This is a genomic window from Natronomonas sp. EA1, assembly GCF_051195035.1.
Classification (GTDB): Archaea; Halobacteriota; Halobacteria; order Halobacteriales; family Haloarculaceae; genus JBNTJV01.
In genome coordinates this window covers 1-54975 of record NZ_JBNTJV010000008.1, presented here as the reverse complement: position 1 = coordinate 54975, position 54975 = coordinate 1, and the positions used below count along the sequence as shown (strand labels likewise).

General features: G+C 59.0%; 65 protein-coding genes and 2 pseudogenes. 55 read left to right on the top strand and 12 right to left on the bottom strand.

Translation table 11 applies throughout. The features are described 5' to 3' along the window. Nucleotides 1-306 precede the first annotated feature (306 nt). Nucleotides 307-1182 (bottom strand): hypothetical protein, encoded by an 876-nt coding sequence (locus ACQUQR_RS17345; RefSeq protein ID WP_435197641.1) that lies wholly within the window; start codon nucleotides 1180-1182, stop codon nucleotides 307-309. A 182-nt stretch (nucleotides 1183-1364) separates the two neighbouring features. Between ACQUQR_RS17345 and ACQUQR_RS17340 the strand changes: the two genes are divergently transcribed. The 4 genes from ACQUQR_RS17340 (at nucleotide 1365) to ACQUQR_RS17325 (ending at nucleotide 3075) form a co-directional block, all read left to right on the top strand. Beyond that, nucleotides 1365-1643: a hypothetical protein gene (locus ACQUQR_RS17340; RefSeq protein ID WP_435197640.1), complete on the top strand. Its 279-nt coding sequence runs from the start codon at nucleotides 1365-1367 to the stop codon at nucleotides 1641-1643. Between the two features lie 145 nt (nucleotides 1644-1788). Next, a complete protein-coding gene (locus tag ACQUQR_RS17335) occupies nucleotides 1789-1956 on the top strand; it encodes a DUF1931 domain-containing protein (RefSeq protein ID WP_122106698.1) in 168 nt (55 codons plus the stop codon). Nucleotides 1957-2027: 71 nt separating this feature from the next. Further along, a complete protein-coding gene (locus ACQUQR_RS17330) occupies nucleotides 2028-2588 on the top strand; it encodes a TATA-box-binding protein (protein ID WP_435197639.1) in 561 nt (186 codons plus the stop codon). A gap of 85 nt (nucleotides 2589-2673) precedes the next feature. Next, nucleotides 2674-3075: an exodeoxyribonuclease VII large subunit gene (locus ACQUQR_RS17325; protein ID WP_435197638.1), complete on the top strand. Its 402-nt coding sequence runs from the start codon at nucleotides 2674-2676 to the stop codon at nucleotides 3073-3075. Here the strand turns inward: ACQUQR_RS17325 and tnpC are convergent. Further along, the gene (tnpC, locus tag ACQUQR_RS17320) at nucleotides 2991-4418 is read right to left on the bottom strand and encodes an IS66 family transposase (protein ID WP_435197637.1); all 1428 of its coding nucleotides are present in this window, start codon (nucleotides 4416-4418) and stop codon (nucleotides 2991-2993) included. The two genes, ACQUQR_RS17325 and tnpC, sit on opposite strands and share 85 nt — an antisense overlap. A gap of 166 nt (nucleotides 4419-4584) precedes the next feature. Here tnpC and xseA point away from each other — a divergent pair, with 166 nt between their 5' ends. The 21 genes from xseA (at nucleotide 4585) to ACQUQR_RS17215 (ending at nucleotide 24226) form a co-directional block, all read left to right on the top strand. Then, nucleotides 4585-5301, top strand: coding sequence for an exodeoxyribonuclease VII large subunit (xseA, locus tag ACQUQR_RS17315; protein WP_435197636.1), 717 nt, complete (start codon nucleotides 4585-4587; stop codon nucleotides 5299-5301). Between the two features lie 2 nt (nucleotides 5302-5303). Continuing rightward, nucleotides 5304-5486: an exodeoxyribonuclease VII small subunit gene (gene xseB / locus ACQUQR_RS17310; RefSeq protein WP_049987856.1), complete on the top strand. Its 183-nt coding sequence runs from the start codon at nucleotides 5304-5306 to the stop codon at nucleotides 5484-5486. Nucleotides 5487-5688: 202 nt separating this feature from the next. After that, the gene (locus ACQUQR_RS17305; RefSeq protein ID WP_049987855.1) at nucleotides 5689-5937 is read left to right on the top strand and encodes a hypothetical protein; all 249 of its coding nucleotides are present in this window, start codon (nucleotides 5689-5691) and stop codon (nucleotides 5935-5937) included. Between the two features lie 6 nt (nucleotides 5938-5943). Further along, nucleotides 5944-6366: a hypothetical protein gene (locus ACQUQR_RS17300; RefSeq protein ID WP_122106700.1), complete on the top strand. Its 423-nt coding sequence runs from the start codon at nucleotides 5944-5946 to the stop codon at nucleotides 6364-6366. 28 nt (nucleotides 6367-6394) lie between these two features. Further along, entirely contained in the window at nucleotides 6395-8131 is a 1737-nt protein-coding gene (locus ACQUQR_RS17295) for a hypothetical protein (RefSeq protein ID WP_435197635.1), read from the top strand. Between the two features lie 2 nt (nucleotides 8132-8133). Next, nucleotides 8134-8970 (top strand): hypothetical protein, encoded by an 837-nt coding sequence (locus tag ACQUQR_RS17290; RefSeq protein WP_424523522.1) that lies wholly within the window; start codon nucleotides 8134-8136, stop codon nucleotides 8968-8970. A gap of 2 nt (nucleotides 8971-8972) precedes the next feature. Continuing rightward, nucleotides 8973-10088, top strand: a complete 1116-nt coding sequence (locus tag ACQUQR_RS17285; protein WP_092893807.1) for a hypothetical protein — start codon at nucleotides 8973-8975, stop codon at nucleotides 10086-10088. A 2-nt stretch (nucleotides 10089-10090) separates the two neighbouring features. Continuing rightward, nucleotides 10091-11212, top strand: a complete 1122-nt coding sequence (locus ACQUQR_RS17280; protein WP_424523523.1) for a hypothetical protein — start codon at nucleotides 10091-10093, stop codon at nucleotides 11210-11212. Continuing rightward, a complete protein-coding gene (locus ACQUQR_RS17275) occupies nucleotides 11205-13412 on the top strand; it encodes a VirB4 family type IV secretion system protein (protein ID WP_435197633.1) in 2208 nt (735 codons plus the stop codon). Before ACQUQR_RS17280 ends, ACQUQR_RS17275 begins: the two co-directional genes overlap by 8 nt. Then, the gene (locus ACQUQR_RS17270) at nucleotides 13378-17715 is read left to right on the top strand and encodes a primase-like DNA-binding domain-containing protein (RefSeq protein ID WP_435197632.1); all 4338 of its coding nucleotides are present in this window, start codon (nucleotides 13378-13380) and stop codon (nucleotides 17713-17715) included. The genes ACQUQR_RS17275 and ACQUQR_RS17270 overlap by 35 nt, the downstream gene beginning before the upstream one ends. Nucleotides 17716-18066: 351 nt before the next feature. Next, the gene (locus tag ACQUQR_RS17265; protein ID WP_435197631.1) at nucleotides 18067-19329 is read left to right on the top strand and encodes a phage NrS-1 polymerase family protein; all 1263 of its coding nucleotides are present in this window, start codon (nucleotides 18067-18069) and stop codon (nucleotides 19327-19329) included. A 211-nt stretch (nucleotides 19330-19540) separates the two neighbouring features. Continuing rightward, nucleotides 19541-20074 (top strand): DUF7342 family protein, encoded by a 534-nt coding sequence (locus tag ACQUQR_RS17260; RefSeq protein ID WP_435197630.1) that lies wholly within the window; start codon nucleotides 19541-19543, stop codon nucleotides 20072-20074. An 8-nt stretch (nucleotides 20075-20082) separates the two neighbouring features. Continuing rightward, a complete protein-coding gene (locus ACQUQR_RS17255) occupies nucleotides 20083-20517 on the top strand; it encodes a hypothetical protein (protein WP_435197629.1) in 435 nt (144 codons plus the stop codon). A gap of 127 nt (nucleotides 20518-20644) precedes the next feature. Continuing rightward, nucleotides 20645-21133 (top strand): hypothetical protein, encoded by a 489-nt coding sequence (locus ACQUQR_RS17250; protein WP_435197628.1) that lies wholly within the window; start codon nucleotides 20645-20647, stop codon nucleotides 21131-21133. Nucleotides 21134-21328: 195 nt separating this feature from the next. After that, a complete protein-coding gene (locus tag ACQUQR_RS17245; protein WP_233340853.1) occupies nucleotides 21329-21619 on the top strand; it encodes a hypothetical protein in 291 nt (96 codons plus the stop codon). Continuing rightward, entirely contained in the window at nucleotides 21619-21945 is a 327-nt protein-coding gene (locus ACQUQR_RS17240; protein WP_277525352.1) for a DUF7558 family protein, read from the top strand. Before ACQUQR_RS17245 ends, ACQUQR_RS17240 begins: the two co-directional genes overlap by 1 nt. Before the next feature lie 71 nt (nucleotides 21946-22016). Continuing rightward, complete coding sequence (locus tag ACQUQR_RS17235; RefSeq protein ID WP_310909231.1) at nucleotides 22017-22319, top strand: hypothetical protein; 303 nt, start codon at nucleotides 22017-22019, stop codon at nucleotides 22317-22319. After that, nucleotides 22320-22832 carry a hypothetical protein gene (locus ACQUQR_RS17230; protein ID WP_435197627.1) on the top strand — a complete coding sequence of 171 codons (513 nt, stop codon included), beginning with the start codon at nucleotides 22320-22322 and terminating at the stop codon, nucleotides 22830-22832. It begins immediately after the preceding gene. 31 nt (nucleotides 22833-22863) lie between these two features. After that, a complete protein-coding gene (locus ACQUQR_RS17225) occupies nucleotides 22864-23193 on the top strand; it encodes a hypothetical protein (RefSeq protein WP_435197626.1) in 330 nt (109 codons plus the stop codon). A gap of 98 nt (nucleotides 23194-23291) precedes the next feature. Next, nucleotides 23292-23660: a hypothetical protein gene (locus ACQUQR_RS17220; RefSeq protein ID WP_435066336.1), complete on the top strand. Its 369-nt coding sequence runs from the start codon at nucleotides 23292-23294 to the stop codon at nucleotides 23658-23660. Next, entirely contained in the window at nucleotides 23657-24226 is a 570-nt protein-coding gene (locus ACQUQR_RS17215) for a hypothetical protein (RefSeq protein ID WP_435197625.1), read from the top strand. Before ACQUQR_RS17220 ends, ACQUQR_RS17215 begins: the two co-directional genes overlap by 4 nt. 2 nt (nucleotides 24227-24228) lie before the next feature. Here ACQUQR_RS17215 and ACQUQR_RS17210 read toward each other — a convergent pair whose 3' ends face one another. Further along, nucleotides 24229-24489 (bottom strand): MarR family transcriptional regulator, encoded by a 261-nt coding sequence (locus ACQUQR_RS17210; protein ID WP_435197624.1) that lies wholly within the window; start codon nucleotides 24487-24489, stop codon nucleotides 24229-24231. A 121-nt stretch (nucleotides 24490-24610) separates the two neighbouring features. Between ACQUQR_RS17210 and ACQUQR_RS17205 the strand changes: the two genes are divergently transcribed. The 5 genes from ACQUQR_RS17205 to ACQUQR_RS17185 all read left to right on the top strand — a co-directional run bounded on the left by ACQUQR_RS17205 (nucleotide 24611) and on the right by ACQUQR_RS17185 (nucleotide 30169). Continuing rightward, on the top strand, nucleotides 24611-24853 hold the full coding sequence (locus tag ACQUQR_RS17205) for a HalOD1 output domain-containing protein (protein WP_435197623.1): 243 nt from the start codon (nucleotides 24611-24613) through the stop codon (nucleotides 24851-24853). A gap of 146 nt (nucleotides 24854-24999) precedes the next feature. Beyond that, nucleotides 25000-26886 (top strand): PAS domain S-box protein, encoded by a 1887-nt coding sequence (locus ACQUQR_RS17200; RefSeq protein ID WP_435197622.1) that lies wholly within the window; start codon nucleotides 25000-25002, stop codon nucleotides 26884-26886. Nucleotides 26887-27135: 249 nt separating this feature from the next. Continuing rightward, on the top strand, nucleotides 27136-27528 hold the full coding sequence (locus tag ACQUQR_RS17195) for a hypothetical protein (protein WP_435197621.1): 393 nt from the start codon (nucleotides 27136-27138) through the stop codon (nucleotides 27526-27528). A gap of 418 nt (nucleotides 27529-27946) precedes the next feature. Further along, complete coding sequence (locus ACQUQR_RS17190) at nucleotides 27947-28813, top strand: DNA-binding protein (RefSeq protein WP_435197620.1); 867 nt, start codon at nucleotides 27947-27949, stop codon at nucleotides 28811-28813. Nucleotides 28814-29035: 222 nt separating this feature from the next. After that, nucleotides 29036-30169 (top strand): homing endonuclease associated repeat-containing protein, encoded by a 1134-nt coding sequence (locus ACQUQR_RS17185; RefSeq protein ID WP_435197619.1) that lies wholly within the window; start codon nucleotides 29036-29038, stop codon nucleotides 30167-30169. Between the two features lie 282 nt (nucleotides 30170-30451). On the opposite strand, the gene ACQUQR_RS17180 is transcribed toward ACQUQR_RS17185, so the two are convergent. Further along, nucleotides 30452-31243, bottom strand: a complete 792-nt coding sequence (locus ACQUQR_RS17180; RefSeq protein ID WP_435197618.1) for a helix-turn-helix transcriptional regulator — start codon at nucleotides 31241-31243, stop codon at nucleotides 30452-30454. Nucleotides 31244-31454: 211 nt separating this feature from the next. Here ACQUQR_RS17180 and ACQUQR_RS17175 point away from each other — a divergent pair, with 211 nt between their 5' ends. Next, the gene (locus ACQUQR_RS17175) at nucleotides 31455-32582 is read left to right on the top strand and encodes a hypothetical protein (RefSeq protein ID WP_435197617.1); all 1128 of its coding nucleotides are present in this window, start codon (nucleotides 31455-31457) and stop codon (nucleotides 32580-32582) included. Here ACQUQR_RS17175 and ACQUQR_RS17170 read toward each other — a convergent pair whose 3' ends face one another. Then, complete coding sequence (locus ACQUQR_RS17170) at nucleotides 32583-33062, bottom strand: ArsR/SmtB family transcription factor (protein WP_435197616.1); 480 nt, start codon at nucleotides 33060-33062, stop codon at nucleotides 32583-32585. Between the two features lie 248 nt (nucleotides 33063-33310). Here ACQUQR_RS17170 and ACQUQR_RS17165 point away from each other — a divergent pair, with 248 nt between their 5' ends. Then, nucleotides 33311-33868, top strand: coding sequence for a hypothetical protein (locus ACQUQR_RS17165; protein WP_435197615.1), 558 nt, complete (start codon nucleotides 33311-33313; stop codon nucleotides 33866-33868). Nucleotides 33869-34112: 244 nt separating this feature from the next. Further along, nucleotides 34113-35039 (top strand): transcription initiation factor IIB, encoded by a 927-nt coding sequence (locus tag ACQUQR_RS17160; RefSeq protein WP_435197614.1) that lies wholly within the window; start codon nucleotides 34113-34115, stop codon nucleotides 35037-35039. On the opposite strand, the gene ACQUQR_RS17155 is transcribed toward ACQUQR_RS17160, so the two are convergent. Both ACQUQR_RS17155 and ACQUQR_RS17150 read right to left on the bottom strand, forming a co-directional pair. Next, entirely contained in the window at nucleotides 35036-35524 is a 489-nt protein-coding gene (locus ACQUQR_RS17155) for a hypothetical protein (protein ID WP_435197613.1), read from the bottom strand. The two genes, ACQUQR_RS17160 and ACQUQR_RS17155, sit on opposite strands and share 4 nt — an antisense overlap. Nucleotides 35525-35541: 17 nt before the next feature. Beyond that, entirely contained in the window at nucleotides 35542-36093 is a 552-nt protein-coding gene (locus ACQUQR_RS17150; protein WP_435197612.1) for a DUF7342 family protein, read from the bottom strand. 136 nt (nucleotides 36094-36229) lie between these two features. On the opposite strand from ACQUQR_RS17150, the gene ACQUQR_RS17145 reads away from it, so the two are divergent. The 18 genes from ACQUQR_RS17145 (at nucleotide 36230) to ACQUQR_RS17060 (ending at nucleotide 45078) form a co-directional block, all read left to right on the top strand. Then, complete coding sequence (locus ACQUQR_RS17145; protein WP_435197611.1) at nucleotides 36230-37111, top strand: hypothetical protein; 882 nt, start codon at nucleotides 36230-36232, stop codon at nucleotides 37109-37111. A gap of 138 nt (nucleotides 37112-37249) precedes the next feature. Further along, nucleotides 37250-37438: a hypothetical protein gene (locus ACQUQR_RS17140; protein ID WP_006183366.1), complete on the top strand. Its 189-nt coding sequence runs from the start codon at nucleotides 37250-37252 to the stop codon at nucleotides 37436-37438. A gap of 91 nt (nucleotides 37439-37529) precedes the next feature. Beyond that, nucleotides 37530-37910: a hypothetical protein gene (locus ACQUQR_RS17135; protein WP_435197610.1), complete on the top strand. Its 381-nt coding sequence runs from the start codon at nucleotides 37530-37532 to the stop codon at nucleotides 37908-37910. A 67-nt stretch (nucleotides 37911-37977) separates the two neighbouring features. Then, a complete protein-coding gene (locus ACQUQR_RS17130) occupies nucleotides 37978-38640 on the top strand; it encodes a DUF6735 family protein (protein WP_092907631.1) in 663 nt (220 codons plus the stop codon). 73 nt (nucleotides 38641-38713) lie between these two features. Next, nucleotides 38714-39130: a hypothetical protein gene (locus tag ACQUQR_RS17125; RefSeq protein ID WP_435197609.1), complete on the top strand. Its 417-nt coding sequence runs from the start codon at nucleotides 38714-38716 to the stop codon at nucleotides 39128-39130. A gap of 103 nt (nucleotides 39131-39233) precedes the next feature. Beyond that, nucleotides 39234-39725 carry a hypothetical protein gene (locus ACQUQR_RS17120; protein WP_435197653.1) on the top strand — a complete coding sequence of 164 codons (492 nt, stop codon included), beginning with the start codon at nucleotides 39234-39236 and terminating at the stop codon, nucleotides 39723-39725. Nucleotides 39726-39728: 3 nt separating this feature from the next. Continuing rightward, on the top strand, nucleotides 39729-40094 hold the full coding sequence (locus ACQUQR_RS17115) for a DUF7568 family protein (protein WP_435197608.1): 366 nt from the start codon (nucleotides 39729-39731) through the stop codon (nucleotides 40092-40094). Nucleotides 40095-40171: 77 nt separating this feature from the next. Then, on the top strand, nucleotides 40172-40567 hold the full coding sequence (locus tag ACQUQR_RS17110) for a DUF7567 family protein (RefSeq protein ID WP_435197607.1): 396 nt from the start codon (nucleotides 40172-40174) through the stop codon (nucleotides 40565-40567). Nucleotides 40568-40647: 80 nt separating this feature from the next. Continuing rightward, a complete protein-coding gene (locus ACQUQR_RS17105; protein ID WP_435197606.1) occupies nucleotides 40648-41049 on the top strand; it encodes a DUF6166 domain-containing protein in 402 nt (133 codons plus the stop codon). Between the two features lie 23 nt (nucleotides 41050-41072). Beyond that, nucleotides 41073-41351, top strand: coding sequence for a DUF7389 domain-containing protein (locus ACQUQR_RS17100; protein WP_435197605.1), 279 nt, complete (start codon nucleotides 41073-41075; stop codon nucleotides 41349-41351). Nucleotides 41352-41400: 49 nt separating this feature from the next. Next, on the top strand, nucleotides 41401-41622 hold the full coding sequence (locus ACQUQR_RS17095; RefSeq protein WP_435197604.1) for a hypothetical protein: 222 nt from the start codon (nucleotides 41401-41403) through the stop codon (nucleotides 41620-41622). Between the two features lie 53 nt (nucleotides 41623-41675). Further along, nucleotides 41676-41975: a hypothetical protein gene (locus ACQUQR_RS17090; protein WP_435197603.1), complete on the top strand. Its 300-nt coding sequence runs from the start codon at nucleotides 41676-41678 to the stop codon at nucleotides 41973-41975. A gap of 2 nt (nucleotides 41976-41977) precedes the next feature. Then, nucleotides 41978-42343: a DUF7568 family protein gene (locus ACQUQR_RS17085; protein ID WP_435066196.1), complete on the top strand. Its 366-nt coding sequence runs from the start codon at nucleotides 41978-41980 to the stop codon at nucleotides 42341-42343. 100 nt (nucleotides 42344-42443) lie between these two features. After that, nucleotides 42444-42707: an AbrB/MazE/SpoVT family DNA-binding domain-containing protein gene (locus ACQUQR_RS17080; protein WP_435066195.1), complete on the top strand. Its 264-nt coding sequence runs from the start codon at nucleotides 42444-42446 to the stop codon at nucleotides 42705-42707. Further along, complete coding sequence (locus ACQUQR_RS17075; RefSeq protein WP_042661788.1) at nucleotides 42704-43117, top strand: putative toxin-antitoxin system toxin component, PIN family; 414 nt, start codon at nucleotides 42704-42706, stop codon at nucleotides 43115-43117. The genes ACQUQR_RS17080 and ACQUQR_RS17075 overlap by 4 nt, the downstream gene beginning before the upstream one ends. Nucleotides 43118-43237: 120 nt before the next feature. Then, complete coding sequence (locus tag ACQUQR_RS17070; protein WP_435197602.1) at nucleotides 43238-43924, top strand: DUF6166 domain-containing protein; 687 nt, start codon at nucleotides 43238-43240, stop codon at nucleotides 43922-43924. Nucleotides 43925-44075: 151 nt separating this feature from the next. Further along, the gene (locus tag ACQUQR_RS17065; protein ID WP_435197601.1) at nucleotides 44076-44606 is read left to right on the top strand and encodes a hypothetical protein; all 531 of its coding nucleotides are present in this window, start codon (nucleotides 44076-44078) and stop codon (nucleotides 44604-44606) included. A gap of 82 nt (nucleotides 44607-44688) precedes the next feature. Then, nucleotides 44689-45078 (top strand): hypothetical protein, encoded by a 390-nt coding sequence (locus ACQUQR_RS17060; protein WP_435197600.1) that lies wholly within the window; start codon nucleotides 44689-44691, stop codon nucleotides 45076-45078. A 35-nt stretch (nucleotides 45079-45113) separates the two neighbouring features. Here the strand turns inward: ACQUQR_RS17060 and ACQUQR_RS17055 are convergent, their stop codons facing one another. Together ACQUQR_RS17055 and ACQUQR_RS17050 are read right to left on the bottom strand one after the other, a co-directional pair. After that, nucleotides 45114-45596, bottom strand: a complete 483-nt coding sequence (locus ACQUQR_RS17055; protein ID WP_435197599.1) for a DUF892 family protein — start codon at nucleotides 45594-45596, stop codon at nucleotides 45114-45116. 3 nt (nucleotides 45597-45599) lie between these two features. After that, nucleotides 45600-46190, bottom strand: a complete 591-nt coding sequence (locus tag ACQUQR_RS17050) for a hypothetical protein (RefSeq protein WP_435197598.1) — start codon at nucleotides 46188-46190, stop codon at nucleotides 45600-45602. Between the two features lie 171 nt (nucleotides 46191-46361). On the opposite strand from ACQUQR_RS17050, the gene chrA reads away from it, so the two are divergent. The 3 genes and pseudogenes from chrA to ACQUQR_RS17035 all read left to right on the top strand — a co-directional run bounded on the left by chrA (nucleotide 46362) and on the right by ACQUQR_RS17035 (nucleotide 50360). After that, nucleotides 46362-47720, top strand: a complete 1359-nt coding sequence (gene chrA, locus ACQUQR_RS17045) for a chromate efflux transporter (protein WP_435197597.1) — start codon at nucleotides 46362-46364, stop codon at nucleotides 47718-47720. 58 nt (nucleotides 47721-47778) lie between these two features. Next, complete coding sequence (locus ACQUQR_RS17040; RefSeq protein WP_435197596.1) at nucleotides 47779-49143, top strand: MFS transporter; 1365 nt, start codon at nucleotides 47779-47781, stop codon at nucleotides 49141-49143. 190 nt (nucleotides 49144-49333) lie between these two features. Continuing rightward, nucleotides 49334-50360, top strand: a pseudogene (locus ACQUQR_RS17035) (hypothetical protein). Nucleotides 50361-50381: 21 nt separating this feature from the next. Here the strand turns inward: ACQUQR_RS17035 and ACQUQR_RS17030 are convergent. Next, a complete protein-coding gene (locus ACQUQR_RS17030; protein ID WP_435197595.1) occupies nucleotides 50382-51653 on the bottom strand; it encodes an OFA family MFS transporter in 1272 nt (423 codons plus the stop codon). Between the two features lie 40 nt (nucleotides 51654-51693). Then, nucleotides 51694-52539 (bottom strand): annotated as a pseudogene (locus ACQUQR_RS17025) (formate/nitrite transporter family protein). A 389-nt stretch (nucleotides 52540-52928) separates the two neighbouring features. Here ACQUQR_RS17025 and ACQUQR_RS17020 point away from each other — a divergent pair. Further along, nucleotides 52929-54266, top strand: a complete 1338-nt coding sequence (locus ACQUQR_RS17020) for an MFS transporter (RefSeq protein ID WP_435197594.1) — start codon at nucleotides 52929-52931, stop codon at nucleotides 54264-54266. 57 nt (nucleotides 54267-54323) lie between these two features. Here the strand turns inward: ACQUQR_RS17020 and ACQUQR_RS17015 are convergent, their stop codons facing one another. Beyond that, complete coding sequence (locus ACQUQR_RS17015; protein WP_435197652.1) at nucleotides 54324-54770, bottom strand: universal stress protein; 447 nt, start codon at nucleotides 54768-54770, stop codon at nucleotides 54324-54326. Nucleotides 54771-54975: the final 205 nt, after the last annotated feature.

Genomic DNA, 54975 nt, shown 5'->3' with positions numbered 1-54975 from the left:
TCCTTATGATATCTTTGCCAGGTCACCATCCATTACTCAAGATAATTGAAATACGACCCCGACAAATAGCTCATAATATGCTTACCAATGACTATGAACTGGCTGACTAGGGCTTGGGGAGGGGGCTCCATCTCTGTTCTCCAGAGCGATGCAAGCGTTTATACAGTAGAAGAACCAAGATTTGGTTGACCAATGAGTCTTGACCAGGCGGTTGACGAGGCGCTCGCGACGTACAATATGTCGCGCAGCGAGGAGGCCGAGGAAACGGGCCGAACAGTCGCCACGCTTCAAGACTAATAGAGCCACTTAGTCGAGATTCCGGATCTTTTCCGCGAATTCTTCTTTCGAGAGTCCTGGCGTCTCTTTCAGCTCCGGATAGCCGGCACGTTCGACAGCCTCCTCAACGAACGTTACCCAGAGATCTTCGTGCTTCTCCGCGTAGACGATTTTCGCCTCACTCGGGTACATATCCAACTCGTATTCAGTCAAGTCGATTTCGACCGCGTGTTTTCGCTCAAGTGTTCTCGCGCCGAAGCTATACAGGTGCTTGAAGAGGACGTTCTTCCGTCGAACGGTCAACAGCCGCTTCGATTCGTTGATGTACTCGTTCACCCATTCTCGCCAGTCGTAGGTATTTGAGTCGGTCTCTACGGAAGTCTCCGGCATGGCGAAGTCCGGATTCAGGCGCCGGAGGTAGAACTGAATTAGCGCAACAGCGGTTCGATGGTTGGCATTCGGAAGCGCGTGTTTTAGAATCAGATTCGAGGCGAGTTGACCAGCTACGTCTGTCGCTGATCCTTCCCACGACGTCCGATCGAGAACATCCGGCAGCGCATCGACGTCGATATTTTTGTACGCTTCGACAGGCACCCCCTCTTCTTCTTCGTTCTGATCGAGAAGTGCGCGATAAATCTCGAGGAGACGAACGACAATAGTGCTGTTGTCGGCACTCATCTCTGAAAGCGACTCTTTCAGGTTAAACTCAATCTCCTTCACGGGTCCACCGCTGATGCGGGATGTGTAGATGACGTAGAATGGTTCGTCGAGGTCGTATTCTAGGAGCTTTATCGCGACATCATCGTCGTAGCTGACGATCTGCGAGACGATTTCGTTGGGATCTGGATGGACGAAGTCAAGAGAGAACTGCTTGTCGCCGGGGTGGTGGTAGTGGACGTGGCCCATCTGCGTGCGTATTACTACTCACCTGTGCTTATTAATCAAGTTCACGAGCGAGACTCTCATCGAAGATTTGGTGAACTACCATTAAACTCCACTGGAGGTGCCGAAGCGAACAGCCTGAGCGGCAGGTGATGCCCGTGAATTCACTGGCCAGATTTATACCACATAATGACTTAGTTATATCTATGGCAGTTAGAGTCACCTGCGTTATGAAAGACGACTCTCACTTAGATGGCTGTGAATGTATCACTACCATTGGGTGGAAGAACCCTTCATCCGGCAAAACAGGCTCTTCGTCTCCCCAGCAAATGTATGACTTCATCGAGAATGATGATGGCCGAGCATACGTAGAGTATGACGGTGATACGGCTGATCTAGTAGCTGTTGATGGTGAAACCAAGAAACACGTACGGACAGAACCCGGGACACCTGACAAAAACCTACTTGATCAGCCGTCCTGCTGAGTGATCAAAAAATGCTGGACCCGATAGCTTTTCCAGATTGAATGAATTCTACTATATCGCTAAAATTTCTGAGCGGTAATGTGACGATATCCAGCGGGAGAATCTTCGAACATTTATATGGTGGACAAGAGAAGTTCGCGATGGAATGTCTGACCTAATCGTCAAAGCAGCCGTGAAGGACGCACTCTCGGACCAGAACGTCTCGGCAGATTTCTACGACGCCCTCGACGAAGAGGTCGCCGACCTGCTCGACGACGCCGCAAAGCGTGCTGAGGCCAACGACCGGAAGACGGTCCAGCCCCGCGACCTCTAATTCGGAAGGTACCACACCGACGCTCGAAGTCACTCCCCGTTTTAAGGGGGTTGTAACTGGAAGGTACTCCTATGAGTGTCACAGCCGAATCAATTCAAGTCGAGAATGTGGTCGCGTCGTCCGATATCGGTCAAGAACTCGATCTGAAAACGCTTTCTGAGGATTTAGGAGCCACCGACTACGATCCCGATAACTTCCCTGGACTCGTGTATCGGATGCATGATCCCAAAGCCGTAGCGCTCATTTTCCGCTCGGGGAAAGTCGTCTGTACGGGTGCAAAAAGCGTCGACAATGTGACGACTGCGTTGGAATACGTCTTCGACGAGCTCCGTGAATTGGGTGTCGATGTCGCTACCTCCCCAGATATCGAAATCCAGAATATTGTCTCAAGTGGGGACCTCGACCACACACTCAATTTGAATGCGATTGCGATCGGCCTAGGTCTCGAACACATCGAATACGAACCAGAGCAGTTCCCGGGGCTCGTCTACAGGCTTGACGACCCGGACGTCGTCGCACTCCTCTTCGGGAGTGGAAAGCTCGTCATCACGGGCGGAAAACAGCTTGACGATGCTGAGCAAGCGCTTACAGTGATCGAAAACCGGCTCACTGACCTCGGGTTACTGGAGTAATTCAACGACACAGAACAGTTGGCGGGGTACACTGGCACTGGTGGGTACATTTTTGAATCTGCTCTCCCCGTGTTAAGTTAGTGCGATGGCTGATGCCGAACGGGAGGTAGATGATGTCCTATCCGGGAATGTTCTTTCAGTCCAAGAGCTGAACGACCGAATTGCATCGGTCGTCCAGGACACGCCTGCCCTCAACGGCGTCCGTTGTATTGGCGAGGTCACGGATCTCCACCAGAACAGTACCGCCCTCTATTTCACCCTGACAGACGGTAACGCCGAGCTTCCCTGTATGCTCTGGGCGAACCGCTATCAGAAGATGGACGCTGACCTCGAGGACGGGACGGAGGTCATCCTCGAAGGCGATATCGACTACTGGACAGAGGGTGGGAAAATCGTACGTGTTTACCCCGAGGACGCGACAGCAGGCACAGCCTGGGCCCGTGAGATCATCTCGTTGTCTCGGGCGACTCGCTTGAACTCTTCGTAGGGATTGCGTCCCTGCTGGCGCCAGGTCGCCAGCAGGGACAGCAACGTCTCATGCACGAACATGCCACGGTTGTTCCGGAGCGTTCCGATGAGCTTCCGGAGAACCACCGGCTCACGAAGCGCGTTTTCGGCGGCGTTGTTCGTCGGGGAGACCGCTGGCTCACCGATGAAGGTGAGCCAGTGGTCGAGGCCTCCTTCGATCTTGCCGAGTAGTGTTGCCACTGGTCCGTCGGGAACTGACCGCTCTATCAGCGATTCAAGCTCTCTCCGCGCCACACGTTGGAGCTCTGCTCGCTCACGCACTGTCAAGTCGCTCTCCAGCCGAGTCTGGAGAGCGACGTACAGTTGTTTGAGGGCACGATAGATCGGTTCGCCTTCCGCCTGCTTCTCGGCGGCGTCTTCAGCCTCCCGTAGAATATGCGCCCAACACCGCTGGAGATTGCTGCTGAATGCCGGATACGCCGTCCAGCCATCACAGACGACCGTTCCCGCGAAGTCCTCGCCGAGGACTTCCGCGGGAACATCACTCCCTCGACTCTCCCTGACTGCGTACAGCGTGTGGTTCTCGGTGGTGAACGTCCAGATCCATGCTTGTTCGCCGTCGCGTTTGATTCCAGTCTCGTCAACGTGGACAACGTCGGCTTGTTGAATCTGGTGGCGGATCTGCTCGTACTCATAGCGACCGGCGCGCGCAGCGCGCTCGGTCGCGTGCCACGCGGACGCGCCTGACAACTCCAGTCCATGGAGTTGCTCGAAGCGGTCACCAATCTTCCGGTAGGGAAGGCGGTGGTCGTACCGCGAGAGTGCCGCCTGTGCGATGACGTTCACCCCGAACTGCCCCTCATCGGGGCAGTTGGGGTGTGAGGCGACAGTCTCAGTTCCACAGGAGTGACACTCGTAGTGGTGGCGGTTGTACTGTGTGACTTCTGGTGGTTGTGGGTCCGGGAGTTCCTCGACGAGTCGGGGGCTGACGCCCGCCGACTCGTCGAACGCTTCACCACAGTCTGGACAGCAGTCACAGGTAACCTCGATTTCTCGGTCAGGGTCAGGAGCGTCGCGCCATTCCGGGTCGTGTCCGGACTTTCGGCCAGGTGTGCCACCGTCAGTACGTGGTTGTTCGTCGTCCTCGTCCCCATCGGACGAGGACGACTTCTCTTGGTCCGATTGGTCCTTGCTCGGTGGTGTATGGGGTCCCTCGTACCACCGAAGCTTGGCTCTGAGGCGTTTGTTCTCCTTACGGAGTTCTTCAAGCTCTTCGACCTGTTCTCGAAGCTGTTGGTTCTCTTCCTCAAGCGCAGCAAGGCGGTTGAGTATCTCTTTTTTGGTGGGCTCCGAAGAAGTCATAAACAGGCGAGACGGGATGGTCTCCAGTCCGGAGACCATCCCTCCAAGATACGCTTGCTCGCCTGTTGCATCGATCTACGCCGCCAGTTTCGCGGCTCCTACGAGAGACTACCGAAATTGATCTGGGGGTAAACACGTACGGAAAATCGACCTCAAGCCGTGGGAGGTGATCGTCGTCGGCGACGGCGATCAAGCAGCTGCTGTCGAACAACTGCGAAGTGAACTCGAGGAACGTGGTTGGTTCGACGACGAGCAGAAACAGCGCCCGCCGGCGTTCCCAGAGCGGGTTGGTGTCGTAACCTCCCTTCGAGGGGACGCCCGGTACGACATACAGAACGCGATCCACAGACAGGATCCCACCGTCAACATTCTGGTGAAGGACGCGACCGTCCAAGGGTCGGAAGCGCCGACGTCCATCGCGAACGGAATCCACCATCTCGACCGCTCGGAGGACGTCGACGCGATCATCGTCGGCCGCGGCGGTGGGAGTGATTCGAACCTACAGGCCTTCAACACCGAGCGGGTCGCGGAGGCGATCTTCACCGCCAATACCCCGGTGGTCACCGCGATTGGGCACACCGATGACCGGCTCATCGCGGATCAGGTGGCGGACGTCGCGACAATCACGCCGACCGCCGCCGGCGAGTATATCGTGAACTCCCGCCAAGAGTTCCTTGCGAGTGAGATCGAGCCGCTGGAGCAACAGCTTGAGGCCGCGTACGAAACGTTCCAGCAGGAGCATGAACATGAACAGGAACTCGCCGAAGCAGTCGACGAGGCGGCCGTACCCGAGGGCCTCCCGCCGGTCTATTACAAGGCCGCAATCGCTGTGCTGTTGTTGCTGTTGTTGGCTATCACTGGGCTTTGGTTGGGGGTGATCTGAGCGTGGCAAACGACCAAGAGATTCACGACCGGCTGACCCGTGTCGAAGAAATCATTGAGCAGCTCGATGCGGACGAGTGTGACCTCGATGAAGGGACAAGGCTCCACGAGGAGGGTCAGGAACGCTTGGCCGAGGTGCGAGAAATCCTCGACAACGGGCGTGGAGAGGTCGTGGAACTCGAGTAGAGGCCATCCTAACCTTAACCAACAGACAACGGAATCTAGCCCCATTGTTGGTTAACCGTACCCTTGCGAGGTGAACGAGCTATCCGATTATAATTTACTTTAGATTTTTGCGCCAGTTGGTGGCCAGAAAGCATATACCGATCTTCTAGCTATCGCACCACCATGGACCGGGGCTCAACCGGTGCATACCCACCCCGCACATATGATCACACGGGCAGTCACCATCGAAGACATCGATGACCTGTACCTGACGTGGAACAGCCATATCAACGGGTCCGCCCTCTACCGCCGCGCCCTCCGAGATGAGATGGAGCTTCGCGACGTTGACCCCGACGAGCTTCGAGATCTCTTCGAACGGGCTCGCGAACAGGGCTACACGAAAGACGAGATCGTCGACGAGACCAACCGCTACGCTGATCTGAAAGCACTCGTCGACGACGCAGAGGAGTAACCCGCTATGTCACAGGACAATACGCCCTCCGAGACGGCTTCGAATCGCCCCGACAGCCAGTCCACGGCATCGAGTAGGCTTCCCAGGCAAGCTATGTTCATCGTCGTCGCCCTGAGCCTGTTCGCTGTGGAACCCGCCGCCGCACAGACGAATGCCGTCTGTAGTGCGGACAACCTTCCCAGCATGATCGAGGGTTTCTTCCAGCTTACCACGGCGCTAGGCATTGTCGGCCTCGCAGTCGTGTGGCAGGCTGACTCCCTTATCGAGATGTTCACGATCACGCCCGAGCAGAAGAAGGGCCTCAAGCGGCACAAACGGTCGGCGATGAAGTCCGCGGTCGTCCTCGTCGCTCTCGGCCCACTCTACACCGTCGCTGGGTCGATGATGAACCTCCCGCTGGCGCAGTGCGTCGACCTCGCCCCCTGGTAGGCGACTACCACCCCCGTCGCGAGCCCCCATGACACAACGAGAGCTCTCCGTGCTAATGGCCGCCCTGTTCGTGACGAGCCTAGTCACAGGTCTCGTCACTGCAAGCCCGCCACGGCCAGGCACGGAGGGGAATGGCCTCACAGAAAATGAATCAGCGACGCTGTGGTCTCGCGACGCGGACAACTACATCACCCAAGAGGAGTACCAGCAGCGCTACGGCGAGAGCCGGACCGCGATGCACCAGCTCGCAAACGGGACGGACATCACGTTCACGCGCCCGCCGGCGACAGCTGCAACGTGGACGCGAAACGACTTCGCTGATCTCGAAGCCGGTGGGTCGGATACGTCCGTGCATCCGCGCCACGCGTCGCTCGAAGATGGCGTGTTTATCGAGGACGCCCACGCCACGGTGTTCGCAGTGCAGCCGTCGACGCGAGGTCACTTGGAGTCGGGTGATACGCCGCTCTATATCGCGCCGAACGGCACGATGCGGGGGCTCGTCGACTATCGCGTTCGCGTCCCGAACGGCAGCTCTTCGGGGAACACGACGATCGAGTGGTCGCTCGCGAGCAACGAGGTCGAGGAGGTTCGATTGCAGAAGGACGGCGAAACCATCGTCGAGCGTGACGGCTCGCACACGCCGGCCCTCGACTACCAGATCGAGGATGACTGGAGTGCAAACCTCACGCTTGAAGCCGAGATCAGCGTCCGGCTGAAGAAGACCACGCGAATCGACCGAGGCGACGAGACCGATGTCGAGGTCACGTACCGAACCGAATCGCTCAACGTCTCGGATTCGATCGCCGTCGAGATCTACGACCTCTCAGCGTACCCCTACTACGCCGAGTTTCCCAATGGTGACGCCGGTGTGGCCATTTTCCAGTCTCGACCGTGGCAGGGGTACACGCTGACGGAGAATGGAAGCGCACGAGTGCGTGGCGTCTGGCGGTTCTACACCGCTCGGAACTCCAATTGGGATACCCTCGTCAGGTCGAACCGGACCGACAGCGCCACCGTCGAGTCTGACGCAATTCCCGTGTACGTCCATGCATATCCATCGCGGATCGGCCCGAGGGCTGAACCAGTTCGCGATGGCCCAGAGATCATCGACACCTGGGGCACTGACCGACCGTCTCCGGTCGGCACGCTCGGTGAGAACATCAACATCGACATCGTCAACCAGTCGTACACGACGACGTACGGTGTTGCGGTTCGCGCGGAGAACGTCGACCGCAACGCCCTCCAAGTAGCGGGGATCGTGCGGGGTGTGAACGCCTCGATTGTGGCACCTGACGCTGGCTCAGAGCGGCAGCTCCGGCGCAGTAATCTGACTGTTGAGGTGCTCCAGCAGAACGAAAGCCAGGCCACACTCCGCATCGAGCTCCGGGATAACGAGACCGGCGCACCAATCGTGCTCAGCGATCCCGACCGACGATATCCAATCGGCGGGAACACTCGCAACGGGTACATCACCATCGCGGAGCAACGTGTTGAGACCAACGCCTCCGGGGTAGCGATTGTGACGATCGACAAGCCGGGTATCTACACGGCTCGGTACCATCCGGGTTCGTGGCTCGGGCACGACCCCGCGTATGTGAGTGCGACGGCAACTGCTCGGTGGCACCCGCTTGGCACCATCGACGGTTGGTTCGCGTTCATTTTCGAGGTCGGCTGGCAGCTCATCCCGTTTGTTGTGATGTTCTACGCTGGCAAGCGACTTCTCCGAATGCTCGGTCCAGAAGACATCTTCCAACGGAACCCGTAGTCATGACTAGAAACCACCCACACATCAGTCGGCGAACCGCCCTCCGAACAGTCGCAGGTGCTGCCCTCATGAGCGTCGCTGGCTGTCTGAACGACAATGGCGGTTCTGGGACGCCTGGTGACGGAACGACCTCTCCAGATGGCAAAGGTCCACTCACGCGTATCACTATTGAGGGAACAGCACTCGTCGTCGAACTCTCCGAAGAGGCCGACGTCGACCAGGTCAACCTCATCCAACCGAACGGCGAGCTATTCGGGAAACGTGACGTAGCCGCGGGTGCTCAACAGGTCTCGTTCGAGATCGGCACCGCGTATGCGCCCGGTGAGTATCGCGTACTCGCGTTGAAGGGTGAGGAGACAGTAGTCGAGACCACGACTGAACTGCGTCCAGAGATCCAGATACAGGATGTCGGACTCTATCGGAATAATCCAGATAAGCCGTGGGACGAAGTCTATGGTGAGAGCGAGACAGACCGGATCAAGAATGGCGAGGCATTCGTCACGGTAGAGAACACAGGAAGCGGTCCGGAAGCGATAACTGAACTAATCTTCTCCGGGGACGTTCCCAATCCAATTGAGAACCCCAGAGGCAGTGGAATGCACGAAACCGACCGGGTAGTAGTCTCCCCTGGCGAGACGGCCGACCTGTTCAGTAGTTCGTTTCCGTTCGGCACAGAAACTGAGGACGGGATGGGATGTTCCCCAGACGGGAATAGTGGCCAGTTTACTGTTATCGTTGAGACCCGGGTCGGTGGAAATCAGGTCTCAAGCACCTACAACGTCCAATACACTAGTTCCGACGATATGACTGATTGTGAGGTCACGATCACTGAGGTATAACGATGGTCGATCTCATTGATGTCGTCCTTGAGGGTATCAAGGGCGTCGTTGAGTGGTTTATTGGGCTGTTCATGGACGGTCTCAGATCAGGGTATGAAACTCTGACTGAGGGAATGTTCGGGACACCCACTCCAGAGACGAACGGAGCTTTTGTCTTCGGTGAACCGACCAATGCACCCTGGCCAGCGATTCACGATGCTCTCATCGGCGGCGAAATCATGCTAGTTGCCCTCTTGCTCCTTGTGATGAGCGTTCAGGGCCGTCACACGGTTCGGATCTTCAATATTGGAAGTACCTACGAAGCCCGAAAAACGAAGAAAACGGCCTGGGTCGGTGCTTTTCTAATCATTACGTGGTACTGGATTGGGACTCTCGCGCTCTACCTCGTTGACGGATTCACTATCGCCCTGATGCCGGAGCTTTCCTCGGTTACGGAGGCGATGATTGGATTCTTGGAAGTATCTATCACAAACCCAGGGCTGGGATTATTGTTTGCCGTGATTGGTGGAATCTCGATGTGGGCGTTGGAGGCGCTGTTCTACATCCGGATGATTCTGCTGTATGTCTACCTGTACGGAATGCCGATTGCATTTGCACTGGCCTACGGAAATATTCCGGTCGTATCCGATATCGCGATGGGGTTTTGCAAACGGTTTGTCCCGTTGGCTGTCCTCCCGCTCCCGGCAGCGATGGTCCTCAAGGGGTACGACTTGATCTACGGCGGTGGGACGCTCACGCCAGGAACAGCGTTCCTCAAATATCTCGTCGCTGCGTCCCTCCCGCTGGTCGCCCTCTACATCACGTGGAAGACGTTCAAATACGCGACTCCGCTGACGGCCAAAGTCGTCGGCGGTGCAACGAAAGGCGCAGCACTCGTTGGCGGTGTCGCCGCTGGAGCCTACGTCGGTGGCGCCGGCGTCGCGACGACCGCCGCTCGATGGGGGCCGAAAGCCGCCGCTGGCCACGCCGTCGCCCAAAAAGCGGCTGCCCGCGGTGGGCATGGAGGAGACGATGGCGGGACGCCATCGTACCGTCGAACAGAGAATGACCCTGGTGGAGCGACAGCGGAATCGGCGAGTGACGACCGTGGGATGGAGTTTGATCGAGGAATCCACTAACAATGTCAGCAGATCAAGACGCGGCCGCACGGCGCATCATGGATCAGTTCGGCGAGGAGAGCCGCATCCCGTATCTCAATATCGAGGAAGGGGACGTCGGCATGCTCATCGCCTTCCCCATTATTGGGCTGTTTATCGCGGGCCTCACCGGGATCGAATCACTGGCTCTCCCGTTCGTTGCTGGCGGGCTTGGCTTTGGCGTTGCCGTCATCTACGTCTCACCAACCCACCTGAACGCCTGGACGTGGACCAAAGACGTCTATCGGTACCTCAAACGGCCTCAGGTCACGTTCAGTGCGCCCGCCAACGCCGACACGGGTACCAACGAGTCAGAGCGCAACGAGGGCGGACTCGCGAACTACACGCCGTTCAAGCCGGACGAGCGAACGCAGGATCTCACCAACATCAAGCGAGCGTGGCCGGGCGCTGGTGCTATCCAGCGTGAAGACGGCTCGATGGAGGCATTCATCGAGATCGATCCGGCCAACATGGACTTCGCAATGTCCGACGACTGGGCACAGCTGCAAGACGCCGGAGAAGAGTTCGCCAACAAAGAGCTGGACTCGAAGCTCAAACTCCACGCCACAACCCGTTCCTTCCCGGTCGAGCAGATCACCGAGACCATCGAGGAGCGCCTCACTGACGAAGACGTTACGGAGAACCCGATCTTCCGGGAACTCCTCGAAGAATATCGGGAAACACGGCCGAAGGAGATGCGTGACCGGGGCATTCAGCAGGTCCGGTACTACATCGGCGTTGAAGTCAGCCCGATAGAAGTGTACGACCGCTTCCGCGACGAGGGCACCCCCGCCGAGAAGCTGACCCAGTTCCCCGTCATCGGGTTCCTGTTCAACCCGTTCGTCACCCGCCGCGAGGACCTCACCGACGTCGAACGTCGTGCGCAGATGTTCGAGAAGCTCGACAGTCGCGTGAACGACGTTCGCTCCGAGTTCATCCAGCAGGCGTCGGGGTGGTCCGCACGTCGACTCAGCACGGTCGAGCTGTTCGTTCTGAATATGGACTTTTGGAACGGCCGCGAACATGACTACGACGAGGCGGAACGTGTCGTTCGCGACCAATCGATCATCGGCCACTCGCGCCGGGAGGACCCACACGATGCGTAATGTGATCCTCCAGACTGATGGTGGCGCGCTTGGCTCCGTCACCGGGTGGCTCCAGAACCTGACACCAGCAGAGAGTGCAGTACTAGCCCTTGCAGTAGGTCTCGGCCTTGGCGTCGGCGGTAAGTACCTCTGGGACCGCTTCACTGCGGATGATGAACCAGACGTGGACTTCACCGATATCCTCGACGAGGAGACACTCGAAGAAGGCGAGGCCGAACGCAAGCTCCTCGACGACATCTCCGAGTCGCACAAGACCGTCACCGCGCCCGGAGCTGTCGAGTGGGAAACGCGAGCCGCACGGGTCGGCGAGCAGTGGACGACGACACTGTACATCGCTAACTATGCCGACTATCCCAACGACGGGTATCTGAGCGACCTCTTCGAGATGACCGACGTGCAGTTCGATCTGACGGCCCACATCACGCCGAAGAACCAGGAGCGGGCCCGGAACGAACTGCAGGACATCGCGGACGACCTCCAGGTCGATGCTGACCTCGAACAGAGTATCCGGAGCGCGTATCTCCAAGAGCGCGCCAACGAGGCCGCAGCGACGTACAAGGCTGTCGAGAACGGCGCGAACGTCTTCGACCAAGGGATGTTCATCACCGTCCGGGCCGACGAGAAAGACGAGCTCAGAGATGCCGTCCAGACGGTCAAGAGCGCGCTCCGCGACGACCCGGCGAACCTCACGCCGAAGACCGCAATCTGTCGGCAGGATCTCGCTCTCCAGTCCGCCGCACCCATCGGCGACAACGAGTTCGGGCGGACATCGATTGCGCTCGGCGGCGCCGTCGGCGCGTTACTCTCCTCGCCTCACAACGCGACGATCCTCGAGGAGGGCGGCGTCGAGTTCGGGATTCACAAAGACAATCAAAGCCCCGTGGTCATCGACCCGTTCGCCCGGGACAACGGGTACGCGATGTTCACCGTGGGCGATACCGGCTCGGGGAAGTCGTTCAGTTCGAAGCAGAACTTCATCCGTTCCATCGAGCAGAGCAAGGACCGCATCGGCATCATCCTCGAGCCGTTGAACAACTGGGCAGGAGTCGCCGAAGCGCTCGATGCCAAACGCATCACGGTCGGCGGGACACTCGGGCTGAATCCCTTGGAGATCCGCGAGACACCCGAGCACGTCCAGCGGGCGATGGGTGAGGACGCGAGCCCGTTCAACGAGAAGCTCGACGACGCGATGAGCTTCCTTACCAACTTCTTCGCGCTCCGCGGGATCTCGCTGGGTGACCGCCGGACGACACTGGAACTGGGTCTCAAGCGAGCGTACAAGCGTAACGACATCACCGACGACATCTCGACGCACGGCAACCCGAGTCCGACCATCCGGGACATGATGGACGTCTTCGAGGACATGGTCAACGATCCCGAGGAGTTCGTTGTCCGATCCGACGAGGAGGCCGGGAAGATCAAGGAGGATGCGACGTGGCTCCTCGACCAGCTCCGCCCCTTCGAGGACGACGGTCGCCACGCCAACCTCGGCCAGGAATCCGACTTCGACATCCGGGACGAGAAGGTCATCTATCTCGACCTCGCCCAGCAGGAGGGGAGCGTCGACAGCAGTACGGCGCTGACCATGCAGCTGCTCATCTCGCTGGTCTACGAGCGAGCGAAGGTCTCGGAGAAGGAGGTCGTGTTCTACATCGACGAGGCGCGCTACATCATGCAGGACGCCGCGAGTCTGGCGTTCCTCGAGACGGTGTTCCGCCACCACCGTCACCACGACCTCTCGATCCGGTTGGTCACCCAGACCGTCGACGAGTTCTTCGAGCACGCCGAATCCGAGGCGATTCTGGACCAGTGCGCGGTCAAGCAGTTCCACCGTCTCGACGGGATGGACAAGGAGTGGGCCGACGAGTTCGGGCTGAACTACGCACAGATGCGGTTCGTCCAGGACGCCGTTCCTGGTAACGAGGACGCCGGTTTCTCCGAGGCCCTAGTGGGCGTCGACGGCGAGTGGCGTGGGATCCAGGTCAAAGCGATGCCCAAGGAGAAGCAGGTCATCGACTTCGAGCCAACCGAGCAACGGCGAGACTCACTCCCCGGGACTGGTGAGAATGCTGTGGACGCGGAGGTGCAGGCGTTCCAAGACGATATTGAAAGCCGAGCGACCGACAACGGACAACGCCCACCTGAGCAGACGCCAGCAGAGACTGATGGTGGCGCAGCGGGAGGTGACGGCGATGCGTGAGTACCTTCGCGTGACGCCAACCTCCGAACGGCTCAATCCGGAGCGTCTGCCGCAGGCACTGGAGAGCCTCCACAAACTGACCTCCACGGACTCGACAGGGCTAGCTGACAAACTCAATCCGCTACATAGCGACACACCGCTACGCTTCGAATTCCTCGCGCTCAGCGAGGGGAAAGATGACCCCGTCGAATTCTACTACGGTGCCGACGACCATCTGGATACCCTTGAGAAGCGGCTCCGGTCGGTCTATCCCGAGACGTTCGACATCGAGCGTACCGAGGTCGACATCGCATCCCGACTCGTACAGCCTGTCGAATTCGACCGCGAGAAATTCGTCGAGCACTATGAGGCGGGCGACCTCCAGTACGAATTCGACCCTGACGAGCAATACGAACGTGGCACTGACGACAACAAACAATCGGGGCCAGGGGACGCCGAATCAGTCGCGGATGGAGGAACGGTCGGTGACCAGTCTGCCGACCACATCATCGAGATCGGCGATACTGCCCTCGAACTCGCCCCACCAGATGCGATTCCCGAGGATGAGCCACTCACGACGCTTGCCAAACCAACGGTAACATCGGAGGGGACGATACTCGCGCGGCCAGCGACCGAATCCGTCTCCCCACTCGGCGTGCGGTGGCAAGGGTCGGCAACTCGGAAGCAAGACTGGATGACCTCACTCTCGCCATTTACTGCAGACGACGAAGCGGAACTCCCAGCCGTCGATCAGCCAGGAGGTGCGCTCGCGTCGCTCGTCGACCACCTAATGGAGGCGACAGCACCAGTAGCATTCCAAGTCGTCTTCCAGCGACGCGAGAGCTGGCAGTCCGATGCCGACCTTCGCAAGGAGGACGTCATCGACGGCCGAGACACACTCGCTCAGGAGATTATTGGCTCCCTCTTCGAACTTGACGATCAGCCGGAGAACCGGGACAGAAACCAGCTGAGCGACGCGGTTGCAAAACGTGTCGCAGCAATCGAGGCGAAAAATCCGAAGCGGTCGTTCACCGCGAACATCCGAGCAGTCGGGATTCCATCCGGTGGTAACGGTCGCGATGATCTCGATGAGCGGATACAGTCACTTGTCCCAGTATTCGACCCGCTTGACGGGCCGTACTACCAGGTTGCAGCCGAACGAATACGTGACAGCGGCTTGCGGGCAGCCACAAAAGAACGGAACGCACGAGCGGCGCTGCAGCGGCTCTTGGATCGTGAGATCACGACCGGTCGTGGGACGACCCGACCGGAGTTCGTCCTGAGTGGTCGAGAACTCGCGCACTTCGTACTCGTCCCCTCCTCGGAGCAGCTTACTGTCGAGGGGGCACGTGGGACGCGTGCGGAACAGCAGAGTCGGAATCCGTTGCCCCGTCCGCACCAGGACCTTATGGGTGAGTTCCGAGACGGGATGGCAATCGGGTATGCCCTCGACGACACCGGCGAGGCCGAAGACGTGCCGACACACATTCCACCCGGACTGTTGCCCACTCATTACGGCCGGTTCGGAACAACCGGCTCTGGGAAATCGAAAGCCCTCATCAACGATATGCTGTCGCTGTACGACAACACCGGGGGGCCGACGATCCTCATCATCCCGAAGAACGACGATATGGCCCAGAATTATATGCGAGCTCACGCGTGTCGGTTCGGAATGACCGACCTCGAAGAGAACGTCGTCCACTTCCCAATCCCGGACGTCCTCCCCGGGTTCTCGTTTTTCGATCTCGAACCGTCGATGGAGAGCGGACGGCGCCGCGAAGACGCCGTCCAACGGAAGGCCGACCACTACGAAGAGATTTTGAAGCTCGTGATGGGAACCGACCGCTACGAGCGGGCGACTGTGGCCCCGACTCTCATCAAGACACTCATCAAGGCCCTGTTCGACGAGGAATACGGGCGTGAGAACGGGCTATACCGAGCGTCGACGGACTACTTCGCCCACCGACAGCTCGAACACGTCGTCGACCAGCTTTGGGAGGCCGGGCCACCGAACGAGAACATCGGCGACGCCCCACGGTCGAGCGACGAGGAGGTCACGCGGACGATTCGACGGCAACTCCAGTTAGATCCGAACACCTTCGCGAACGTGATGGGTGGTGTCGGAAACCGCCTTGCGTACATTTCTCAGGATACGCACCTGCGGCAGATCTTCAACAATACCGAGAACCAGTTCGACTTTCGGGATGTCCTCGACGAGGATACGGTCATCCTCTTCGACCTCGGAGACCTCCGCGACGACGCTGCCCGGATCATGACCGGTGTGATCCTGACCAATCTCGATGCAGCTCTCAAGGACCGCAAACAGGCCCTCTCCCAGCACTCGGACGACTACGTCGTGAACTTGCTCGTCGACGAGGCAGCATCGGTCGTGGTCTCCGACATCATGAATGATCTCCTCGAGAAAGGGCGGGGATTCCGGCTCTCTGTTGGCCTGTCGATGCAGTTCCCCGAACAAATGGAGGCTGAAGGTGGGCGGAAGATCTACCTGAACGCTCTGAACAACATCGGCAGTTCACTCATCGGGAAAATCAACGTCGACCGAGAACTGGCGCGAGCGATGGCCCACGAAGAGATGGACCCCGCGGATTTCGCCAATCGGATTCGTTCGTTGCCACGAGGGGAGTGGATCGCCAGCCTGCCAAGCCCGACGTTCGGTGAAACGGGGCCGTATCCGTTCAGTCTCGAACCACTCCCGATTCCACCGGGCCACCCCGAGAGCGAATCCCCGCTCACTGAGCGTGAAGAGGAGCAGTTCACTGAGACACTCTCCTCGATGCACGAGGACATCAGTGACGAACACGGCGTGCCGGCCGCAACAGACGCCTCAACAACGAGAACACCGACCAACGAACACGGGGTGCTCGATATCGGGAGCAATGACCTAGACGTCGCGATTGCGAAGGTGGTTCGGAGTCTGCAGCTTCGAGAGGAGTGCCGCGAGGAGAACGGCTGGGTGGCCGTTGAAGCAGTTGATGACGAACTCAGACGACTATTTGACGACGTCGACGCCGAGCCGCCATCGTATGATGCACTCGCGGACATTCGAGAACGATCACGATACCTCGATACGACCGTCGATATCGACGCCGACGAGCTCCGCATCCGGCTCACTGAAGCCGGAGAGGATGTCTCGACACCCGATACTGGTAGCGTGCAGGCCGCTGGTGGGAGTGCCCACGACGCAGCACTCCTCCAGATCGAAGAAGAGCTCACCGCACTCGGCTTCACTGTCTCGATCCTCGCACAGGATGGCAGCGAGAAACCTGACGCGAGGGCGAGCCACCCCGACGTTGCCGACCGATTCGCCATCGAAGTCGAAACGACGACACCCGAGAATCCCGCAAAGGTGCTCACGAATCTCCGGAAAGCCCAAGAAGCAGGGGATATCCCGCTGTTTGTCGTTCGCCCAGGAAACGACGAAACTGAGTGGGCCGAGCGTGTCGACGGCATTCTCACACCACCCGTCCGTACCCTCCAGAATGGTGAGACACGGTTCTACACGACTGACTCGAATCTCACGTTCAACGGTGGAGCGACCGAAGAAGGTGGAGTGACGGCCGTGCGACCGGCGACCGACGACGAGAACGGGACCCAGAACATCTGGCAGCGTGATGGCGACGAGATCGTCCTTCGTGATGCCAGCGGGACGGAACACATCCGTCTCCCATCGCTTGGAAAACTCTCGAAAGATCGTGTTCCAGCCATCTACAGCTACGACCACGCTGCCGACGAGTACGTCGTTTATGAGCATGGTGAGCAACACATCTACGAGACGAAATCGGCGTTCGAGGATGACTGGGTGCGTATCAAGAAGCCATTCGTCCCCGAAGCCGAACTCCCCGTCCCAGACTACACACGTTCGACGTACGGCATCGTCATCCTTCACGATGAGGCGAAATCGGTCGTGTATGAAGACGGTGAGAAGCGGCCACTCTCGGCAATCACTGACGGGGCATTCCGTCCCGCATCGCCTGAATCAGCGGCCGCTGACGAACCACCCAGTCAGAACGACCAGGCCGATGAGACAGTCGAGGAAGACCAATCGCCACCGTCGTTCGAAGCGTTTGTCGACGAATATCTCGTCGAAGACGCGGATGAAGCCGTGCCGAAAGACGATGTATTCGGTCTCTACACCGACTGGGCAGAGGCACACGGCATCGACGATCCGCTGAATAAGAGTTGGTTCACCCGGAAGCTCAACACCCACATCAAGGTGGACTCCACGAAGAAGCGAATCGACGGGGAACCCGTCCCGCATTACACTGGTGTCCGCATCCGGTCTGAAGAGGACTTTCAGCCATGAAATGGACGTACACGGTCCAATTCCCGATATCATCGGGACTTCTTGAGACCTGTTCCACCCAAGCTGAATCATGACCTCATCCAATCAAACTCGAAGGTCAGAAATCACCCGACGGCGGTATGTTCCACCCAAATTCCCAATGGGTGGAACACCAACGAACCGAGCGAAATGGGTGGAACACGCTCACGTCCAGCGATTTTTAACCTGCTATAGCGGGTGTTCCACCCAACAACCAACTAGGATAGAACGGGGGGTCCCCGTTGGGACCAAGGGATTGGATCGCGACGTACAGCAGAGAGCGTTCTGTGCTGGCTCAGAGCCAGTGAGAGCCATGCGAGGTGCTACGTGAGGATGAGTGACCCTATCGTCAACGAGCCGGAGGCGATTCCGGAGACGTTACGCGAACGCGACCAATGGGTGTGCTGGCGCGAAGAGAAACGGGACGGCAAACCGACGAAGATTCCGGTGACGCCAGGGGCAGGGGGGTTCGCGTCAGCAACAGAGTCGGAGAGCTGGGCGAGTTTCGAGGCAGCACTCGACTACAGCGAGACGGAGTACGCCGATGGCATCGGGTTCGTGTTTACTGACGACGATCCCATCGTCGGTGTCGATCTGGACGACTGCCGCGATCCCGAGACAGACGACGTCAACGACGCAGCGCTGGACATCATCGAACGACTCGACTCCTATACGGAGGTGTCACCGTCCGGTACCGGCTATCACGTCCTGATTACCGGCGAACTCCCCGACGGTCGGAACCGTCGCGGGAGCGTCGAACTGTACGACACGGCCCGCTTTTTCACCGTCACTGGCGACCACGTCGAGCGGACACCGACGCACGTTGCACGTCGGCAGGACGCGCTCACAGCGATTCACCGTGAGTACGTCCAGGGCACCGAGCGTGATACAGCCTCCGAGTCCGAATCGCGTGGTGACGCTGACGACCGGTCACCGACGACCGGTGCAGCTGACGTTGACGTCGACCTTGAAGACGAGGACCTCCTCGAGAAAGCGCGAAACGCATCGAACGGTGAGAAGTTCGAGCGGCTCTGGAACGGGAATACGGTCGGCTACGATAGTCAGTCGGAAGCCGACATGGCACTGTGCTGTTTGCTGGCGTTCTGGACCGGTGGTGACCGGACTCAAATGGAGCAGCTGTTCCGCCAGTCGGGATTGATGCGAGAGAAGTGGGACGAGGTCCACTACGCTGACGGGTCGACGTACGGCGAGAAGACCATCGAGCGAGCGATTGCGACCACGTCGGAGTTCTACGACCCGAACGCCGGCGACGATAGCGCAGATCCTCACGGCACACCTGACGGGATCGCAACTGGCGGGACGCCTGACGAGGCAGACCGGAGTCGTGCGTATCTGGCGGAGAAAAACCGCTTGTTGAGCGAGCGCGTCGACGAACTCGAAGCAACACTCGAACAGAAGACTGAGCGGATCGAGACCCTCGAAACAGAGATCGAGCGCCTCGCCGACGAACTCGCAGCCCGTGATCAGGAAACTGCGCAATCCCACGAGGAAGACTCCGGTACTGCGATCGAGACCGGTGATGACTCAGAGCCATCCTCTCTGTTGAGTCGATTCTTCGGTGACCAGTCCGAGTAGTGGCGCCGCTTCACCGCCATCCGAAAACCCCTCTCTCGAGCGTTCTGATTCTGCGAGCCGAGAAAATTAACCAACGCACTCGGTGTTACACGCTGTTTGTTGGTTAACTACACTCAATCTCGCCACTAAACGGGGGCTACCGCAGGATCCGGCAGTTCAGGAAACTATTCCTCGAAGTAAGAACTATATCCTTCGCCCTGCAATCCCACGTATGTCCGAGACAGACGCCACCGATGGGCCGCCCCCCTTCGAGGAGCCGTTCAGCAGCGACGACGTCGAACAACGCATCTACGGGACCATCCTGCAGACCCGCGAGCCGACGACGGCGAGCGCGATCGCCGACAGCGCCGACTGTGACCCCAAGACCGCCCGGAAGTATCTGGGGTGGTTCGACGACCTCGGTATTGTCACCCGACACGACGGCCATCCGGCTACCTACGAGCGCAACGATGCGTACTTCGAGTGGCGACGCACCAACCAGCTCGCAGCCGACCATTCCGTCGAGGACCTGCAGGATCGCGTTCGTGAGCTGACGACGCGTATCACCGAGTATGAGGAGGCGTACGACGCCGCGTCACCGGCCGCCGTCGATGCCGTCGCCGCCGCGGAGGGCAGCGACGAGTGGACCATCGACGACGTGTACAGCGACCTTGGTGACTGGGCGACCGCTCGCGAGGAGCGAGACCGCTACGAGCGCGCCCGCCAGCAACGCACGGGTGGCGAGCGCGAACAGGCATCCGGGTAGCCCGCTCGATGGTGCCACCGACAGGCGATGGCGGGAGCCCTGCCCCCATCGATCGTCCCATCCTCGAGTTCCTTCAGACGCGGCTCCAAGCGACGAGGCAGGTCTCCCACGCGGCCATCACGGATGCAAGCGGCCATTTCGAGCTTCAGGTCGTCTTTGCATCGTCATACTACCCAGCGCCCGTCGACGACGCAACCCTGACTGTCCGCTGGTACACGAACGACGACTTCACAATCCACTATCGTGAGTTACATTCGGGGCACACCTGGGAATGCCGATGGGATCGGCATCCGAACCCCCACAATACGCGCGACCACTTCCATCCCCCGCCCACCGCCCCGACGCCCGGTGACGATGACTCCTGGCCGACCGATCATCGTGATGTCCTGCGACTCGTCCTCGACGAGATCGAAGACCGGATTGCAGTACTGTGGGACGACTAGACGACTCCCCCGCAGTGGCGTTTATCGCGCCGACCAAGGGTGACGGCGCTCAGCGCGATGGGCACCACCAGGAGAGCCGTCGTGGTGTCCAGCCTGGTGTCAGCTGAGTGCAGTCACAGGTGAATCCATGTCGACGTTCAATAACTCCGAGACAGCGAGTGCATCGCCATCAGAGAACCACACGAGTCCACCCAGAGATACCGAGGATACAGAGCCACAGACATCCTGGCCAGACGATACGAGCAGCGAGGATGGAACGCCAACGCTCAGAATGAACCAATGTCCGGAGTGCGGGAACCGTCGCTTCGTCTCGAAACTCCTCGTGTACGAGGTCACAGGCTACGACGAGGGCGGCGAGCAAGAATTCCGCCGCCAGCACGTCCGAGCAGAGTTCGAATACACTTGCAGCGAGTGCCAGACGACACTCCGGACGCTTCCCGCAGAGCGCCGCGATTACTACGACGAAGTCGCGGTCCTCGAAACGGAACGGCGGGCAGCCCTCCATGATCAACTCCGCCAGCTGGGGAGGCGGGTTTGGCAGCGCCTTGCAGCGCGGACGACGTGGCTGGCACTCGGATTTGTTACACTCGTGACCGGGCTCGTGATCGCACTCTAACAGACCGACAGGGACCGACAGCAAGGGGTGGCTCACAGTAGGTGTTGGAGTAGCGTCATGCTCTCTTCCAACCAGGAACGAGGCTAGCTGAAGGCAGATCGCTGACGTAGGACATCGTGCCCGCACCGCAGGCGTGTTTATCGGCGCCAGGAGGCGTGAGGCGCGCTCGAAGCGCGTGCAAAAGAGTGAGTTCCTATGTCTGGTCAAGATACCATCGACGACACGACAGGCGACTACGACCGGCTCGAAACCGAACTCGTTGCACAGGACCAGGATGCGTCCCGAGTCGCGACGGCGGACATCGACGAGGCGACTGCCCGCCGTCTCGTTGGCGACCTCGTCGAGGACGATGTGGTGGCGCCGATCCCTGACCAACGCATTCTCGTCCACGAGCCCAGTAGCAAGCCCTTCGAGTCGATCACCCAGCTCGCCGTGTTCCATCGTGGCTGGCAGGCCGCCACCGACGCCGACGCGGAGGACAACTGATGCAACAGACGCTTTCTGGGTGTGCGTTCTGCGATTCGCCGCCCGGTGCAGAGATGGGCGAGGCGCATACGTGGGGGAAAGACGAACGGGTGACGCACCCAATCTGTGTCGACTGCGCCACCCAGACGCGGTCGGATCCCGACGAGCGCGACCACCACGCCTGCGACGGGTGTGGACTGGTCGTCGACGCCCTCGCGGCACTTACCCGGTTCCGCGTCGAACTCGGCCATCTCGAGGGGCCGCTCCAACTGTGTGCTCGCTGTAGCCCTGGTGGGCTCGCGACGTACTGGACGCGTGACCTCGAGGAGCATCTCGTGGCCGAGTGACGCTTGGCCGAGTGAGGCTCACATCGTACACACAAAAACGGCTAAGTGCGTTGGCTCACAATGTACACATCATGAGTACCGATAAGAAGCGCGTGCAGTTTCGGGCCCCCAATCGGCTCATCGACCGGGCCGACGCACTGGCCGCAGTCCTCGGGGAAGACCGAACAGATATCCTCGTGACCGCGCTTCGGGAGTACCTCCAAGACGCCGCTCACGACGACGCACTCACCCAGGAGATCGCTGCCGCCTATTACGACGATGAGATCACCTTCGAGCAACTCAAAGCGCTCGTCGGCGCCGAGGAGGCGGCAAACCTCCGAGTGTTGAAACAGCAGTTGGACGAGGACTTCATCGACGAGGTCGCCGACGCATAGATGTCGCGGCTTATCGCAGACGCCTCCGCCCTCGTGAGTCTCGGGATCGTTACTGACGACGATCCTGACCCACTCGCACTCTGTCTCTCCCGGTACGAGGTCGTCGTCCCAACGGCGGTCATCGATGAACTCCAAGAGATCGCCTCCTACGATGACGTCCATGGACACGCCGCGTCCGCCGTCCTCGACCAAACGGAGTCATTCACGACACAGTCGGTCGACCTCGATGCCGAGTTCCCCCTCGATGACGGTGAAAACGCGGCGGTCACGCTCGCGAACGATCTCGATGCTGCGCTCTTCCTCTGTGACGAGTTCAACCAACTTGGCTTGATCCACGCCTCGCTCGCTGATACTCGGCTCGTCACGACACCGACGCTGCTCTCGGTTCTCGTTCGAGCTGAACACCTATCAGCTGCCGATGCGCGGCTGCTCCTCGATGCGATTAGCGACGCCCGTAGCTGGGGCGCGAACAGTTACGTGCAGCGAGCTCGCTCATTGCTCAAGGAGCCCTGACACCGTAGAGGATACTTCGAAGTGAACAGAAATGCCCGATAACGACGCTCTCTACGACGTTCGTGAACGAACGAAGAATCCCGAGCACGCATCAGTTGATGACGTGGTCGAACTCATCCTCGAGCGCGCACAGCATCCCCGGACGGAGCACCGGGATGCACATCTCGACGAGATGATGGCGACTGTCGTCGACAGGTACGGGACCGATCCCATCCGCATCGTCGTTCACCGCGTCCTCGTCGACGGCACGCCTTTCCGGACCGCTACTCACGGCCTCGAAATGTCCAACGTCAACGGTGTTCGTATCGGGACGACCGCTGGCCAGTTCCTTACAGAATTGAACGCGCAGCACGACGATTGAACCCGACGTGAACGAGTCCCGTCTCCCGAGCACTGATGTGCAAGCTCTGTGCAAACGCCGAAACGGTTATGCGTCTGTGTGCAGAACTTGCACATAGAATGAGCGCAAGTGACGATCCCCGGCGGGTTCACTTCCAGTCGCCGGAGTACCTCGTCGACCGGCTGGATGCCATCGCCGATCTCTTCGACAAGGACCGGACAGATCTCCTCGTCGAGGCCATCCGCGAGTACATCGAAGACACGGCCGACAGCGAGACGTTCCAAGAGCTGGTCGCGACGAAGTACTACGACAACCAGCTCGAGTTCGAGACGGTCAAGCAACTGGTCGGCGCCGAGACCGCCCAGCGACTCCGTCTCCTCAAAGCGGATCTCGAGGACGAACCTCTCGATCTTGCTGCGCCCGACGACGTCGACGTCTACGATGGGGATGTGACGACGGTCGACACCGCGGTCGACGACGATCGATGAGCGGTCCACGGCTGCGAACAGTCGTCGCCGATACGAGTGCGCTCGTCAGTCTCGCGGTGCCCCGTGCGGATGCAGCGGTCGGGTCCGACGTTCCGGACCCGTTCCAGTACCTGCTCACCTCCTGTGACGTGGTCGTCCCTCTGGAAGTAGTCGAAGAACTCCGCGACATCACGCAGTATCAGGATATCCACGCCGCTGCGGCGAGTAACGTCCTCGCGGCCCGTGGCCACTATACGGTCGAAGATCCGTATGCGCGCGAGGATACCCCGGCCGCGCGACCGACGTTCGGGCTCGATGACGGCGAAACTGATGGCATCGTCCTCGCGAACGCGCTCGACGTCGACGGCTTTCTCACCGACGAATTTGGCGGCACGAACTTCCCGCTCATCCACGCGGTGCTCGAAGGGCCGCGTATCGTCCCGACACCGCGTCTCATCTGTGATTACGCCCGGAACGGCCACATGACCCACGAGGAGACGCGAACGCTACTTCGCGTGATCAGCCCCCACCGGAGCTGGGACAACAGCCCGTACGTCGCCCAGTTAGTCGCGCTCCTGGAGGAGTAGGTTCAGTCAGCTTCGAGGTCACGAGCGTCAAGTTCGCCGGCGAGATACTGCTCTCCCGTTCGCGTGATATCGTAGACGCCGTTCCCGAGGTGGACGAGGAGGCCGTATTCGACCAGCGTCTTGCAGCGGGCATTGATGTGTTGGCGGGAGAAGCGAACTCGATCGCTGTCTGCCATTTCCTTTGGGGTATCGGGGCCGGCTTCAGCAAGATGCTCTAGAATGCGGTCATCAGCGCGAGACATCCAGTCGGCGTCAAAGCGCATAATCGCTTCTGGTTGCGCCGACGCTATCCCGAACGCGCTAAGTCGATTAGAAAAGCGATACGCTCCTGTAGTTGACTCCCAATGTTTTAACGGCTCCCCACCCTACTCTACGAGCATTGAGATGGACCAGTCCTCACCACAAACCCTCACCGTGGAGATTATCGAGACCCTGGAATCGTGTGGAGTGGACCGCGACCAGTACCAATTACACGACTATATCGATGTCGAAGCAGTTGAGCAGCTGGTAGCCGGATCCAGTGGATCAGTCGAGGTTCGTGTCACTGTCGAGGGGATTCAGCTCGCAGTTACAGGCGATGCTGTCGAAATCGTCGATCCCCAAGGCGGACACGCGGAGGACCAATAGCATGCCATCCGTGGAATATCGACTTCCGAACGTTCCAATTCCGGGTGTAGCTGGTGTGAGGCGTGCAATCACGTACGTTCTCCAATCAGGCAAATTATGAACCTAGAACCTGCTATACCTTTCAGATGAGGGATTGGTCTCGGGCGGTGAGTCAATGGTCGGTCACCATCCTTGGAGCTGTACTCCTTCTGCTCACACTCGCCCGAACCGCGACTGACACCGACGATCCCATTATCGACCTCACTGAGGTAGCGCTACCATTCGTCGTCGGCATCGGGCTCATCGTCGGCGGGATATGGCTCGCCAGAACGACTCCAACAGCCCGTGTCAGACAGCTTTCGAAGTGGACGCTGGGTGGTGGCATCGTCGGCGTAGCTGTCAACCTCTGGTTCGTCTTCATCATCTCGCTGGAACAGGTCCCGTCCGGGGAACCGATCGTGTTGAACCTCAATGGCGCTGGCATCTTCATGGCCGCCGGTGTGCTTCTCGGCTACTATGCGACGGGACTCCAAGCACGGGAACACCAACTCGAACTTTCAGAACATCGCTTCCGGGCGCTCACGGAGAACTCGCCGTTTGCGGTCATCTCAATCGACGAAACGAGTACAATCCGCTACGCGAACGACGCGACCGAAGCCCTCTTCGGCTATCCCACAACGGATCTCGTCGGCGAACCGCTGACGAAGCTGATTCCGGCCCGATTCCGTGAGGCGCATCTCGAGGGGCTGTCTCAGTACCTCTCTGACGGTAGGCGAACTGTCGACTGGGATGGCCTCGAATTGGCCGGCCTGCGCGCCGACGGCGAGGAATTCCCCGTCGAAGTCAGTTTTGGCGAATACGTCGTAGGCGACGACCACCTCTTTACGGGCGTTATTCAGGACATTTCCGACCGAAAAGCAGCCGAGGAGCAGCTTCGTGACCACACGTCGAAGGTCACACAGTTACACGAGGTCGCGACCGAGATCACCAGGGCAGCATCCAAAGAAGAGGTGTACCAACGCACTGCAGACGGGGTCGTTGACGTCTTCCCGGCCGCTGTTGCCCGCGTGGCGATTGCGGACGGAGACCAGCTCGTGCCGGCCGCCAGTTCGGACCACGAATCCCTCGAGGAGTGTCAGCCCATATCCGCAACTCTCGGATACGCGGGGCAGAGCTACCAGTCCGGGGAAGTCCTCCGACTCGACGATCTAACGGATACGCGCTCAGCAGCACAGTCCCCGGTTCAGGACAGAGAGTCACTTCCGGACGCGGACCTAGCGGAGCCACAAGCGCTGTTAAGTATCCCTCTCGGGGAATACGGGGTCGTGCAGGCGTTTGCCCACGAGCCAGCAGCGTTCTCCGAACGTGATGAAGAGGTCGCCGAGATGCTCGCGACGCATGTGACGACAGCTCTCCAGCGCATCGAGGCCGAGGCGACTATCCGACGCGAACGCGACCGGCTCGAAGAGTTCGCCAGTATCCTCTCGCACGACCTCCGTAATCCCTTGAATGTTGCCCAAGGTCGGTTGGAACTCATACAGAGGACTGGCGAACTAGACCACGTCGAGGCCATCGACCGCGCGCTGAATCGGATGGAACGGCTTATTGAGGATATGTTGACACTCGCTCGCGAAGGCGATGCCGTTGGTGAGACGGAACCGGTTGCACTGCGCGCGGTCGCTAATCAAGCCTGGACCAACGTCACAACCGAATCCGTTTCGCTCGAGATCGAGTCGAGCGTCCAGATCGACGCGGATCGTAGTCGACTCATCCAGGTGTTCGAAAACCTGTACCGGAACGCGATCGAACACGGCGGCGAGGGGGTCACAATTCGCGTCGGTGCCCTCGACGGCGGCTTCTTCGTCGAAGATACCGGTCCCGGTATTCCGGCGGCTGAACGAGACGATGTCTTCGAGAGCGGGTACACGACCAACCAAGACGGCACCGGGTTCGGTCTCGCGATCGTCAAACGCGTCGTCGAAGCTCACGGGTGGGAGATTGAGGTCACCGAGGGCACTGACGGCGGGGCCCGGTTCGAGGTTTTAGGCACCTAATCCAGTTCAATATTGAGAGCGTGAGGAGACGGGTGCGAAAGCCCTCGGCGGCTCGACGTCCCGCGACCGCCGCTGCGCGCCTCGTTGCTGCGGTGCTTGCGGGGCCGGGGGACGGCCGAGACGGCCTCGCCCTTTCTGAGTCCGCCAGGAGGCGGGTTGCTCCGGAGTCGATTTCGCATAGTAAGATTTCGGTCTGCAGCTGGGTCTACCACCAACAACTAACTCCAGCAACTGAGATATTCCCTCAGTATGCCAAATGGAGGGCACCAACGACGGGCAGATGAGGAGGAGCTGATTGACGCCGTCGAAGATGAGGGGTGGGAGTATTACGCTGATCCCCCAGACTGGATCGTCGAGAGCGCGACAGCAGATGGCGTCGACCAGTCTGCTGGGTTTGACGCTGATCGGGAGGTCTATCAGGGAGACAACTATGTTTATCTCGCAGTTTCGTCCGTTCATGGGCGGGACATTCACGTGTTCTCACAGCAGAAATCGGAGTACTACGAAACCACCTCCGAAGAGGGAGTGTGTCCCAACTGTCAGGCGTATGTCCGCCGATACGACGAGGATGACTATCTCACGTGCCATCGCTGCGGGTGGCAGTACAAACCGTTGAAAGAGCGGCTTCGAAATCTCTTCTGACCGATTCTGGTTTCGGTGAGTACGTAGCGGCCCGCCCCGCTCGCCGCTGCCGCCCTCCGCGTCGCTCGCGACCGACCATTCCGGGCGTGCGGGCGCTCTCCACACCGCCCGCGCCCGTTCCGGGCTAAAGTGCATGTGCCCTCGGCGCCAGCGGGTAAGCGCGAGGGGTTGCGCGGCGTGGCTGCTCACCCCCCACGCTTACTCCGCTGGCCGCTCGCTCCGGGCGGGTCGGCGCGCGGTGCTGGTTGGGGCCACCTCATGCAGGCGCGCTCTCGCTCGCGCCCGGTAGGGCGCTCGCGAAGGCGCGAGCGAGAGCGCGCAGATGGTTCTGTCGGTCGTTGTCGTCGGAAAACCGCGATGTGGTAGCATCGCGGTGTCGGCGCGTGAGCGCCTTCAGTGGTACCTTGGAGAGATACCAATGTCCAGTAACAACGCTAGCGGAAAGGTCGTTTCGGTCGATGAACAGGCATTCGAGAACGCGGGCGGTCAGGCGGTCGATGAAGACGGCTTCCCAGTCGTCGACGAGACGCCGGAGTTCGAGGCGGCGGTCGAGCAGGAGACGCAGGCGAAGGTGGATGCGAACCATCCGGACGGGATCGCGGACACGAGCAAGGATCGGATTCACGGTGTCACCCTCGAACAGGAAGAGCGCATTCGGGCGCGGGAAGCCGAACTGGAGCGCATCAGTGCCCAGGCCGAGCTGGGCACGCAGGACGGTCGCGAGCAGCGCACGCGAGAGGTCGTCAGCGAGCAGTGTGGTCGTGACGAGCCGGCGCCGGCGGAGCGCACGGATCCCCGGGAGAAGCTGACGCAAGACGAACTCGCGGCGGTCAACGAGCAGGCAATGCGGATCAGCGACGAGGTGAAGGGCGGCTGGTCGAGAGCAGTCGTCGCGAAGCAGCTGGCCGAGAAGGTGCAGCGCGGGCGGGACGTCACGAAGGCGGTGCTGGAGACCCTCGAGGAACTGAAGGCGGCGCCGGGGGCGATCGTGCCCATCGCGGACGTGCCGGACGTCCCGGTCGGTGAGGTGACGGTCGAAGGCACAGTGAGCGAGCTCTGGGATCCCAGTTCCCCAGCAATCGCCCAAGTCGGACTCATCGAAGACGAAAGTGGACGTACGAAATTCACGATCTGGGAGAAGAGCAAGAAGACGGTGGTTCGAGAAGGGCAGACAGTCCGGTTCAGAGCGGTCAAGAAAAACTGGTACCAGGGACGGTGCAGTCTCGCCATCACGGGCTGGAGCAGGATCGAGTTCCCAGAGCGCGGTCGGTGGTGGGAAGAATAGCCAACTGACGCAGCCTTCTTTTTTGCTGTGTGCCGGACCGACCCAGACCCCACCGCCCCACCCTCCGCTCCGTGCTCGCTCCCAAGGGTCGCTGCGCGCGCAGCCACGACCTCGGGTGTCGGTCTGAGATTTATCCCAGAAACCGGGGGAAACGGTGCGCGACCGGGCGTGTTTGTCCGACCCCACGAGGGGTGCGGGCGTGCCCAACGCTCGGAACTACGCATGAAAGTCGAAGGAGACTACACATGCGACATCTGCGGGGAATCGTTCGAAACGAACGTCGAGATTGCCGGCCATATGCGTTCTCATCAGGTATCGATACCTGCTGAAACGATCATCGACGAACTACAGCGACTAGCCGAAGAGAAAGGGCGAGTTCCAAAACAATCGGAGATCGAAGAAGAGACTGAATTTACAAAAGGCGCAGTGCGCTCAACGTTTGGGAGCTGGGACGAGGGATTGGAGGCTGCCGGACTTGATTCTCGAACGAACGGATATAGCGACGCAGAGATTATCGAGGAGCTACAACGAGTCGCCAGCCAGATCGGCCATTCGCCCTCACGAAATGAGTGGCGAGAGTTGGGGCGTATCTCAGCCAACGCTGTCCAGGCTCATTTCGGGTCGTGGAACGAGGGTCTCAGAGCAGCCAACTTAGAGACGACCACACAGCAGACCGCCACAAAGGAGGATGTCATCAAGGCGATTCAGAACCTCGCCGCAGACCTCGGACGGCCACCGAAGGCCCAAGAGATGGAACAGCACGGAGCGTGGTCGGTGAAAGTGGCCCAACGGTGCTTCGGCCGCTGGAATCGCGCGTTGCGCCGTGCAGGGTTCGAACCCCACAAACAATGGAGTGTCAGTGAAGAACAGCTCAATCGGGAGATCGAGCGCCTAGTCGATGAGCTAGGCCACGTTCCATCAACTATCGAGATGCGTGACTCTGGTCGCTACTCAGTTGGATCCTATGCCCGCCGGTATGGGACCTGGCAAGACGCCATCGAAGCGGCCGGGTTCGAGTATCCCGGACGTCCAAGCGGCCCAGACCATCCGCTCTGGAAGGGCGGCTACGGAGACATTTCGTACGGACCGAACTGGTACAGACAGCGCAAGCGTGCGCTGGAACGGGACAGCTTCGAGTGCCAGATGCCGGGCTGTCCGATTGACCGCGAGACCCACCGGGAACGCTGGGATCGTGACCTGAACGTCCACCACATTACGCCGCTTGGCGCATTCATCGATGCCGACGGCGTCCTCGACTACGAACGGGCGAACCGGCTTGAGAACCTGATTACGCTCTGTCAACGCCACCATACGATGTGGGAGGAGTTCGCACCGCTTCAGCCCGATATTCGCTAACCGACTCCGGTGGTGTTTCTCGCCCCCTGCGATGGGTGGCGGGGTCATTAGCAATCTCGTCACACTATGACCGACGACACGACACTCACGGCCCGTGAACGGCTTCGCATTCACATTCGCGAAGCTCGCCGAACGACCGACTCGCCAATCGTCGAGGCACAGTTAGCGGCTGCTCAGGATGCTTGGAACGACCTGCCGCCTACACCCCTTCGGGAGTGTCCCATCTGCGGAAGGATGGGGCTCCCGGAACGGATTCAGCAACATGATTGTGATTGATCAATATTATCTAGTAGACATTTTACTCGAATTGTGGCTTCCTCCACGATAGAATATCTCTTCACTCTCTTTTCGGTGCTTGCGATAGGAGCTGATTCCCCATTCTACAGCATCCTCTGAGCTGGTCGTAATTGTCCCAAGCAATCGCATTGAATCGTCATATACGCCCAGACACAGAGTTTTGTCCTCGAGGATCACCATCCCAAACGGCAATTCATTATTAGTTCGTTGAAGGGTACAGGAACTACTCTTCATGCACGCTTTCATCTCATCAGGGAATGTGGTCCAAAGTTCATTTTGCACGTCCTCGGTCATAAGAATCTCTACAGTTATTCCTCCATCTTGGAGCCGTGAGACAAGTTCGGTAGTGATAGAGGGATAGACAACAGGCGCAACGATTTTGACTACCTGTGCTTCTCTAATGAGTTCAGCTACATGGTCGATAGGTCGTTGTGGAAGCGTCCCGCTTGCTTCCCGAACTTCAGCATCCTTCAGAAGAGCAAACGGAGCCTCAGGCGGGAGATACTGACCAATAGGTTCAGCATAGGCCAAGCGTTCAGCCAATTGGTATACCTGGAGGGCAAATCTACCAAACTGCGTTAGCTGATAATCACCGACATGCTCTTTGACGTAACCATCATCTTTGAGAAGACGAATATCTCGATCAACCGAAGACCGAGATTTATCCGCTTTATTTGCAATTTCACGGCTGTCAGAGTGTCCTTCTTCAAGGCTCTTCAGGACATCTCCTCTGTGTGCAAGGTGATTTAACAGCTCCGCTACTCGGGGACCGGACATAACCGGAAGTTTAAATTGAAACTGGATAAATCTCTCCCCTCTTCGAATCGAATTTTGTATTATCCAATAGAGTGGTTGGCTATAATTACCGGATGCGTATTAGCAATATTGTGGTGCTTATGAACAAAGTCTCCTCCACTCATCGTGTTGGTTTGACTAAATAGATAGCGAAATAATATCCCCATACGTTCTATTTGGTGGGTGTTAACCCATGACAGAAGACCAATCTCGGCTCGAATCAGTCCGAGTAAACAGGGGAATGGACCGGCGAAAGTTCATGAAATCACTCGGAGCCATCGGTATCTCTGGAGCAGGGCTCAACACGGCCATCGGGAAAGCTCAAGCCACTCCTAGCAGAGATCGTGTTCAAATCGTCACTCATCGGTCGAAGGGAGAACCTGTTCGGACTAAACAGGTTCCAAAAGAATGGTTTGAACAGAAAGAGCGAGCACGTCGAGGACAGCAGTTACTCTTCAACCGCCTAGAAGAGTCATCCGGAGTCCTGGGAGTAGGTTACGGTCCGAGCAACGCAGCTGTCGACAATTATCGATTTTTCGAAGTCAGAGTTCATGTCGACCGTTCTGAGGGAACTAATGCGGACATCCCAGAGGAGGTCGATGGAGTGCCAGTTGCCATTACACGCCGGGAAGAATACCAAGACACCTACTATAACGGAAACTACGATCCGGTTCCAGGAGGCGTTGAACAGAATAGTTCGTCGGGTACTGCCACCTCGACTGCGAGAGTGGACTACGGTGGCAATCTCTATCTAATGGGTGCGCGTCACCTGTGGGTCGATGATCCGAATGTACAGGATAGCTGCTCTACCCAAGATCCAACAGGTGAAAACGCCTATCAAAGTGACGACTACTACGGACACGTAAAACACCACTTCCAGGACTACGACGCCGCTCTCACAAATATTGAGGCTGATGATCAGGAAGGACAACCGCAGCGCGATGGTTTTACTGACACGATTGTCGACGAAAACGGCTATATCGAGGGATATGTGGATAGTAACGGTATTGACGATATGATGGCGAATAATCTCGAAGTCCGTAAGCGCGGCATCACTACCGGTCCAACCACGGGCGTAATCGAAGAATACTTGGACAATTACTGCAGCACGAGCGTCACGAGACGCAGTCTTCTGCATGTATCCAACGAGCAACAATCCGGAGATTCTGGTGGGCCAGTGTACGACCGTGACTACTTTGAAGGAAATTACTACCTCTTCATGGTTTCTCTTGCCACCCAAGCAACGGGAGCCTCAGAGGCTGTCGGTTCAACAGCCCATTCAATGGCAAACAACCTTGGGATTCAGTGGAAGACTCGGTAGTTAATCCGGAAGGGTGGCTAAGTACCACCCTCCAAGAGTGAGTAATATGACGAAGACCCCTCCAAGCAGGAATGCGATCTCGGGGAGTGCGAGAAACTGAACAAGGTTGTTGATAACCGACACAGGATTTGAGGGAGCTGTATCCGTGTCAACGATTGTTTCTGGCCTAAGGTTACGAAGTACCCAACCAAAGAGGAAACTCGCAATACCAAGGATTCCAGTAATTCCAAGTGATTGTTTGAGAATCTTGCGCAGAGATCGTTTCTCGTTCGTATTGCCGGCAAATAATATAATCGAACTACTAGTCGGTGCGTACACATTCATTTCACGCCCTCTATCTGAATACCAGATATCAATAATTTCTATGAGTCCAGCCTCCTCAAGCTTATCAAGGTGGTACTTTGCGTTTTGGACCGACATATCGAGTGATTTTGCGATATCGCTCGCTGTCTGCGGTTCCTCATAGAGCAAATCAAACATTGAACGAGCCGATTCAGAAGATAGCGATTTGAATATTTTTTTCGGCAGAATCGTCATTAATTTCGACTAGTTTCGGATTTTGGTCGTCTACCCGTGTCGAAGGCCGATAAGGAAATATTCCTGACATACTGTGCTCAAACACTCCTTGTTTGAGATCCACGATATGAACTAAAATCAGTGTTGGCCAAGCTAAAGCGGTTGTTTGAACCTGGACGAGTCATAAGTACGTGTTGCTCGTATCTGTGCCCATGCGCCGCAGAACAGTCCTCGCTGCACTCGGGGCCACAACATTCGGTGGCTGCCTCAGCCAAGCGGAACAGTTAGCAAATCAGAAAACGAAGACCATGACCCAACAGACACCCCCAGAATGTGATAGTGACTTGTCGCTGCTCACTACCGATCTGGATCAAAAATATACAATCAAGAAAGGAACGAACGAAAAGTTCTCATTGAAAATAGAGCCTGCCTCAGTTAACCTTGGTCAGGATATCTCGATCCATTTGAAAAATATATCCTCCGAGTCGCAGAGGACTGGATCTCGTGATCATTACGCAATTCAAAAGAAGGATAATGACGAGTGGAATCACATTTTTTCGACGAAAGGTAACGTGCTTCTAGATGCCCAAGCAGTCGATCACGACCCAAGTGATGGATTCACTTGGGAGTTCACTGTGTCTCCAATCGGGCTTTCAACCGGTCCATATTATGTTTGCAAAGAATTAAAACCCGGCAAGTATCGATTTGTCTACTTCGGGCTACCCAATAATGCAGCACTTGAAAGTGCCTTTGAAATCTCGTCTGAGTAGTATCACTTGGCTGAACACACTTCCCGAACCGATTATTTTGGGATTTGCTTCGGTGACTCGAATACCTTGAAACAATAAAGTGGCTTGTATCCTGAGTAGTAAATTCTTGCTGAAGACAGCGGTCTGATTCGAGAAACGTCTCCTACTACCGGTGCAAGCACCTCAACCCTGCGTTGAGTCTATTGTCCCCTCGATGGGTGAGGGGCTCGCTGTACTGGCGGGTTCCCTGAACACGGTGAGAACGATGGCAACCAGAGACATCTACGAAACTGACTTCGACGAGGACGTCCAGACGGAGTCGAGTGCGAACCAGTGTCCCGAGTGCGACGGTCGAGTCACCACGAACGCGGTCGAAACGGTCTGCGAGGACTGTGGCTTGGTCATCGACGAGCAGCGTATCGATCACGGGCCGGAGTGGCGGGCGTACGACGACGAGGAGCGCGAGCGAACGGGTGCTCCACTCACTGCGGCCCGCCACGATCGCGGCCTGTCGACGGAAATCGGTCGCGGTACCGACGCGAAGGGGAACCAGATCTCTGGGCAGAAGCGACGGCGACTCGCGCGGATGCGCCGTGAGCAGACTCGGGGTCGCTGGCGGTCGAAAGCGGAACGGAATCTCGCACACGGGCTTGGTGAAGTGCGTCGGTTGGCGAGTGCCCTCGAGCTCTCCGATTCGGTCCGCGACCAGGCGTGTCAGCTCTTCCGGAGCGCCCAGAACGAGGATCTGCTTCGTGGCAGATCCATCGAGGCCATCGCCGCGGCCAGCGTCTACGGGGCCTGCCGGTGCAACGGCCTCTCGCGGTTAGTGGACGACGTCAGCGAGATGGCCCGCGTCGCGGAGTCGAGAGTTACGAACGCGTACAAGACGCTGAACGAAGAGCTGGGCCTCCCCGCTGAGCCCGTCTCCCCCAGCATGTTCGTGCCGCGACTCGCTTCGGACCTGGAGTGTCCGGACGAGATCCGACAGCGGGCCCGAGCCCTCGCGGAGCAGGCCGAGAAGCGCGGCGTCACGATGGGCGTTCATCCGGCCGGGTTCGCCGCGGCCTGCCTCTACAAAGCGGGGCAGGAACAGGGGCAGTGGGTAACGCAAAGCGACGTCGCGGAGACAGGGAACGTCACGCCAACGACTGTCCGGACGCATCACGAAACGCTCGATGAACTCGCGGTCTAGACAGGCCAGGTAGGAAGCGAGGGCGTGCCATTCTCCCAGCGAATCGCCTCTACCGCCGCCGGAAGTTGCTGTAGTCGGTCATCAAGGACGGCGAGTGGATGCGCATCGAGAAACGTCGCGCTATGCCGATCGACCGGCGTGTCTTCGTGATTGAGTTGGACGTGGCAGGGTCCAAGGGCTGGATGGTCGGCATCCTGGTGGAAGCCGAGCATCAGGTTCCGCTCCGGTTCGACCCAGTTGATGCGGTAGTATTCATGGTCGACACCAGCTGGGTACCAGAAGCGAATCTCCAGTCGTGCGGTCGCCGCATCGTAGGAGTCACTCAGGAACGTCGTCGGATCGATATCCGCAATAACGTACCGCGGTCGTGGTCGAGACGGGCGATAGCGCACGTCCTCACACCCAGCCTGCCTCGTCAGTCGGTCGTGAACGTCCCGGAGGAGGGTCCGCTGTGTATAGCGGTCGCGACCGGCAAGAAAGATCATTCTGTGAGAGAGGAGAATTAGCTCGTGGCGCGGTCAGCCATGTCGGTCATCTGTTCGCGAGCGGCTTCGACATCGGAGTAGAGTTCCAAGGCGTGCTTGATGAGGCGGCGATCCTCCTCGTTCTCGCGCCAGAACGCGATGACGTCGCGGCGGTCGCGGAGCTCGGCACTCGTAAGGTCACCGTCGGCGAGCGACTGTTCGAGCTCTTCCCACGTCTCGACGTCGTAGGTCGCCTGCCACTCCTCGATCTCCTCGGTGATCGCGGCCAATTCGCTCCGCAGCTCCTCGCGCGTGTTTTCCTCGATGAGCGTACGAATCTCCTCGAAGAGCAGTCGCGTGTAGTCCGGCTGGTAGCGCGTCGTCTCACCGGCCTCGACGCGGCGCAGCTGGCCCTGGTCGACAAGATCCTGGAGTTCCTCGTTGGTCGTACTCCAGGCAGCGTCGGCCTGCTCGCTGATCCAGTTGACCGACCGCGGTTCGCGGAGCGTCTCGGCGACCGCTCGAATGCGTTCGCGGGCACTCATCGACTCAGTCCACGACTGGACCCCATCTCGCGAGGATTCGGACATGCTTGGCACCTCTTACGACAGTGTTGGCGCTGGACTCCCATATATGTTTGTACTCTCTCGCATAATCAAGAGTGCGTTGCGAGCGAAGGCGTCCGGACGTTAAAATACGATACCGACAGAAGCTATGAGCCAACCGATGCATAACCGATACTCTGACTTTGAGGAACTGCGGCCAACCGGCGAGGCGTCCCACATTCCGGACACGAGGCTGACCGACGGGTGTGAGGGTGCCCTCCGGCGGCAACGCGTCGCGACGAGCGCCGGTGGCTACCCGGATGCGCCGACGGTAACCGACGGCGAGTGCCGGTCCTGTGGGGCGTCAGCCCCAGACGGCCAGACGAAATGCCGGTTCTGTCTCACCAACCATCTCGGGAGTGACGCCACTAGCACGAATGAGTCGACGTCGACGGCGTTCCTCGGCATCGTCCACCTGGTCATCAAGTCGACCACGTTCTACGGCGCTGTCGCGAAGGGCGGCGCCGCGGCGAACCTCCTCACCTCCAACGAGGCGGAGCCGGCCGTCGACGACTACACGCTCATCTACGAGCTCGACGAGGCGCCGGCGCGCCAGCTGGCCGAGCAATGGCCCTCACTCCCCGACGCGGTACAGGTATCGTCAGCGGAGGGAGAGCGGCTTCTCAGTGCCGCCCGTGACCGGACTGGGTGGCACAGGCAGGAAGCGTCGGAGCGTCAGGAGCAGGCCCCGACGCGGCTCTACGACCAGCGTGGGGACGGCATCCGCGACGCGTCGCGTCTCGACGCGGTCCTCGACGACGCCGATGACGCGGTGTGGCTGGTTCCAGCGATAGCGCTGACCGAATCCGCCGGCGAAGCTGCAGCTGATCGGCAAGAGTCGTCGGTACCGACGACGCAGGAACTCGACTGTCAAACCTGTGGACGGGCGACCGACCATCGGTTCAAGACCCACGAGTCGGTCCCGGATGAGGCGTGGACGGGGCAACCGATCTGGGAGTGCCGGGTGTGTGGCTCGGCGCGCTACGGCCCCAGTCTCGAGTAGCGCCAGTACTTGGCGTCGGTTAACCAACAGCCTGCGAGAACTGTCGAGGTCCGTTGGTTAAGGCCGCGATCTCCTGAAAGCCCGACGCCAGTCTCGACGGTGGGTCTTTCCGCGCCAGCGAGCGGTGAGGCGCTTCCGATGGAGCAAGAGTTCAAACAGGGCTACCGGATGCATCGTATACTCAGCAATCTCAACCGACTCGACGTCGACCGATTGGACGACGCGGATCGAGAGCGAGTCGAGACCGCGAGAGACCTCCTGGAAGAGGTGAGCCTTCTCACGCGGCCGAGCGACGGAGCCGGGGCGGACGCCCACGCAGATTCCTAACTGGAGTCCCCGGCCACGCCTCGGGAGCCACCTCTCGCGTCGGTTTATCGCCCCCGACAGGGGTGCGGGGGCGACCCCGTGAAGTCCAGATATGGCCACACTGCAAGCTGCGACGACGTCGACTGGCGCGATCGTATCGGATCCGCAGGCAGTCCGCGAGATCTGTGAGAGCTACTGCTTCGGGACGCTCGACTGGGAGGTGACCGAAGACGGAGAGCTCACCATCTGGGGGTACGACGACTTTGAGGTGTACGAGGCGCGGGAGAACGGCCTCCCGGACTACGAAGGCGGCATCGTGACCCACGAATTCCTGCGAGAACTCTCCAACCACCTCGAAGCCGACGAAGAGTTCGATATCCAGACGGCGGGGTTCACCAAGTGCCGCTTCCCAGTCCTAGCCAAGCGGTACGTCGTTCGCGACGGCGAAGTCCTCCACGCGGACCTCAATTCCCCCGACCCGATCGACGAGTAGCGTTGTTCGTCCCCCGAGAGAGGTGCGGGGCGATCCAGTCGCGGTCGCCCCGTGAGGTGATTGCTCGATGGGACACCGCGCACTCGTTGCGTACGAACGCACGGACGGACAGTACACACTCCACTACAGCCATTGGGGTGCAGCGAACCTGAAGCTCAAGCACCGAATTTCGGCTGAGTCGCCGTTCGGTGGCGACGACACCGACTCCAAGTGGGCGAAACAGCTGCTGGCGGAACTGGCCGATGGCCTCGAGGCAGATGCGGTCGACGGCTACCTCGCCGGCGAGGATCGACCGTCGACGGTCGTCGAACCGAAGCCCCGCGCCACCGGGCTCACCCTCGACGAGATCGTCGCTGACCATCTCGACTACCTCCACCACGAGGCGTTCTTCGTGGTGTCGACGACGTTCGAGGTGACCGCCTATCGGACGCTGTGGTTCGGGCTCCAGTACGACTCGGAGACAGTCGAACAGGGAGAGACGGTCGGGAACGGCGCGCTCGCGACGGTGCGCTGGTACGACGGCGAGCCGGTCGGTGACGGCCACCTGCAGGGCCAGTTCGCAGCCCTCAAAGACGTCGTCGGCGATATGCTCGACAAGGGCGTCTTCACGCCGTCGACGGCGAGACAGTACCTGAAACGGAAGCTCGCTGAGCGAGTCGGAGACCGACAGGAACTGCTCATTCCGACCGGAGAGTCACCCTTCGAGAAGGCGAGCCTCAACCACTCCTAGTTGGATCTGCTTCGTGGCAGCTGCTGTTTTTCAGGGGCGGAATGGGTGAGCCCCGCCATAGGCTCGTGATTCGATGACCTCAGAGGACGACCCGTTTCACGACTGCGAGTTGGATCCCGAGGCGATCCTCGGAACACACACCTTCGAAGATGTCCTGTTCACCGACGAGACGAAAACCCCGGTGAACGTGCTCACCGGCGAGACACCGGCACATTCGCAAGCAACCATCGAGGAAGCGAAGGAGTTCGCTGCGAGTATCGACACGGCGACGCCCCAGATCGCGCTCCCCGCATCCGTCGAGTCGCAGGTCGAAACCCAGAGCAAGCCCTACACGGCGGCCGCATTCTTCCACTTCAAGGCCACTGGCTCGCTCGCACGCCACCGTGCTTACCACGCCGCCTACGAGGCGGACGCGTTCGCCGTCGACTTCGAGGCCGACTACGAATCGGGCAACCTGACTATCACTGTCGAACGAGCGGACGAGGCCTGAGAATCCGCCGTCACGAGCAGGTTTTTCGAGCGCCGGCGATGGGTGCCGGCGCAGCTGGAGCGAGCAACGACACCCGGTGCGTCGGCGTTTCGAGGTGTTCGAGATGCACATGGTGATTTACGCCCTCGTAGAGGCATCGACGCACGACGACGCCCTGGCCACCGGAAAGTCGGTGTTCGACTGCCTGGTCGGCGCGGACCCACACGCCGGCGCCGTCTTCGACTACTACGTCACGTTCGACGAGGAGGACACGTCCGTTGCGGGGAAGGCGCGATGGGGAGAGTTGCCGACTGCAGCCCCCGTCGACTCCGATGACGGCCAAGACCTGCTTGAGCGTGGCTGGGAGGCGACGAAAGAGGAGTTCGAGCGCAACCTCGACCGGGTGAGGGAAGCACTTGACGAACTCTCCGACGAGGAGATCATGCGCGACGAAGATCTCGCTCGGCACGCCTTCCACCAGGTCGGCGCCTACGACGGGCCAACGATCTTCCTGTACAACGAATATGCGAACGGTATCCGTCACCGTGAGCAGCTGGATCGAGTGCTGGAGGAGAGCGAGGAGCTCTGGATCGTGCCCGCCGACGTCCACTTCTAACAGATGTCCCGGATCACAAATTGGAAGAGCGAGAGTCGCACACCCACACTCGCATACCGGAATACCGAGACCGGAGCTCGGGCTGTCTTACACCGAGCACCGGGCTCGTACCGCTACAAGTGGCGTGGTGCAATCCTCGTCGACGGCTACCCGGTGTGGTCGCGGGGGTACGAGACGAAAGACGCGAAATCGTTCCGTGACGAGCTCCGTGACCGGCCAGCGCCCGAACTGAGTTGTCCCGAGTGTCTGAACAGCGATGTGGCAATCGGCGGAAAAACGGCTGACGGCGCGAAGGTTCAGCGCTGGTTCGAGTGTCGGAACTGCGGGTACGAAGCCCCCTCGCGAATTGTCTACGGCGCTGAGCGCTGATTGATGGGAACGTATCTGCGGTGACGTTTATTTTGGGCTGGGATGGGTGGCCCATCTCAATCGGGCCAGATCCACAGATGAGTCTGGAAGTCATCGACCGTCACAGCGAAGCACTGTTCGAGTTCCTCTGGTGTCCGGTCTGCGGGCACGAGGTATTCAGTCACATTCCGTTCGAAGGTGTGTTCTGCAAGAACTGCAACACGCAGGTCGAACTCCAGGAATCCCGAGAGACACGCGGCTACGAGGAGGCCGTCCTCGCCTGCTTCGACACCCACTCAACGTGGAATCTCCACGTCGACGAGAAGCTCCGTCGCGACCTACCTGATGGGTCGGCACGGGTGAAGATCTTCGGCGCACCGGGCGCCTACGAGGTCGACTGGTGGAGTCCAGCACCCGGCGATGACTGGCAGCCGGTCGAACAAGGCGAGTTCGACGATGTCGACGAACCAGCCGATATCTCCCATCTCGCGTAGGGGGCAAGCAGTCCCTGTGGCTGTTTTTCGCCCCCTGAGGGGTGCGGGGGTGCTCGAACGAGTAGCTCCCGAACAGACCGATGAGTAGACCTAGCGACACACACTCGATTGAACAGACACACCCAGCGAGCGACTGCGACATCGCCTACGTCGGGTATCGGCAGAGCGGGCAGGCTATCGTTGAGAAACGTCCCGGCCAAGAACGGCTCACACCAGAGCGGAGTCTCGCGCTGGTGAATCACAGTCCCTCGGGATTCGAATGGGGATATGGTGGTAGTGGTCCGGCACAACTCGCGCTCGCACTCCTCCTCGACTACACAGGTGACGAAGCGTTCGCCCTCGACCACTACCAGGCGTTCAAAACCGAGGTCGTGAGCCAGCTGGACTGCGCTGGGTCTGCTGGAAGCTGGCGACTCACCGGACCCGATATCGACGCAATCCTTCACGAAACACCCGGCGAGCCGGTTGCACCGTCCATCTGAATACCAATCACCGAAAGAAATCCATGTCAGAACATACCCAACCATCTCGTGCGGATGGCGAATCGGCCGGAACCAGTGAACAGACGACACGAACGGAGTACGTCGAACGCAGTGACGTCGGCGTCTCCCTCACCGTGAAGCTCAAACGAGGAACCGGTACCAGGGATCAGGACGAGGTAATCGCGAAAGCGAAAGGTAAGACCCTCGAAGACGCTCGCGAGGACATGGAGATTCTTCGGGAGTACATCCACGATCTCGCGGAGGACGCCCGCCAGATCCAACCCGAGGAAGAAGACGGGTAACGGCGAGGGCTGTTTTTTGTCGCCTCAGCAGTGACGGAGGCGATCATCAGTGAGCAATCCAGACGGTCAAACAACAGACGCAAGCGAGCTTTCGCCAGAACAACGGCTCGAACCCCCGAATATGCGACTCATCAACGCTGGTATCGTGACGATCAATGATATGGAGACGCTGCGAGCCTGCGTCGCCTACGAGAACGCGAATCAGCAACGGATCCCGATTCTTCGCCAGCTCAAAGATCGGGCCAGCGAAATCCGCGCACAAGACGATTGACCCAACGCCCGGAGGTGTCTGTCGGAGCCTCGGTGGGTGGAGGCTCGAATGAAATGAGCGATCAACCCGAGATCGAAATTCAACGACAGACCGCATTCAGTGACGATGGCCAACTCGAAGTAACCGAAACAAGCGTCGAGACCTCACTCGAGGACTTCGGCGCTGACGTGGATCATCGTGACCGGGATTCGCGTCTTGACCAGCCCGAGGCGAGTGAGTTCGGCGTCGACGATCGACCCGAAGTTGAGCAAACATCCGAGGGAGATCAGTCAACACTCTTCGCTGATACGGACGAGGATCAGCAGACCCTCGCTGGCGACGATGCAGCCGCTCGCTGTCTCTTCGAGGAGTAACTATGACACGACTCACCAACTGGACCCGAGAGAGCCGTACTCCGACCCTGGCGTACCGAAACAGAGGGAGCAACGCCCGAGCAGTCCTGCACCGTGCGCCGGATTCGTACGTCCACAAGTGGCGGGCCGCGATTCTCGTCGAGGGCTACCCCGTGTGGTCGCGCGGATTCGCGACAAAGGACACCACGTGGCTTCGGGACGAACTCGAAAAGCGCCCCCAGCCAGAGCTCCGCTGCCCAGAGTGTCCGAACGACGAGGTCGTCGTCGGCCAGAAGAGTGCTGACGGTGCGAAGATTCAACGGTGGTTCGAGTGTCGGGAGTGCGGCTATGAAAGCCGCTCAGCAATCGTCTACGGCCCCGAGCGGTGATTCTCGACAAGGGAACCAAACGACGATGGAAGACGCAGTGGAATCGACCTGACCGGTGGGTTCAAGACGCTGCGTAAGGAATTCTTACATAGAGCCACTCATGAGTACTGACGACCCTGAAGTCACGACGGTGACGTCGAAGGGACAGATCACCATCCCAAGTCGGCTACGCAAACAGTTCGGCCTCGAAAAGGGCACGAAGCTGATGGTCGTCCCGACGGACTACGGCCTTGTACTGAAGAAACTCGAACTCCCCTCCGTCGAGGAGTTCCAGCAGCGGGTCGAAGAGCGTGCTGAGACGGTCGACCTCTCGATGGACGAGGTCAACGAGCTGGTGCATGATGCGCGGGGCGCCGATGAATGAGAGCGGTTCTCGATACGAACGTTCTCATTTCGAGCGTTATCGCAACTGGCGTCCCCCACGAGATAGTCGTCAAGGGGTTTAGCAGCGAGTATCAGATCGTCGTCTCCGTCGCGACGCTCACGGAATTTCGAGACACCCTGCTCAAATACCCGGAGAAGTTCCACATGGACGAAGAAGACGTCCAACAGGAGGTCGAAACGATCCGCTATTTCGCGGAGTTCGTCGACCCGGATGAAGAGATCACAGCGGTCGAGGCTGATCCTGACGATGACAAGTTCCTCGAAGCTGCCGTAGCGGGCAACGTCGACTACATCGTCTCCGGCGACCGCCATCTACTCGATCTCGACTCGTTCCGTGGGATCGATATTGTCGAGCCCCGAACGTTCTACGACCGCCTCACGACCGAGTAATCCCCTGTGGCTTCCCGAAAATAGGTCGTACACGAGGGCTCTCCTCGAGTGTGCTCATCCAGTATGGTTTTTCGACCCCCCGAGAGGGGTGCGGGGCATCCGAACGCCCGCGTTCAACCGATGGAGACAGATTCGACCACCAATCCACGAGCGCCAGCACAGAACGAGAGCGAACGCAGTCAGCCAACACCAGCCGACGTCGAGTACGTCGGCATGCGCGTCAACGGGACGCCGGTTGTGCTGAAGCTCACCGACCACGAGCGCCTCACCCCGGATCGGGGCCTCGGCCTCGTGCGACACAGCCCAGCGGGCTTCGACTGGGGCTACACCGGAAGCGGCCCGGCACAGCTCGCCTGTGCGCTCCTCCTCGATTACACTAACGACGAACGCGTCGCCCACCAGCATTACATCCAGTTCCGCAACGAGGTGGTGAGTCAACTCGCGTGCGATGGCCCGGCCGACTGCTGGCACCTCTCCGGGGAGGATATCGAGGCGGCACTCGCCGAATTCGAAGAGGACCGAGAACTCACGTCAGATGGTGGGACGCCGCCATCGTCACTGCCGGCGAATTGGAGTGCGGTGAGCCGGACAGATCGGACAGTCTTCCAACGCCGGGATATCGACCACTACGTCGTCCTCGCCGAAGGGAGCGAGGAGTGGTTGATCATACTTTGCGCGCAGGGCGACCGGGCGTATCCCGCCCCGCTTGGCCATCAAACACTTCCGGTCGAGAACGACCCTGCCTCAGCCGTTCAGGCACTCGTCGCTGAGAGTAACGACCTCGTCGAGCCAGAGGAGGACATCTGATGGAAAACATCCGACTTTCGCGAGCAACGTACCAGCTCATCGAACGCGCCATCACAGCGCTGGAGCGTATCGGTCGAGAACTTGAGCGATACAACGACCGGCACGAGCGAACAGCTGGGAAAGACACCGGCGAGACGAATCCCAGCGAATCATGACTGACGAAGCGACGCTTGACGACTTCGAGACCGAGAATTCGGCCGGAGAGTCCCGCTCGCTCACGCTGAAAGAGCGACTCCTCGCCCCGATCTCGCCGTCCGTGGGACTTCGGCTGATTCCCGGCCATGGTGATCCGCTCTATCTCCAAAATCGGGGCACTGAGCGGTATCTGTTCCGCGACGAACACAACCGGTGGTTCATTCTCCAACCCTCGGCGAAGGACTCAGAGGACGCGTTCGTCCGGTGGGTGTATCTCCCAGCAGACCGGCCCGAACGGCTGGCGCAGTCGGCGCTTCGTCGACGGACAGTAATCGGCTATGATTACGTTCAGCGGTCGGCCGCACCAGACCCAGTCAGGTCAACGGTAACCGCGATGTTCGTCACGGAATGCTGGCCCGAGACCGCCTACGAGTGTGGGTCGTGTGAGGCGCTGTTCGGTACAGCACGAGAGCACGCCCTCCACTGCTGGGACGCACATCCGTGGGTTCCGAATCCTGAACAGGTGCGCCGTAGGCGGAGAGATTGAAAGGCAGAAGATGACGATAATCGATACAGCGATGTTATTTCTTTGCCCTACGTCTATGTCGAAAGAGATACGAGTTGGTAATATGGCGACAAGGATGGCCACCCGGCTCGAGAACTTCTTCGAGCAACGGACTGACGGGAATCTCCGGAGTATCGTGAAATACGAGGAAGACACGTACGAAATCGTCCATCTCAGGGATGACGTCGCTGAGCAATATACGACAGATGAGCTCGAATCTGCAATTGACGAGTCCCGAATGGAATCGTTAACGGCACCAATCTACGAAAACACCTTCTCAGAAGACCACGGACAGCTTACGTGCCTGGTTCAGTGCTTCGAGAACGTTATCGAGATGAATTTCGTTCTCGAAGACGGGATTGGAGCCGCAGTCGCTCTTGATGCAGAAGCGATGGTTGATGCCCACGGACTTGTCGCTGAAGCAAGGCAGATTGTCCTCGAAGAACGGCATTAGTTCAAACAAAGGGCCATCCAGCATAAACAATTGCTTTAGCCAATACGCCGGTCTTGAAGAAATTGCTGCATACGTTCAAGGGCAGTCTGTGCTTCCGACCGATTTTCTTCCAAGTTACTCTTCGTAGGTTCCGGAAGCCCAAGTTCGTCTGCCAGCAGGATGAGCCGGTCAAGGAGGGTAATCTCCAGCCGCTCGTTTATCATCCCGATGTTGATCACGTCCAAGTCACGCAGTTCGTCGTCCTCGATTTCGAGAACGAACTGATCTTTTTCTGCGATGAGTCCCTCCATAATCGGACTTCCCTGTTCACGCGTTTCCATATCCAGCGTCGCGAAGATCTCCTCGATACGATCGATTTGATCGACGGTATCTCCTTCGTGGCCACCGAAGATCGCCGTTACTTCGTCGCTAGCTGCGGCTGCAGCGAGATCGCTATGGAGGTCCAGAATCTCGATCTCTGCGTGGTAGAGTTTCCGAAGTTCCCGGTCGAATAATTCGCGCTTCGAGGTAATCGACATCTATTACACCTCCTCCGTACGCTCATCGAAGAGCTGATCACGCAGACACTCCTGCACCACGTCGGTATCGACAACTCCACTCTCCATCAGTAAGTAGAGGCCGCTCGGAGAGATAGTTCCGCCTTCCTCGAGTTCTTCGAGGAGTTCGGGGACACCCACATCCGTCGCCTCAATATCCACAGACACCGACTCGACGAGCATTCCGTCGCGATGACCTGCCCGTCGGACTGCTGTTGTTACCATTCGCCCGGGGATCGTCCCACCCGCCGAGCCGTCCGCTCGCATCAACGCGCCGATACCGACGCTCCGGAGCAGAAACGCAAGCCCGTCACGAACGCCAGCCTGGAGCTCATCGTCCGCATCCCGCCACTGACGGCCGGCATCGTCTACCTCGCCGAGGATCTCTCGCCACTCGTCTTCCTCGAGCTCTTCGAACAGAATCGAGAAATCCAGCATCGAATTGTAGACCCGTTCGCGGATGTCTTTCCGTCGCTGGTAGCGTTGCTGCTTGGCGTGTTGCCCGTCGTAGGTCTTCTCGCCCGTCAACCATCGCCGGTCCTCAGTCGTCAGCATCGCGTTCTTTCGGCCGGTCATATACAGCGTGGTGGGCAGCGGGGGAGTAAAAACCAGCCGAAAGTAAATCGGAGATACTACACGGCTATAGAAATATTATTTACCTCGAAGGAAGACAGGTGAGTATGAACGGTATCGTGTCTCAAACAACAACTCCGATCGCCGGATCGTCTCCTGGGGCTAGTTACGACGATGGCTGACGTCGAAGCATCCGTCGCCGTCGAGGAGTACAGCGGGCAGGCGAGCCCGACGAAGCTCGTCGAGATCGCCCGCTACTTCCTGTTCATCGGAATCGTCGGATTCGGCGGCCCACTCGTCCACATCGCGATGATGGAAGACGACCTCGTCGGCGAAGACTCACGCCGATGGACTGACGAGTCGATTTTCATGGAGGGACTGGCGATCTGCAACATGCTGCCCGGGCCGGCGTCGACACAGCTCGGCATCTTCATGGGCTGGATTCGCGCCGGCAACCCGGGTGCCCTGGTCGCTGGCTTCTTTTTCATGCTCCCGACGTTCGTCCTCGTCGTCTTCTTCTCGTGGCTGTACTTCGCCTACCAGACGCTTCCAGCCGTCGAAGCAGCGTTCTACGGAATCAATCCCGTCGTCATCGGGCTCATCGTCGGCGCCGCCTACTCGATGGCACAGAGCGCCCTCGCCGACGGTCGGGACCACGCCGAATTCAGTATCGGCTCGGAGACCTGGTCAGTCGACTTTCTATTAGTCGCACTTCTCGTGGCTGCGACCGTCGCGACGGCGACGGTAAACCCGAACCCGGTCCTCGAATTCATCATTGCTGGACTCATCGCTGTCACACTCTATCGATCGGACTGGGTGCGAGCAAACGTGAAGCGAATTACTGCTGCCGGCGCCGTGACAGCCGTCCTCAGTGGGCTATATGCGCTCCGAGGTCGCGTACTCGAGCTGGTCGGCCCACGCGTTCGAACGGCTATTGAGGCAAGTCCACTCTGGGGGATTGCCCTCGCCCTCTGGGCGAACCCGTGGGTGAAGCTGTTCCTGTTCATGGTCTACACGGGGTCGTTCATCTACGGCGGCGGCCTCGTCCTCATTCCGTTCATCGAGAAGTACGTCGTCAACGAGTTCGCGTGGATGACCGCTCGAGAGTTCGTCGACGGCATCGCCATCGGTCAACTGTCACCCGGTCCCGTCGTGATGACGACGGCGTTCGTCGGCTACAAACTATTGCTGGACGTCTCCGGCGGCGTCGTGTGGATCGCTATCCTAGGAGCGCTGGTCGCCACAATCGGTGCGTTCGGCCCGTCGTTCGTGTTCATCATGGGCTTCTTCCCGTATTTCGCGCGGGTTCGCGAGAACGACGTCATCCAGACCGCGTTGACCGGCGTCAACGCGGCCGTCGTCGGAGCGATCCTTGGAGCAACCGTCACACTCGCCGCGGAGTCGTTCGTCGACGCCTTCACCGTCGCCCTCGCCGTGGCCACGTTCGGACTGTTCGTCCGCGGCACCCACGCGGCGTATCTGATTCTGGGCGGCGGCGGGATCGGCATGGCATGGTACTTCCTCGTCCTATGACTCAGGCACAGCTCACCAACCACGAAATCACACGACGACGTTCGACACGGAGACAATCATGAGTCAGGAACAAGTCACGGTTGAAACGGACGAATCGGGGCCGTTAGATACGTTTCGGCAGTTCTTCGCGCTCGAACGGGACGTGCTGGTGCTGTCGCTGGCGATGTTCGCGTTCAGTCTCGGCTTCCAGATGACCAGCCGATTCATCCCCGAGTATATCGTCGCACTCGGAGCATCCGGGTTCGTCGTCGGCCTTTTCGGGACAGTCAGCAATATCGTCTCAGCGGTGTTCCCGTATCCCGGTGGCGCCCTCTCGGACCGACTCGGCTCGCGGTATGCACTCACGCTGTTCGGGTTGATTTCGACGCTCGGGTTCGGGGTCTGGTTGATCGCGCCGCATCTCGGCGTGATCACCGTCGCCGGCGTCACGATCCCACCCTGGATCTGGATCTTCGTTGGCCTGCTGCTCGCACAGGGCTGGAAATCGTTCGGGTTGGGTGCAACGTTCGCCGTCGTCAAGCAGGCAATCGACCCCTCGCAGCTGGCCGCTGGCTTCGCCAGCACTGAGACGTTCCGCCGGACGGCCTTCCTCATCGGGCCGGTACTCGCGGCCGTCCTCATCAGCTTCCACCCGGACTTCACGGTGAGTTTCCAATACGTCCTCGCCGTCGCCGTCGTCTTCGGAATCATCGGAACAGTCGCTCAGCACATCCTCTACGACGCCAGCGAGGACTCCATCGGCGACTCCTTCGAGGGGCTGGCACAGATTCGGGCGGACCTCCGCGAGATGCCGTCCGCGCTCCGGCCACTGCTCGTCGGTGACACGCTCGTCCGGTTCGCCAATGGAATGGTGTACGTCTTCTTCGTTCTCGTGATCACCCGGTTCTACCAAGTTGGCTTCGAGACGACCGTCTCACTGGCTGGCTTCTCATACGCAATCGATCTCTCGCCGGAGGCGTTCTTCGGCTTCCTGCTCGGCGTCGAGATGTTGATTGCGCTCATCTCGATGGCACCAGCCGCGAAAGTCGCCGAACGAGTCGGGCTCAAACCCGTCGTCGCGTTGGGGTTCGCAGTCTACGCTCTGTTCCCAATCGTCCTCATCGGTGGGCCAGAGGTTCTCAGAGCGGTAATGCCGCTCCAGTGGGCGATGATCCTTATCTTCGCGTTCTCCGGGCTTCGGTTCGCCGGCTTGCCCTCACATAAGGCGTTGATCGTCGGACCCGCCGAGGCAGGAGCCGGCGGCCGCGTTACGGGCACCTACTACCTGCTCCGGAACACGGTCGTCATTCCGAGTGCCGCGCTTGGTGGCTATCTGTGGGAATTCGTCAATCCAGAGATTGCATTCACTATTGCGGCCGTGATCGGCGTCATCGGGACCGGTTACTTCCTCGCCTTTGGAGAGGAGTTCGAAGCCTACGTCTGAAGCGATCCTGCCTCATTCTCGCCCTGACGAGTCACTCGTTATCGACGGGAGTCCAAGTTAACCAACGTATTGGAGGCTCCGACCCAAATGTTGGTTAATGTGGTGTTGTTTTTGCGCCCGGGAGAGGGGCGCAGGGCGCGAGACGATGCAATCGCACGTCGACGAGGATTCCTGAAGTGGGGTGACTGAGATGAAAGATCCAGAGTCCAGAACTATCTTCGCTGGCGTCGACGGACGAACCGATACAGAACTACCCAACTGGTACCGGCAGAAGAAAACGGTCGACGAACCGAAGTCCTTCGCCGAGACGATTCGTGACCTCCCGCAGGCCGTCGAGACGACAGTCGCATTCCGGAATCCCTACTCCGACGAGTGGGTCGAAACAGATCGCTTCAACGCTCTGGTCGAGCCCACGAGAACGCGCGACCACGCGACAGACGATGAGTCCCACGCAGACCCACTATTTCACGTTCCTACGGACAGTTACGCGATAATCAACCCGGTAGACGTGTACAGGCCCTTGGAAGAGGTCCTCCGCGAGGAGACCATCGACGGGACGCCGCTCGGCGACGTGATGTTCGGCGAAATCCGGTGCTACCGGGGCGGTGGCGAGGTCCATATGGACGTGATGTTCGACGGCCTCGAAGTCCGGCTGCCGAGGCGGTCGGACCCGATCACGATGGGCGTCACTTCGGGCTACGACTTCTTCAGCGAGCACGCCGTCTACGCAGAAGGTTTCGCTCAGGACGGCTACTCCGTGACGCCCAGGACATCGACCTCGACTTTGCCGATCTTCCGTTCACCGTCACGGAGTTCTACAGCTTGCTCGGCTTCCCGGACTATCTGGCCGAGCGCGCTGCGAACGATGTCGAGGCCAATGCAGCCTCCCCGTCGAGATCGATATGTGGACGCTGCATTCCGATGCCACGTACGCGCTTACTCACTTCTTTCAGGGCAAGGGGAGTGTGTCACTGGACGGCTACGTCCGCACGGCCAACGATATCCTGTTCAACCCGGAGGGCACCATCGAGCGCGTCAAACGAGCCTACGAGGAGGTGATGGAAGCAGACGGAGACAACGGGCCCCAGGCGTCGCTCGCCGACGAGCGGGCACTCGCGAGCATCGAGCGCGTCAACGATGATCTGCAGGAGAAGGTCGACCAGTTCGAGGAGCGTAAGAATGTGATTCGCGAACGATTTCGAGACGTTGCGAACTAGAGCATTATTTTAGAAATGGAGTTACGCTGACTTTGGGGGCGTGAGAACAAGTGCGCCTAAGCCTGCACAGACAGCCAGAACACCGCCAAGAAGGAACGTCGTAGACCAGCCCGTCATCGTGATCAGGACACCAGCGATCACGCCACCGAAGAGACCACCACCAACCTTCCCCAGATAAACCAGCGCGTAGTTCGTCGAAGACTGTGCCTGCCCGTAGTAGTCGCCAACAATACTCGGGAACAAGGCAAACTGTGGACTCCAGAAGAACGTCGCGACGATAACTGCCGCCACGAACCCCCACTGCGAACCAAGCAAGCCAGCCCAGACGAGAACAAACATCCCGACACCACACAACATAGCAGTCACCGCAATAGTGAGCCGTCGGTCGACTCGATCGGAGAGTCCACCCACGAGAATACGGCTGAGCCCGCCTACGAGGGCAAGAACCATCGCAGACGCAGTTGCGATCGCCGCCGACAGCCCGAACTGCTGCGCCAGTGAAACGACCTTCGCTGTCAGCATCAGCCCAGCAGTATTCACGAGCGTGAACATCACTAGGAGAAGCCAGAACTGCCAGGTCCGGACCATTTCTTGCCATCGATACTCACGCTGTCCTGGTGCTCCCGAGTGGTCACTCGAGCTTGTGCTCTCTGCTGACTTCTTGGTCCAGTTTTCTGGCGGATCTCGAAGGATGAGTGCCCCTACAATGACGCCGACACCGATGAGGAGTCCCATGTTACGAAGAACGGTCGAATAGCCAGCGACCGTCGCATTGGCACGGACGTATGGAATGAACAGTGCACTCCCGGCTGCGAACGCCATCGTTCCGATCCCCGTCGTCAGCCCTCGCCGATCAGGGAACCACTTGAGTGCCGTATTGACTGCGACGGTATAGACGATTCCGACGCCGATAGCCCCGAGTGAATAGAGCACGTACAGCTGCCAAACTTCGGTCGCGTAAGCGAGGCCGACGTAGCCGCCACCAGCAAGGATGCCTGCGGCAAAGCTGATCAAGCGAGGCCCATGGGTGTCCCGCCACCAGCCGATTGGAAACTGCGATAGCGACTGAAACCCAACAAACAGTGTGAAAACCAGTCCGAGAGCCGGAAGCGGAATCGAGAGATCGGCCGCCAACGGCCCCTCGATCGACGACCAGACGTACTGATACGGACTCACGAGCGCCATCATAATCGCCGCAGCTGCCACCTGCCACCACCGTGACCTGCCCAGTGTTTCCCGAGCTCGGACACTAATGTCAGGTGTCGAGTGCGTGTGAGAGGACTCGCTGCTCATTATACGGTGATTCTGCAAACGTTTGTAGCGCTACTAAGCCTCATTCATCCTCTTCCGTGGCATCGAAATCGATATCTTGCTGTTCACCAGCAAGCGCGACGTGTCCATAGTTGAGCAACCCGACGAAGACCCCTCCACCAACGATATTGCCGGATGTCGTCCAGAGGAGGAAATGACCGAAGTCACCGAGAGAGACACCTTGACCCAGAAACATCGCAGAGAGAACCTCTGTAGTCCCAAGGATACTGTGATGGAAGGGGCCTGATCCGATTACAGCGGTTACGAGAAGTACGAAGAGAATTCGGCTGACGGTGTCTCGACTGGCCGCGGAGAGCCAAGTGACCAATCCCATTAGCCAGCCAGCAATCACTCCACTCAAAAATATTACCCACCATGAGTACGGGAGCAACGCTGACGCTAACGTGCCGAATGCCTCCGCGTCAATAATTCCAAGGGCCGGTCCAAGGATAGTAATCAGACCCGCAAATAGCGCACAGCCGACAAGGTTCGAAACTTACGTGACGCTCCAGACTCGACCGAGTCCTCGTACTGTAGCACGGCCATCGAGGACTGGCAAAATCGCCATCGTCGAATGTGCAGTAAACAGCTCTGTTTGGCCGATAACGACGAATAAGAACGCAATCGAGGAGACACCACCGAGAATGACTTGTTGAACGAGTTTTGATTCGAATCCCCCGGAGAACGTCAGGGCCATCCCCATGAGTAACGCCCCGAAACTCAGATTGAGTCCAGCAGACAATCCAGAGAGGAACACGCCTTTCGGAGGACGATTAATCTCCTTGAGAGCGCTTTCCATCTCCCGTTCCAGAATGTTCCGATATGAGAGTGAGGCCCCAGATGGCTCAGTATCAGAGTCCGTGGTCATACGCTGTTTATAAACTATTTCTGGGCTGCCAGTTAAACAGTCCCCTCGGTATTGAAGATCCATTCGGCGCGAGGTCTTAACGATTCAATCCGAGAAGTGTTTCCGACGAGATACCCCCTCTCAGAGAAACCATCTAAAATATGATAATATATCAATCCACAGCAGTTTAGCACTACCTGCGAGGAACTGAGATTGTAGAATTCGGGTTTTCAAAAATTGACACACAAAAAATAATTCGACAAAGACAAGGGGCCATCGGAGAGACACAAACTGTACGAAGATGGGTACGATACATCCTTCATCTGTAGAGCGAAGACCACGCCGCATAGCCACTCGCGTAGATGGAGTTCTTCTCGAGTTTCGTAGACGATGGAGCACCCTCCAAACTAATGACTGAAGCAGAACATCTCGCAGATGAACACGGTGTTACCGGGACGCCTAAACGCGGGCTCATCATGTCCACGCTTGTCTTCTATGCGGGCCTGACCACAATCGTGTTCTACGGGGCAGCAGGGCCAGTTCTCGAAGAACATCTGGCACTGGCCGGCGTCCTTCACGGCCTCTTGCTAGGCTCACCGCATCTCAGTAAGGCGATTCTCAGGATTCCGTTCGGTGCATGGGTGGACGAAGTCGGCGGACGGAAACCGCTACTCATCCTCATGGCCTCGACAATCATCGGAACAGCAGGGCTCGTTATCACGCTGTTCCTCACCTATCCGGAGGACTTCAACATGAGTCTGTACCCTATTCTGGTATTCTTCGGATTCCTCGCGGGTGCGGGTGGGGCGACGTTCTCCGCCGGGATCACACAAACCTCCTACTGGTATCCCAGCGATAAACAGGGGTTCGCACTTGGCGCGTTCGCCGGCGTCGGCAACATCGGCCCGGGGATGGTCGTCTACGTTCTCCCCGTCCTCATCGGCATCTGGGGGCTGACCATGGCTTACTCGACGTGGTTAGTGTTCCTGCTGGTCGTCACAGCTATCTACGCGGTGTACGCGGTCGATCCGTACTACTTCCAGCTCCGCAAGAAAGGTAAAACGCCGGAGGAGTCACAGGAAATCGCTGACGAACTCGGCCAAGACATCTTCCCGTCGGGCGGCACGTGGGATTCGCTACGGACGTCCGCAAGAAACCGCCGAACGTGGGTTCTCGTCTTCCTGTATACCGTCTCCTTCGGCGGAGGGTTCACGTCCCTCTCGGCGTGGTTCCCGACCTACTGGGCGGAGTTCCACGAACTCACGCTGACGACAGCCGGCCTGCTGGCAGGTATCTTCATCGTCTACGGGTCACTCATTCGGGTTCCCGCCGGGAGTGTCAGTGACAGATTCGGCGGTGAATTAGTTGCCATCATTAGCTTCGGTGTGATGGCCCTCGGCGGTGCAATCATGACGTTCTTCACTGGATTCTGGCCCGCCATCCTCGGTATGATGGTTCTCGGAACGGGAATGGGATTCGCCAACGCGGCCGTATTCGAGCTAGTGCCGAAGTTCGTCCCGGAAGCTGTCGGTGGGGCCTCCGGCTGGATCAGTGGAATCGGAGGTGGTGGAACTCTCGTTATCCTCCCACTGATGGGGCTCTTCGTAGACGTCTACGGGCACATCGGGTATGCGCGAGGGTTTGCCGTCTTCATCGTCCTAAGCGGGCTCTGTGTCATCGTCGCAGCCGCGCTCAAGTGGCTGATCTCGGAGCCTGAAGAGACCGCTGACGAGGGAGCTCTCCACTAAACTCGCACCACATCTCTACATTTACCGAGGAACGGAGACAGTGGTGACGTCCGTATCTTACTCTTCGGGGTCTCGGTGAACAGTTAACACCGGGATCTCGGAGTGACGCACGACATTTTCGGTGACGCTTCCGAGGAGAGCACGTTTGACCCCAGTGCGTCCGTGCGTCCCCATAACGATAACGTCGATATCGTTGTCTTCTGCGTAGCTGAGGATATCGTCGTGGGGGTTCCCACGACGGACCGCTGCTGTCGTCTCGATATCCCGCTCTCTGGCCTGTTCGACGACGGCTTTCGTCGCCTGTTGCCCCCGTTCTTCGAGCGCATCTAGAAGGTCATCGAGACCAGAAAATCCCTCCCCCATGCCGGAGACGGACGTGGGCTGATCAACGATATAGAGCACGTGGAGCGTTGCATCATGCGATTCAGCAAGATTGAGTGCCATCTCCACCGCGGGTTTCGATGGATCACTGCCGTCCGTCGGGATGAGTATTCGGTCGAACATGAGTCGGTTCGTTCCGTTTGTATATCTCTTTGCGGTACGGATAATGGTGTTCACGCACCGCCGAGAAGTCGCTCATGCGCGAGTGGACCAAAGAGGACGGAAGGAATGAATCTGAGATTTGATACGAACGCTCTTCGGAAGCAGATTGTTGGTCGGGTAGAGCTGGCGCTGTGAAAGCGTAGCGGGCAAGGGTGACGCGACAGCG

Coding starts and splice junctions, on each gene's coding strand:
- ACQUQR_RS17345 (WP_435197641.1), bottom strand. CDS start 1,182: ATGGGCCACGTCCACTACCACCACCCCGGCGACAAGCAGTTCTCTCTT.
- ACQUQR_RS17340 (WP_435197640.1), top strand. CDS start 1,365: ATGGCAGTTAGAGTCACCTGCGTTATGAAAGACGACTCTCACTTAGAT.
- ACQUQR_RS17335 (WP_122106698.1), top strand. CDS start 1,789: ATGTCTGACCTAATCGTCAAAGCAGCCGTGAAGGACGCACTCTCGGAC.
- ACQUQR_RS17330 (WP_435197639.1), top strand. CDS start 2,028: ATGAGTGTCACAGCCGAATCAATTCAAGTCGAGAATGTGGTCGCGTCG.
- ACQUQR_RS17325 (WP_435197638.1), top strand. CDS start 2,674: ATGGCTGATGCCGAACGGGAGGTAGATGATGTCCTATCCGGGAATGTT.
- tnpC (WP_435197637.1), bottom strand. CDS start 4,418: ATGACTTCTTCGGAGCCCACCAAAAAAGAGATACTCAACCGCCTTGCT.
- ACQUQR_RS17305 (WP_049987855.1), top strand. CDS start 5,689: ATGATCACACGGGCAGTCACCATCGAAGACATCGATGACCTGTACCTG.
- ACQUQR_RS17300 (WP_122106700.1), top strand. CDS start 5,944: ATGTCACAGGACAATACGCCCTCCGAGACGGCTTCGAATCGCCCCGAC.
- ACQUQR_RS17295 (WP_435197635.1), top strand. CDS start 6,395: ATGACACAACGAGAGCTCTCCGTGCTAATGGCCGCCCTGTTCGTGACG.
- ACQUQR_RS17290 (WP_424523522.1), top strand. CDS start 8,134: ATGACTAGAAACCACCCACACATCAGTCGGCGAACCGCCCTCCGAACA.
- ACQUQR_RS17285 (WP_092893807.1), top strand. CDS start 8,973: ATGGTCGATCTCATTGATGTCGTCCTTGAGGGTATCAAGGGCGTCGTT.
- ACQUQR_RS17280 (WP_424523523.1), top strand. CDS start 10,091: ATGTCAGCAGATCAAGACGCGGCCGCACGGCGCATCATGGATCAGTTC.
- ACQUQR_RS17275 (WP_435197633.1), top strand. CDS start 11,205: ATGCGTAATGTGATCCTCCAGACTGATGGTGGCGCGCTTGGCTCCGTC.
- ACQUQR_RS17270 (WP_435197632.1), top strand. CDS start 13,378: ATGGTGGCGCAGCGGGAGGTGACGGCGATGCGTGAGTACCTTCGCGTG.
- ACQUQR_RS17265 (WP_435197631.1), top strand. CDS start 18,067: ATGAGTGACCCTATCGTCAACGAGCCGGAGGCGATTCCGGAGACGTTA.
- ACQUQR_RS17260 (WP_435197630.1), top strand. CDS start 19,541: ATGTCCGAGACAGACGCCACCGATGGGCCGCCCCCCTTCGAGGAGCCG.
- ACQUQR_RS17255 (WP_435197629.1), top strand. CDS start 20,083: ATGGTGCCACCGACAGGCGATGGCGGGAGCCCTGCCCCCATCGATCGT.
- ACQUQR_RS17250 (WP_435197628.1), top strand. CDS start 20,645: ATGTCGACGTTCAATAACTCCGAGACAGCGAGTGCATCGCCATCAGAG.
- ACQUQR_RS17245 (WP_233340853.1), top strand. CDS start 21,329: ATGTCTGGTCAAGATACCATCGACGACACGACAGGCGACTACGACCGG.
- ACQUQR_RS17240 (WP_277525352.1), top strand. CDS start 21,619: ATGCAACAGACGCTTTCTGGGTGTGCGTTCTGCGATTCGCCGCCCGGT.
- ACQUQR_RS17235 (WP_310909231.1), top strand. CDS start 22,017: ATGAGTACCGATAAGAAGCGCGTGCAGTTTCGGGCCCCCAATCGGCTC.
- ACQUQR_RS17230 (WP_435197627.1), top strand. CDS start 22,320: ATGTCGCGGCTTATCGCAGACGCCTCCGCCCTCGTGAGTCTCGGGATC.
- ACQUQR_RS17225 (WP_435197626.1), top strand. CDS start 22,864: ATGCCCGATAACGACGCTCTCTACGACGTTCGTGAACGAACGAAGAAT.
- ACQUQR_RS17220 (WP_435066336.1), top strand. CDS start 23,292: ATGAGCGCAAGTGACGATCCCCGGCGGGTTCACTTCCAGTCGCCGGAG.
- ACQUQR_RS17215 (WP_435197625.1), top strand. CDS start 23,657: ATGAGCGGTCCACGGCTGCGAACAGTCGTCGCCGATACGAGTGCGCTC.
- ACQUQR_RS17210 (WP_435197624.1), bottom strand. CDS start 24,489: ATGCGCTTTGACGCCGACTGGATGTCTCGCGCTGATGACCGCATTCTA.
- ACQUQR_RS17205 (WP_435197623.1), top strand. CDS start 24,611: ATGGACCAGTCCTCACCACAAACCCTCACCGTGGAGATTATCGAGACC.
- ACQUQR_RS17195 (WP_435197621.1), top strand. CDS start 27,136: ATGCCAAATGGAGGGCACCAACGACGGGCAGATGAGGAGGAGCTGATT.
- ACQUQR_RS17190 (WP_435197620.1), top strand. CDS start 27,947: ATGTCCAGTAACAACGCTAGCGGAAAGGTCGTTTCGGTCGATGAACAG.
- ACQUQR_RS17185 (WP_435197619.1), top strand. CDS start 29,036: ATGAAAGTCGAAGGAGACTACACATGCGACATCTGCGGGGAATCGTTC.
- ACQUQR_RS17180 (WP_435197618.1), bottom strand. CDS start 31,243: ATGTCCGGTCCCCGAGTAGCGGAGCTGTTAAATCACCTTGCACACAGA.
- ACQUQR_RS17175 (WP_435197617.1), top strand. CDS start 31,455: ATGACAGAAGACCAATCTCGGCTCGAATCAGTCCGAGTAAACAGGGGA.
- ACQUQR_RS17170 (WP_435197616.1), bottom strand. CDS start 33,062: ATGTTTGATTTGCTCTATGAGGAACCGCAGACAGCGAGCGATATCGCA.
- ACQUQR_RS17165 (WP_435197615.1), top strand. CDS start 33,311: ATGCGCCGCAGAACAGTCCTCGCTGCACTCGGGGCCACAACATTCGGT.
- ACQUQR_RS17160 (WP_435197614.1), top strand. CDS start 34,113: ATGGCAACCAGAGACATCTACGAAACTGACTTCGACGAGGACGTCCAG.
- ACQUQR_RS17155 (WP_435197613.1), bottom strand. CDS start 35,524: ATGATCTTTCTTGCCGGTCGCGACCGCTATACACAGCGGACCCTCCTC.
- ACQUQR_RS17150 (WP_435197612.1), bottom strand. CDS start 36,093: ATGTCCGAATCCTCGCGAGATGGGGTCCAGTCGTGGACTGAGTCGATG.
- ACQUQR_RS17145 (WP_435197611.1), top strand. CDS start 36,230: ATGCATAACCGATACTCTGACTTTGAGGAACTGCGGCCAACCGGCGAG.
- ACQUQR_RS17140 (WP_006183366.1), top strand. CDS start 37,250: ATGGAGCAAGAGTTCAAACAGGGCTACCGGATGCATCGTATACTCAGC.
- ACQUQR_RS17135 (WP_435197610.1), top strand. CDS start 37,530: ATGGCCACACTGCAAGCTGCGACGACGTCGACTGGCGCGATCGTATCG.
- ACQUQR_RS17130 (WP_092907631.1), top strand. CDS start 37,978: ATGGGACACCGCGCACTCGTTGCGTACGAACGCACGGACGGACAGTAC.
- ACQUQR_RS17125 (WP_435197609.1), top strand. CDS start 38,714: ATGACCTCAGAGGACGACCCGTTTCACGACTGCGAGTTGGATCCCGAG.
- ACQUQR_RS17120 (WP_435197653.1), top strand. CDS start 39,234: ATGCACATGGTGATTTACGCCCTCGTAGAGGCATCGACGCACGACGAC.
- ACQUQR_RS17115 (WP_435197608.1), top strand. CDS start 39,729: ATGTCCCGGATCACAAATTGGAAGAGCGAGAGTCGCACACCCACACTC.
- ACQUQR_RS17110 (WP_435197607.1), top strand. CDS start 40,172: ATGAGTCTGGAAGTCATCGACCGTCACAGCGAAGCACTGTTCGAGTTC.
- ACQUQR_RS17105 (WP_435197606.1), top strand. CDS start 40,648: ATGAGTAGACCTAGCGACACACACTCGATTGAACAGACACACCCAGCG.
- ACQUQR_RS17100 (WP_435197605.1), top strand. CDS start 41,073: ATGTCAGAACATACCCAACCATCTCGTGCGGATGGCGAATCGGCCGGA.
- ACQUQR_RS17090 (WP_435197603.1), top strand. CDS start 41,676: ATGAGCGATCAACCCGAGATCGAAATTCAACGACAGACCGCATTCAGT.
- ACQUQR_RS17085 (WP_435066196.1), top strand. CDS start 41,978: ATGACACGACTCACCAACTGGACCCGAGAGAGCCGTACTCCGACCCTG.
- ACQUQR_RS17080 (WP_435066195.1), top strand. CDS start 42,444: ATGAGTACTGACGACCCTGAAGTCACGACGGTGACGTCGAAGGGACAG.
- ACQUQR_RS17075 (WP_042661788.1), top strand. CDS start 42,704: ATGAGAGCGGTTCTCGATACGAACGTTCTCATTTCGAGCGTTATCGCA.
- ACQUQR_RS17070 (WP_435197602.1), top strand. CDS start 43,238: ATGGAGACAGATTCGACCACCAATCCACGAGCGCCAGCACAGAACGAG.
- ACQUQR_RS17065 (WP_435197601.1), top strand. CDS start 44,076: ATGACTGACGAAGCGACGCTTGACGACTTCGAGACCGAGAATTCGGCC.
- ACQUQR_RS17060 (WP_435197600.1), top strand. CDS start 44,689: ATGGCGACAAGGATGGCCACCCGGCTCGAGAACTTCTTCGAGCAACGG.
- ACQUQR_RS17055 (WP_435197599.1), bottom strand. CDS start 45,596: ATGTCGATTACCTCGAAGCGCGAATTATTCGACCGGGAACTTCGGAAA.
- ACQUQR_RS17050 (WP_435197598.1), bottom strand. CDS start 46,190: ATGACCGGCCGAAAGAACGCGATGCTGACGACTGAGGACCGGCGATGG.
- chrA (WP_435197597.1), top strand. CDS start 46,362: ATGGCTGACGTCGAAGCATCCGTCGCCGTCGAGGAGTACAGCGGGCAG.
- ACQUQR_RS17040 (WP_435197596.1), top strand. CDS start 47,779: ATGAGTCAGGAACAAGTCACGGTTGAAACGGACGAATCGGGGCCGTTA.
- ACQUQR_RS17030 (WP_435197595.1), bottom strand. CDS start 51,653: ATGAGCAGCGAGTCCTCTCACACGCACTCGACACCTGACATTAGTGTC.
- ACQUQR_RS17020 (WP_435197594.1), top strand. CDS start 52,929: ATGACTGAAGCAGAACATCTCGCAGATGAACACGGTGTTACCGGGACG.
- ACQUQR_RS17015 (WP_435197652.1), bottom strand. CDS start 54,770: ATGTTCGACCGAATACTCATCCCGACGGACGGCAGTGATCCATCGAAA.